We start from the raw sequence: 57,671 nt of genomic DNA, 5'->3' as shown, positions 1-57,671 counted from the left end.
AGGTCTCACGGTTGAAATCGCGGTAATCGGCCTCGTAGATGCCAGAGACCTGTTCGCCGGCCTGACCGATCAGCGCGGTGTAATCCTGTTTATGCGGAGAGAGCACCGGCCCCATATAGGCCTGCATCAGCCCGGCCAGTTCGCCCTGCTGGGCGCTGTCGTAGCGGGTGATGACAGCGCGCACCGCATCCCATTCAAAGCCCATCTCGGGGCGGCCCAGGGCGCGGGCGGCAAGGTTCTCGCCCTCCTCGATGCTGGCAAAGGTGGAATGCAGCATGTCAAAGAAGCGCCCCGTCGAGTCGAATTCGAGGAAGGACGCCCCCATGGGCACCAGCAGGATATCCGCCGCTGACAGCCCGTTGATGGTGAGATAGCCAAGAGCGGGGGGCGTATCGATAAAGATCACATCGTACTGGTCCAGCACCCCGTCGGCCTCCAGCCGGTCGGTGAGCGCATCCCAGAGCTTCCAGGAGCGCGCCGCCATGCGCCAGACCGGGATCTGGAATTCGGCCCAGTAGAGGTTCAGCTGGGCGCCGATGAGATCGATATTGGGCCAGTGGGTGCTCTGGATGACATCCGCCGCCGTCATGTCCATCGCCGCGGTCAGCGCATCGTCCATCGGCTGGGGCGCCTCGCCCCGGTCCAGACGGCGCTGGTTCTCGCTGCGCAGGTGTTCGCCGTAATGGCGCGCCAAGAGCGGAAAGGCGGTCTGCCATTCATCCTCGACCCGGCCGCCGAAGATCGAGGTCATCGAGCCCTGGCTATCAAGATCAATGACCAGCACCTTGTAGCCATCGAGCGCCGCCGACATCGCCAGATGCGCCGCGGTGGAGGTCTTGCCGACGCCGCCCTTGAAGTTGGCCACGGCGACCATCTTGGCCGGCAGGCCCTTGGGGCGGTAGGGGATGTAATCCTTGGCCTTGGATCCTTGCGCCGCGAAATGCGCCCGCAGGACCAGCACCTCGTCGAGGGTGAACCACTTGGCGCCGCCCTCGGTTTCCGAACGCCCCTGCGGCAGCTCCGGGTTGGCCTTCAGCACCCGGCGGAAATGGGCCTGGGCGACGGGGATCAGGTAGCGGGTGATTTCCCAGGTGGAGAACAGGCGCAGGGTTTTGCGCCCTTCCTCATCCAATCCCCGGCTGGCCAGATCGGCCCGGCCCCGGGCGCAGCCTTCGGCGATCCCGGCAAAGCCTGCCGTGCTGGTGGGTGCTTCCAGCTCGGCCAGGGCCGCGTCGGGATCAATGTTGAAATAGGGGGGCAGGGCGCTGTCTTTTCGCCCGGTTTCTTTCCTGTGGATATCTCGTGCCATGGATTGCTGCCGGTTTCTTTGCTGCTGCGCTGCGCCCTTCTGGAAAGAGTACAGCCCTCTTGGATGAAACGCCTTATGTGCGCTCTTTTTGGCAAGATAGCAGAAAACAGCGCACATGGAAGAAATATGCGCACCTCTTTTGCTTTTTCTAAGCAAATCCGTCTGTTGCAGCGGGGGAAAGCCGAGGTTTTAGAGGCGTTGGGGCAGGCTGAAAATTTTTCTGCCCTGTTATTTATGAGTTATATAATAGTTACGGGAAGAGGACCGGTGCTGCAAAGCCCTTTTTTATTGGCGATTGGGCGTGTTTTTCTGGAAGCAGTGACTCTGAAACCCCGTTCATATGACTCCGAACCCCCGATGTTCCGATTCCGGAACCCCGTTGCGGCGGCATGTGGATAACTTTAGGGTGAGCGTAATCAAAACCACGAAAAACGAGTCACCCCGGAGGGCGCAATGATCGCCCTGAAAACCGGGGGGCCAGGCAGAGCGACAGGGCAGGGATCATGGCAGCTGCGGGCACAGCAGGCGGAACGGGTATGCAAACTCCCGTGGCGCAGACATCGGAGCAGGGGGCGTTCTTCCTCTGCGATATTTTCGATGCGATCCCCAAGAATGACCTCGCCTCGATGGAGCATCCGCTGTTCTCGCTGGGCACCCGGCCGGACCGGCGCATTCTCAACTACGAACACAATGGTGCCGAGATCACCGTCACCCCCAGCGTCAAGGGGCTGGCGACAATCCACGACAAAGACATCCTGATCTTCTGCATCAGCCAGCTGATGGCGGCGCTGAACGCCGGACGGCAGGTCAGCCGCACATTGCATCTGAAGGCGCATGATCTGCTGGTGGCGACCAACCGGGAGACCTCGGGTGATGCCTACCGGCGGCTGCGCGAATCCTTTGAACGGCTTGCGGGCACCCGCATCACCACCAATATCGTCACCGGCGGCCAAGAGGTCACCTCGGGCTTTGGCCTGATCGAAAGCTGGGAAATCGTGCGCAAGGCCCGGGGCGGGCGCATGGTCAACGTTGCCGTCACCCTCAGCGAATGGCTGTTCCGGGCGGTGCTGTCGAAATCGGTGCTGACCCTCAGCCGCGATTACTTCCGTCTGCGCAAACCGCTGGAGCGGCGCATCTACGAGCTGACCCGCAAGCATTGCGGCCGCCAGGAAGGCTGGACCATCTCGGTGGACACCTTGCTGAAGAAATCCGGATCGGCCAGCCCGCGCCGGGTGTTCCGCAAGATGATCCGCGATATGATCGAGGCGCAGCCCTTGCCGGATTATGCGATGGAAGAGCTGCCGGGCGATCTGATCCGGTTCAGCCAGAAACACGCGGTGGTCGCCCCGGCGTCCGGTATGGGGATGGGCGCCGCCCCGGTGCTGAAGCCGGAGACGCTGGAGCGCGCCCGCAGCCTGATGCCCGGCGCCGATGTCTATGCGCTGGAGGCCGAGTGGCGGGCCATGTGGCAACGTTCGGGCAGCCCGCGCCTGCGCCAGGCGGATGGGGCTTTCCTGGGCTGGGTGAAAAAACGCACCCGTGAGGCCTGAAACAGTCTCTAAAGAGCTTAAATTCGTCTCTAAACCGGCCCTCAGGAGAGAGGGCCAGTCTCGTCATTTGTCATGGCAGATACCTTCAAATGTTTCGCGCGCGAAACATTTGCTCAGATCCGGATCCGCTTCTCTTCAGGCACCAGCGCGTTGATCTGCGCGATATGTTCCGGCAGGCAGCGGGTCAGGAAATCGTAGGTCTCCACCACATGGGCGCGGGCATTGGGGCCAAGATGGGCATAAGATCCTGGGTTGGCCACCACATCCACCACCTGCGCCGCCAGCGCATCGGGGTCGAAGAAATCCACCAGCATGCCGGTTTCCCCATGGGTGACGGCCTCGCGCACCGGCGCCACATCGGCGGCCACCACCGTGGCCTGCATCGACATCGCCTCCAGCAGCGACCAACTGAGTACGAAGGGCATGGTAAGGTAGATATGGCAGCGGCTGATGCGGATGATGTCGCAGAGGGCATCATAGGGGACGCGGCCAAGGAAATGCACCCGGCTCCAGTCGATCTGGCCTTGCAGTTCATCCTCCATCTCGCCGCGCAGGCCCTCCGGGTGTTTGCTTTCGGCGCCATAGGAGGTCTCATTGCCACCGATCATCAGGACACGGGCGTTGGGGCGTTCCTTCAGGATCTTCGGCAGGGCGCGCATCATGATGTGAAAGCCGCGGGCGCGCTCCATGTTGCGGGCGACATAGGTGATCACCTCGTTGTCCCGGGTTAGCGGGCGGTCCAGCCGCCCCAGCGAAATCGAGGCCTCTGGGTCGGGTTGCAGCCGGTCGGTGCGGATGCCGTCGTGGCAGACGTACATGCGGTCATGGAAGCTTTTGGGGAAGCGGTCGCGCTGCCAGTAGGTGGGGGTATGGCCGAGATCGACGGTGTGGATATTGGTATAGGGCACCGTGTTGCGGGCCTGGGCAAAAAAGCCGGCCTGATCGTTGGGCGGGTTGTCCGGGTCGAACCCCACCAGCCCGCCGGAAGTGCGGTAGAAATATTCGAAGAAGCCGATCATCGGCACCTCGGGCCAGACCTCTTTCAGGAAGGTCAGCTCACCCCAGCCGGTGTGACCGATGATGATATCGGGACTCCAGCCGCGGACGTCTTTCAACTGCCGCGCTGCCAGCGCCGCGCCGATACCGGTGCCGGCGGCGGCCTCCCAGTCCTTGGACAGCCCATAGGCGTCCTTGGCGGGCTGATGATGCGCCTTGTAGGTCACCGTGGTGACGCCGGGCAGCTGGATGTCACTGCGCTGGGTCAGGAAATAGATCTCGTGACCCTCGGGCTGCGCCGCTAGCCAGGTGATCAGCTCCCGGTACTGGCCGGGCATGTTCTGATGGACAAAGAGAAATTTCATGGGCGATTTTGACACCGTCTTAGGAATGTTTTTTGCATGCTTGCCCTGCGGGGGCGGCTGGCGCAACCGGATTGCGGCTGAGCGCCCCGGTTCTGTCGTCTCCGTGTCATGAGGTGGTCATGGGCTGGTCATGGGGTTGCCGGTTTTACAGAGCAGAAGGGGCAGGCCCTCCGCGCTGCGGTTGCGGCGGCAGAGCTGAAGGCTGGCTTGATCACTGGCCTGATGACTGGCGCGGGGGCGCCGGAGCGGCTAGGACTGCGGCAGGAAAAGATCATCCAGATCGGGACGGACAGGATGCAGATCGAAGAGACAGGCATGCCGGGACTGAAGGTCCTGACACCGCAGCGGTTCGGGGATGCCCGCGGCTTTTTCAGTGAAAGCTGGAACCGGCAGCGGATGGCCGCGCACGGGCTGGATTTCGATTTCGTGCAGGATAATCATTCGCTGTCCGCGCAGGTGGGCACCCTGCGGGGGCTGCATTTCCAGGCGCCGCCCCATGCCCAGGACAAGCTGGTGCGCTGTGGGCGCGGGGCGCTTTATGATGTGGCGGTGGATATCCGCAAGGGCTCGCCCAGCTATGGCAAGTGGTTCGGGATCGAGTTGAGCGCGGAAAACGGCAAGCAGCTCTTGGTGCCCAAGGGCTTCCTGCACGGCTTCATCACCCGCGCGCCGGATACCGAGATCCTTTATAAATGCACCGACTATTACGCGCCCGAGTGTGATGGCGCCGTGGCCTGGGATAGCTGCGGCATCGACTGGGGCTTTGAGGGCACGCCGGTCCTGTCGGAGAAGGACGCCGCCGCCGACGCGCTGGCAGATTTCGACAGCCCGTTTGTCTGGGAAGGATAACCCATGAAGATACTCGTGACCGGCGGCGCCGGATTTATCGGCTCTGCCGTGGTGCGCCTGGCGATTGCCCGGGGCCATCAGGTGGTGAACCTCGATGCGCTGACCTATGCCGCCTGTCTTGAGAATGTGGCCGGTGTGGCAGACAGCCCGGATTACGCTTTTGAGCAAGCCGACATCCGCGACCGCGCCGCGCTCGACCGGGTCTTTGCTGCGCATGAGCCCGATGCGGTGATGCATCTGGCCGCCGAAAGCCATGTGGACCGCTCGATTGACGGGCCGGGCGATTTCATCGAGACCAATATCACCGGCACCTTCAACATGCTGGAGGCGGCGCGCAAATACTGGATCGAAAATGACCGCCCCGAGGGCTTCCGTTTCCATCACATCTCTACCGATGAGGTCTATGGCTCGCTGCCCAATGATCCCGAGGTGATGTTCACCGAAGACACCGCCTATGATCCGCGCTCGCCCTATTCGGCGTCCAAGGCCAGCTCTGACCATCTGGTCCGCGCCTGGGCCGAGACCTACGGGCTGCCGGTGGTGCTGACCAATTGTTCCAACAACTACGGCCCCTATCATTTCCCGGAGAAACTCATTCCGGTGGTGATCCTCAACGCGCTGGCCGGAAAGGCCCTGCCGATCTATGGCGATGGCTCCAACATCCGCGACTGGCTTTACGTGGAAGATCACGCCGATGCGCTGTTGCTGGTGTTGCAGAAGGGCGCGCTGGGGCGGTCTTATAATATCGGCGGCGAAAACGAGCGCAGCAATCTGGAACTGGTGCAGACGCTTTGTGTGATCCTCGATGAAAAACGCCCGCGCGGTGATGGTAAGTCCTATGCCGATCAGATCACCTTTGTCACCGACCGGCCGGGTCACGACGCGCGCTATGCCATCGATCCCTCCCGTATCCGGGACGAACTGGGCTGGCGCCCCTCGGTGACGGTGGAGGAAGGTCTGGCCCGCACCGTGCAATGGTATCTCGACAATGAACCCTGGTGGCGCGCTCTGCAGGACCGTCACGGTGTTGGGCAGCGGCTGGGGACTGGCGAATGATGGCCCGGGGTGCGTATAGCAGCCCGGGCAACGCCCGCCCCGCCCCCATGGGCGGGCGTTTCACGCCCACCCCGGTACGGGCGCTGCCCTTGGTTTGGGGGAAGAGGACATGATCCTTGTCTTCGGAGAAACCGGCCAGCTGGCCCGCGAACTGGCAGCCTTTGACGGCGTCACCTGTCTGGGCCGCGATCAGGCGGATCTGTCCGACCCCGAGGCCTGTGCCGAAATCCTCCGCACCCGGGCGCCCGCCGCGGTGATCAATGCCGCCGCCTATACCGCTGTCGATCGCGCCGAAGAGGAAGAAGAGCTGGCCACGGTGATCAACGGCGTTGCTCCCGCCGCCATGGCCCGGGCCTGCGCTGATCTGGGGATTCCCTTTGTCACCGTTTCCACCGATTACGTCTTTGACGGCAGCGGCGATGCCCCCTGGAGCCCCGAGGATACGACCGGTCCGCTTGGCGCATATGGCCGCAGCAAGCTGGTCGGTGAAGAGGCGGTGCGCGCAGCAGGGGGGGCATATGCCATCCTGCGCACCTCCTGGGTGGTCTCGGCCCATGGCAATAATTTCATCAAGACCATGCTGCGCCTTGGCAAGGAGCGCGACCGCCTGACCATCGTGGCGGATCAGATCGGCGCCCCGACCCCGGCGCGTGCCATCGCAGCGGCCTGTATGGAGATGGCCGGGCAACTGACCAAGGATTCGGGCAAGAGCGGCACCTATCATTTCGCCGGCACACCGGACACCAGCTGGGCCGGGTTCGCGCGCGAGATCTTTGCCCGCGCGGATGTCTCTTGCGAGGTGGTGGATATCCCCTCGAGCGATTACCCGACACCGGCAAGACGGCCGTTGAACTCTAGGCTCGGTTGTGCCTTGTTAGAGACTGTTTTTGGCATCACCCGCCCCGATTGGCGGGCGGGCCTTGATGATATTCTGAAGGATCTGGGAGAGAGTGCATGACGGCACGCAGCACCACGCGCAAGGGCATCATTCTGGCGGGGGGCTCGGGCACCCGGCTCTATCCGATCACCATGGGGGTGTCGAAACAGCTGCTGCCGATCTACGACAAGCCGATGATCTATTACCCGCTGTCAGTGTTGCTGCTGGCAGGCATCCGCGAGATCTGCATCATCACCACGCCGCAGGATCAGGATCAGTTCAAGCGCACCCTTGGTGACGGCAACCAGTGGGGCGTTTCGCTGACCTATGTGGTGCAGCCGTCGCCCGATGGTCTGGCACAGGCCTATATCCTGGCCGAGGAGTTCCTGGATGGCGCGCCCTCGGCGCTGGTGCTGGGCGACAATATCTTCTTCGGCCATGGTCTGCCGAGCCTGCTGGCCGCAGCAGATGAACAGGCCAGCGGCGGCACCGTCTTCGGCTATCACGTGGCCGATCCCGAACGCTATGGCGTGGTGGATTTCGACGACAGCGGCACCGCCCGCCAGATCATCGAGAAACCTGAGGTGCCACCGTCGAACTATGCGGTGACCGGGCTTTATTTCCTTGATGGCTCTGCGCCCACGCGCGCGCGACAGGTCCAGCCTTCGCCGCGCGGCGAATTGGAGATCACCGACCTTCTGCAGATGTATCTGGATGAAGGCAGCCTGCGGGTGGAAACCATGGGCCGCGGCTATGCCTGGCTTGATACCGGCACCCATGGCTCGCTTCTGGATGCGGGCAATTTCGTGCGCACCCTGACCAAACGCCAGGGGCTGCAGACCGGCTGCCTTGAGGAAATCGCCTATGAGCAGGGCTGGATCGACGACCAGCAGCTGCAGGCCCGCGCCGACCTGTTCAAGAAGAACGACTACGGCACTTATCTGGAGCGGCTGCTGGACTGACGCGCGTTACAGCACGCCGGCCCGGCTGAAGACGCCGAAGAAGTTGCCGATGAGATTGGAGACGGTCAGCGCATCGTTGATCGGGGATTCGGTGGCAATGACCAGATCGCCTGGGTTGATCTCGAACTTGCGGGCGGAAAACAGCCCGTCCGCCGTGGTCAGATCCAGGGTGAAGACCACGCGGTTGTGGCGCGGTCCGCGCTGACCGGGCGCCACCGCTGAAGCCGGGTATTCGCGCAGGACCAGCAGCCCTTCGGGATCGGCCTTGCTGTCCTGAAAGCCCCCCGAGACCGAGATCGCGTCCATCGCCGACATCTCGTCCTTGGTGAAGATATGCAGATCCTCGGTGCCGGTGGCCCCGAAGGACAGGAAATAGCGTTCGTCCTCTTCCACGAAGACCCGGTCACCGCCGCGCAGGAGCGTATCAAGGCGCGGATTGTTCAGCAGGTTCTGCACCGAGGTGCCGTAGATATTGCTGCCCCGCACCAGGCGGATCTGCGGGTTGTTGAGATTGGAGGAAATGCCGCCCCCGGCCGAGATCAGCCCCATCACCGTATAGTTGCGGTCCGGCATCGGATAGGTGCCGGGCCGGGCAACGCCCGAGACCAGATCGACCGAGTTGCCGCGCCCCTCGGCCATGTCCAGCTGCAATTGTGCCGAGGGCACGATGGCCTCCAGTTCTTCCTGCAGTTTTTCTCGCGCCAGATCCGGGGTAAGTCCCAGCACGTTCACATTGCCCACATAGGGCATGAAGACAGAGCCGTTCGAAGCCACCCGCACGTCCTGCAGCTGTACCATCTTCTGCTCGTGCGAGGTCAGCAGGGAATTGTCGCTGCTGTCCCAGATTCGGAGCGTCAGCGTATCGCCGGACTGGATGATCTGGGTCTTGGCGCCCTGGCTGGCCCGGATCCAGCCCAAAAGCTCTTTCTGGCCGGTTTCCGGCCATTGCCCCACCGTGGGCAGGAAGGCGCGGGTGACCTGATAAAGCGCAAAATCGGCATCCGGTTCGCTGGACTGGGCCAGGATTTCCTCGCTGACAGGGGCGCCGCTTGGCAGACGGCCACAAGCCGCCGACAAAAGAACTAGGCTGACGGCGGCGAGCAGTGAAATGAAAGAGCGCATGAGGTCCCTGTCCGGAAACGGCTTGATTTCTGATCCGGTTTCGGACCTGTGGTTATTATTCGAGCAAGATACTGGGCCTGTGCCATGCGTCAACAACAAGCGTCAACACCTATGGAGGCAGAATCGGGAGGCGATCCCACAGCCCCGGCCATTCTGGTGCTCGGCGCCGCTGGGCGGATCGGCGGGCTGTTGCGCCGGGACTGGCCGACCCTGCTGCCCGCGGGCGCCGATCTGCGCTGGCAGGCGCGCCGCCGTCCGGCTGATTATGCCGCAGGGGAAGCCTGGCATATCCTTGCGCCGCTGGAAGATCCCGCGACTCTGGTGCGGGCCGCCGAGGGCACCGATACGATTCTCTGCCTCGCTGGCGTCACCCCGGGTCATGGTGGTGATCTGGGTGACAATGCCCGCCTCGCCGAAGTCGCGATAAGGGCGGCGCAGGCAAGCACCCGCGTCAGTGACAGAAAGACGCGGGTGTTGCTGGCCTCTTCGGCAGCGGTCTATGGCAACCAGCCCGGTGTCCTGTCCGAAGAGGCGCCGCTAACCCCGGCCAATCCCTATGGCGTCGCCAAGGCCGAAATGGAGGCGCAGGCCCTCAGGCTGGGGGCTGAGGCCGGGGTTGCGGTCACCGCCCTCAGGATCGGCAATATCGCCGGGCTCGATGCCATTCTCGGCGGCTGGCGCCCCGGGTTTCAGCTGGACCGTTTCGCCGATGGCACGACGCCCCGGCGCAGCTATATCGGGGTGCGGATGCTGGCGCAGGTGCTGGCGGCGCTAGTGCAGCACCGGGGTCTGCCTGAGGTGGTGAACGTGGCTCAGCCCGGCCCAGTTGCCATGGGCGATCTGCTGCGCGCGGCGGGACTGGATTTCAGCTTGCGCCCGGCGCCCGATAGCGCCATCCCCGAGGTTGCGCTGGAGGTGACCCGGCTGGCCGGGTTGTTGCCGCCGGATGTGCCGCTACCCCCTGCCGATCCGGCGCGGCTGGTGGCCGAATGGGCCGCGCTGAGGGACGAAAGCTGAGACATGACCTGGGACAAACGCCTTTTCGATCTTTTCTTTGCCACGCTGCTGATCGTGATTCTGGGGCCGATTCTGCTGTTGCTGCTGCTCTGGTTGCTGCTGAAGGAAGGGCGACCGCTGTTTTATGTGGCAGAGCGGATGAAAACGCCGGATCAGCCCTTTGATCTCTGGAAGCTCCGCACCATGACCGTGGTGGCCGAGGATGCAGGTGTCTCCGGCGGTGACAAGGCGGCACGCATCACCCGCACCGGCGCCTGGCTGCGGCGCAAGCGGCTGGATGAATTTCCCCAGCTCTGGAACATCCTCAAGGGCGATCTCAGCTTTGTCGGGCCGCGCCCGCCGCTGCGCCAATATGTGGAGGCCCATCCTGAAGTCTATGAAAAGGTGCTGAAAAGCCGTCCCGGCGTTACTGGTCTGGCGTCTATCACCTATCACAAGCACGAGGCGGCGCTGCTGGAACGCTGCACAAGCCGCAAGGAAACCGATGCGGTCTATTCGCGCATCTGCGTGCCTGCCAAGGCGCGGCTCGATCTGATTTACCAGCGCCACCGCAACATGTGCTATGATTTCGATCTGGTGTTCCAGACCATCGGCAATATCTTTCGCCGCGGTTAGTTGCCTGTTTTTGGGGGTAGACAGGGTCCGGATTTGGCGACTTTCCGCCGCCCCGGGGTTTGTGCTAAAGCCAAAACAGGATAGAGATAACGACTAGACGAATTTGAATAGTGATCCGGGTGATTTGTATAAACCGGGCGGATAGCATGGGCGGGATTGCGAAGAAACGCATCATGCAAAGGCGGCAACCCGATGTCGTGACCGGGCAGGGTCGTGGCAGGGTCAACCGGGCAGGCTGTCAGGGAACAGGGGCACAAGCGTGTTTAATCTGATCAGTGCATTATCGCGCAAACAGAAATCCTATATCTTTCTGGCTATTGACCTGGCTCTGATCCCTCTGGCGCTTTTGTTCACCTTCGCAGTGCAGCCGCTGCCGGATCCTGCCCTGAAAACCCTGATTCTGATGGTGCCGGTGCTGCCTTATGCCATGGCGGTGATGGCGGCCATGTCGGTCTGGCTGGGGCTGCCGATGGTGCAGCTCAACGCCTATGAACGCCACGCGGTGACGCTGACGGCGGCGGTCGCCTTCGTGACCGCCCTTGTGGTGGCCGGGCTGACCTATCTGTTCGGACCCGACCTGACGCCCGGCACCCATGTGGTGTTCGGTACCAGCTATTTCCTGTTCCTGGTCGCCACCCGCGGGGTGCTGCATCAGGTGGTCATGGCGATCTACCGCCGCGCCCAGCCACGCTGCCGGGTGCTGATCTACGGTGCGGGCACCACCGGCACCCAGCTGGCACAGGCGCTGAAGGCCCATGACGGCATCGATCCGGTGGCCTTTGTCGATGACAATTCCTCGCTTCAGGGCATGACGCTGGTGGGGCTGCCGGTGTTCCCGCCGGCCCGCATCGACCACATCGTCAAGACCCGCGGCATCAAGCGGGTGCTGCTGGCGATGCCGTCGCAAAGCCAGCCGAAACAGGCCCAGATCACCAAGCACCTGCAGGATATGCAGCTGGAAGTGCAGGCGCTGCCCTCCTTTGCCCAGCTGATCGGCGAAGAGGCGCTGGTGGACAAGCTGACCCCGGTGGCGCCGCAGAAATTCCTCGGCCGCGCGGCCCGCGATGTGCCCTTGCAGGAGGCCGCCGCCTCCTATGCCGGGCGGGTGGTTCTGGTCTCCGGCGCCGGGGGGTCGATCGGCTCGGAGCTCTGCCGTCAGGTGCTGGCCTGCGCGCCGACGAAACTGGTGCTTTTCGAACTGTCCGAACTGGCGCTTTATACCGTGCATCAGGAAATGAAGCAGCTGACTGCGGGCACCGGGATCGAGGTTGTGCCGGTGCTGGGATCGGTCACCGATCCGCGTCAGGTGCGGTTGGTGCTGAACACCCACGACGTGCAGGTGGTGCTGCATGCGGCGGCCTATAAACACGTCCCCTTGGTCGAGGCCAACCCGCTGCCGGGCCTGGCCAACAACGTCTTTGGCACCGAAACCCTGGCCCGGGCGGCGGCGCAGACGGGGGTGGAACGTTTCATCCTGATTTCCTCGGACAAGGCGGTGCGGCCGACCAATGTGATGGGCGCCTCCAAACGCATGGCAGAGCTGATCGTGCAGGATCTGGCCAGCCGCCATCCGAACACCGTCTTCACCATGGTGCGCTTTGGCAATGTGCTGGGCTCTTCGGGCTCGGTGGTGCCGCTGTTTCAGGAACAGATCAGCCGCGGCGGCCCGGTGACCGTCACCGATCCCAATGTGAAACGCTATTTCATGACCATCCGCGAGGCGGTGCAGCTGGTGCTGCAAGCCGGCGCCGAGGCCTGCGGCGGCGAGGTCTTCGTGCTGGATATGGGCGAGCCGGTCTCCATCCTGCAGCTGGCCCGCCAGGTGATCGCCAGCGCCGGTTACACGGTGCGCGACGAAGGCAACCCCGATGGCGATATCGCCATCGACATCATCGGGCTGCGCCCCGGCGAGAAGATGGAAGAGGAGCTGACCCTCAGCCAGGAGGTGATCGGCACCCGGCATCAGAAGATTTTCTGCGCCCGGGAAACCGTGCTGTCGGAACTCGAAACCGCAGCCCTCTTGCGCGGGCTGCGCCAGGCGGTGGCTGCCGGGGACGAGACGGCAGCCCGGCAGGTGGTCACGCGCTGGGTCGAAGGCTATACTCAGCCCCCGGCGGACCGGAAAACCTCATGAGCGCGCGCCGCGCTGTTCTGACCGTTGATCCGGTTCGGGATTCTGTGTTCTAACCGCCTGAGGCAGGCATTTTCAGACAGTCAGGACCGTCGTGACCTCTTCCCGCAGATATACGTTCCGGCGCGTTTTCCCCTCTTTTGCAGGGCCGGGCCCCTCTGGCCTCTCTGCCGCGATCATCGCGGGGATCTGCACAGGCGCCTCTGGCGCCCTGGCACAGGACAGTACCACGGCGCCGGGATTTGCCACTGCGGCGCAGGTCGACAACTTTGATGCGCCCAGTCTGGAGCCGCCCGCAGCACCGGGGCTCAATTTCTACGGCACCCCCGGCCTGATGGACACGCCAAGCGCCGAAATGCTGCCGGACGGGCATTTTGCCACCACCTTTTCCTGGTTTGGCGGGCAAAGCCGCTACAACCTGACCTTCCAGGCGCTGCCCTGGCTCAGCGCTTCCTTCCGCTACAACGGCATCCGCAATCTCAACCTCTTTGGCTTCAACACCTATTACGACCGCGGCTTTGACGTGCGCTTCCGGCTGCTGCGTGAGCGGCGCTACTTGCCGGAACTGACCATGGGACTGCAGGATTTCGCCGGCACCGGGGTCTATGCAGCGGAATATCTGGTCGCCACCAAGCGGATCGAAACGCCCCCCTTACGCTTTGGCGGCGCGGCCGGGCGCAGCCCCGGCCAGTTGAAAGTCTCGGCTGGTCTTGGCTGGGGGCGGCTTGGCTCCTATGGGGCGGTGGGCAATATCGGCGGCAAGCGCCCCAGTTTTGTTGGCGGCGGCACCGGCGGCAACCTGTCCTATGACCAGTGGTTCCGCGGCGATTTCGCGCCTTTTGCGGGCATCGAATGGCAGGCCAATGAACGCTGGTCCGTCAAGGCGGAATATTCCTCGGACGCCTATGTGACCGAGACCCGCATCTCCAATGTCTTCGAGCGCAAGTCGCAGGTGAACTACGGGCTTGAATACCAATGGTCCAAGACCACCCGCATCGGCGCCTATTACATGTATGGCTCGGAACTCGGTATCACCGCGCAGTTCCAGCTGAAGCCCCGGCACCCGATCATCGCGACCCAGGTGCCCGCCCCGGCCCCCATCGTGCCGCGCAGCCAATGGGCCACGAAAGAGGAACACTGGAGCCAGGACTGGACCGAGAGCGAATATAAACGCACCCGGTTCCGCGATCTGGTGGCCGAAGGGCTGAAGCCGCACGGGCTGATCCTGGAGGCGATCGACCTCAAGGGAACCGAGGCCGAGGTGCGGTTCCGCAACCCGCGCTACCGCTCCTATGCCATCGCAGTGGGCCGGGTGGCGCGCACCATGGCGCTGACGCTGCCGCCTTCGATCGAAACCTTCCGCATCATCCCGGTGCGTTCGGGCATGGGCCTGTCCACCACAGTGGTCCGCCGCTCCGATCTGGAAGAACTGGAATTCTCGCCCGAGGCCTCCGATGGTCTAATGGCGGTGGCGGCGGTGACCGGCGCCGGGCCGCTGCCGGAGACGGCGATCTTCTCGGAGGAGCTTTATCCCGCCTTCACCCGCTCCATCAGCCCCTATGCGGCGCCGGCCTATTTCGATCCGGCCCGGCCATTCCGGCTGGATGTGGGGGTGGATTTCGCGGCAGGCTATTCCCCGGCGCCGGGCTGGCGCATCGCCGGTAGCATCCGCCAGCGGGCCTGGGGCAACGTGCAGGACGGGCGGGCCTCGAACTCGGTGCTGCCGCATGTGCGCACCGACCAGTCCTTCTATGCGCAATATGGCACCACGCTGGAAAACCTCTACGTGGACCGCAGCTGGCAGCCGCGGCGCAATGTCTATGCCCGGCTGCGCGCGGGCCTGTTCGAAAGCATGTATGGCGGTCTGTCGGGCGAGGTGCTGTGGAAACCGGTCTCCAGCCCGCTGGCGCTGGGGGTCGAGGCCAATTACGTCATTCAGCGCGATTACGACCAGCGCCTGTCTTTCCGCGATTACAAGACCTTCACCGGCCATGCCTCGGCCTATCTGGAGCTGGGCGAAAGCTATCAGGCGCAGGTCGATGTGGGGCGCTACCTGGCCGGCGATTACGGCGGCACCTTCAGCCTGTTCCGGGAATTCGAGAACGGCTTCAAGGTCGGCGGCTTCTTCACCCTGACCAATGTCTCGGCGGCAGAGTTCGGCGAAGGCTCCTTTGACAAGGGGTTCTACTTCCGCATTCCGCTGGGCTGGCTCCTGGGCAAGGAAACCCGCAACGCCTACGGGCTGACCATCCGCCCGATCCAACGGGACGGCGGCCAGCGCGTCGGCGGGGTCGGCGGTCTTTACGGCGATGTGCGCACCGCCCACCGCCGCAGCCTGCAGGCGCAACGGGCGAGGTTCTGGGAATGATCATGACACAGCTGACCCGCCCCCTGCGCGCGCTCGCCGGGATCCTGAGCGCTGCGCTTGTGCTGGCCGCCTGCAGTGGCGGGCCGCAGGATGCGCCTCTTGAGGTGGAAATCATGCAGGTCGTCGGCCAGCAGGTAAAACAACGCCTGAAGCGCCAGCCCGAGCGTCCGCCGGTGACGCGGGCGCTGCTCGACAGCCTGGATGAGACCTATATCGAGGTCACCATCGAGGACGACGGCCAGCGCGCCTATCTGCAACCGCAGCTGGTGAAACAGGACAGCACCCCGGGTCAGGTCACCGTCTGGCTGACCGAGGACGCGGTGACGCTGGCGATGCGCAACGGGGTGCTCACCGCCACCCGCGGGCTGCGCAACGACATGCTGTCTTCTTCGGCGCTGCTCCGCGAGACCGGCGGCGCCATGGGACCTGCGGGGGGAGCGACGGGCGCGCGGCGCTATGAATTTGCCGCGCTCGACAACCGGTCGCAGGTCTTCACCCTGGCCTGCACCGTTTCTGATCTGGGCCTGGAGACCATCGAAATCATCGAGTTAACCTATCAGACCCGACATCTGCAGGAACGCTGCGAATCCGGCCCGGGGGGCGAATCCGGCGTGGTGGTCAACGATTACTGGATCGATTCCCGCAGCGGCCATTTGTGGCAATCGCGGCAATGGGCCGGTCCCACCACCGGCTATCTGCGTATCCGCCAGCTGACACTTTGAGCGAATTGTCGCCTTTCTCGCCTTATTTTCCCCGCATTTTGCAGGGGGTGAGCGGTTTTCGCGCAACGTTCAAAAAAAATGTTTTTTTCTGCCCGCTGCAGCCTCTCCTTTCGTTGAATTGAAAGGAGACCTCGCATAGGGTCACCTGCAAAGGTCTCCACAGGAGTTTGGATCATGAAACAGTTCTTCGCAGCATTCGCACTGGCCGCAATGGCCGCAACATCCGTATCCGCACAGGCAACTGGCGCCGCAGCTGCCGGTAACGGCGGCGGCAGCGGCAGCGGTGGTGCAGGTCTCGGCGGCGGTCTGGGTGCAGGCGGTATTGCAGCAGGTGTGGTCGCGGCAGCGGTCATCGTTGGTGTTGTCACCAACGACGACAACGAAACCGGTACCACCACCACCACCACCACGACCGGCAACGGCAACTAAGCCAGAGGGTCGCAGCCGGTATTCTCCGGCGGATGATATTTCGAAAAAGCGGGTCCTCTGTGGCCCGCTTTTTTGCACCCTGTTGAAGCCTCTTTCGCAGCGGTTTATAGCCGAGGGTCAGACATTGATGCCAGCCGCATCGCTGAACTCCGCGGTGGCCGTGACCGCACCGGCGAGATCTCCGCCCGGATCTGACGCCGCTGCTGCGCGCCTCGGAAACCGTGGGTGCCGCGTTGAAGCCCTGCGCCTGGCCGATATCGTCAAGGTCACCTCCGGCTCGACCCCCGAAGTGGCGGCACAGGTCGATTCGCTTTACCGCCAGGTGGTGCAGGCGGGCACCCATCCTGCGCCCTCGATCCGGGTGGCCGAGGCCGCCAAGGTGATCGAGAACAGCCAGCGCGACATCAATATCGCCCTGATCAACGAGCTGGCGATGATCTTCAACCGCATGGATATCGATACCGAGGCGGTACTGCAGGCGGCCGGCAGCAAGTGGAATTTCCTCAACTTCCGCCCCGGTCTGGTGGGCGGGCACTGTATCGGCGTCGATCCCTATTACCTGACGCATAAGGCCGAGAGCCTTGGCTATCATCCCGAGATCCTGCTGGCGGGGCGGCGGCTCAACGATGGCATGGGCGCCTATGTGGCCGGCGAGATGGTCAAGGCGATGCTGCGCCGCGGGTTGCCTGTCGCAGGCGCGCGGGTGCTGGTGATGGGGCTGACTTTCAAGGAAAACTGCCCCGATCTGCGCAACACCCGGGTCATCGACGTTCTGCGTGCGCTTGAGGAGTTCGGTGTCCTTCCCGAGGTCCACGACCCCCATGCCGACCCCGAGGAGGCGCTGCGGGAATATGGTATCTCCCTGGTAACCGAGCTCGCCGCGGGGCGCTATGACGGGGTGATGCTGGCGGTGGCCCATGATACCTTCCGGCAGATGGGCGCCGAGGCGATCCGAGCCTATGGCACCCCCGGCGCGCTGCTTTATGATCTGAAATACATCCTGCCGCCCGAGGCCTCGGACCTGCGCCTTTAGGCAGCGGTCGGCTTTGGGGCATATCAACGGAAAGAAGACCCGACCCATGCGCAAACTCTTTGGCACCGACGGGGTGCGCGGCACCGCCAACACCCACCCGATGACCGCCGATATGGCGCTGCGCATCGGCGCTGCCGCCGGACGTTATTTCCGGCGCGAGGCCGGCGGCGTCCACCGGGTGGTGATCGGCAAGGACACCCGCCTCTCGGGCTATATGTTCGAAAACGCGCTGACCGCCGGTCTGACCTCCACCGGCATGAACGTGCTTCTGCTGGGCCCGGTGCCAACCCCGGCGGTGGGGCTGATGACGCGCTCGATGCGCGCCGATCTTGGCGTGATGATCTCGGCCAGTCACAACCCGGCCGAGGATAACGGCATCAAATTCTTCGGCCCCGACGGGTTCAAACTGTCGGATCAGGCGGAGATCGAGATCGAAGCCCTGATCGAAGCCGGGGTGGAACCGGCGCAGGCAGGCAATATCGGTCGCGCCAAGCGGATCGACGATGCGCGCTTTCGCTATGGTGAGCGGGTGAAATCCTCACTGCCGCGCGATATCCGTCTGGATGGGCTGAAGGTGGTGGTGGATTGCGCCAATGGCGCTGCCCACCGCGCCGCGCCGGAAATCCTCTGGGAGCTGGGGGCCGAGGTGATCGCCATGGGCACATCCCCCGATGGCACCAATATCAACCGCGGCTGCGGCTCTACCCAGCCGCAGGCGGCGGCCGAAATGGTGGTCGCCCATGGCGCCCACGTGGGGATCTGCCTTGATGGCGATGCCGACCGGGTAATCGTCATCGATGAGAATGGCGCCATTGCCGATGGCGATCAGCTGATGGCGCTGCTGGCGGCGCGCTGGTCCGAGGCGGGCCAGCTGGCAGGCGGCGCGCTGGTGGCCACGGTGATGTCGAACCTTGGGCTCGAACGCTTCCTTGAGGGCAGGGGGCTCAGGCTGGAACGCACCGCTGTTGGCGACCGCTACGTGGTTGAGGCGATGCGCGCGGGCGGGTTCAACCTTGGCGGTGAACAATCCGGCCATATCGTGATGAGCGATTACGCCACCACTGGCGACGGGCTGATGGCGGGGCTGCACGTGCTGGCCGCCATGGTGCAGACCGGGCAGGCGGCCTCTCAGCTGGTGCGCCAGTTCGATCCGGTGCCGCAGCTTCTGAAGAACGTGCGCTTTGGCGCCGGGCAGACACCGTTGGAAGAGACCGGCGTTCAGGACGCGATCCGCGACGCCGAGGCCGCGCTGAACGGGCAGGGGCGTCTGCTGATCCGCAAATCCGGCACCGAGCCGCTGATCCGGGTGATGGCGGAATGCGAGGATGACGCCCTTCTGATGCGCACCGTGGATCAGGTGGTCGAAGCCGTCGAAGCCGCAACCGCCTGACGGGTCCCTGGATCAGGCCGACAGGCGCGGGGCTTCTTCAGCCATCAAATCCTGATCTGATGCGCTCTGGCCGGTGCGGAACCGGTCCAGCGCTGCGGCCATGGCCTGCGCCTCCTGCGACAGGGAGATGGAGGCCGAGGTTACCTCTTCGAAAAGGGCGGCATTCTTGGTGGTGGCATCGTCCAGATTGGCCACCGCGCCATTCACCTCCTGCAGGTTGCTGGACTGTTCGGCCGAGGCGCGCGAGATATTCTGCATCAGCTCGGCGGCGCTGGAGACGGATTGCGAAATCTCGTTGATCACCTCGCCGGTGCGCCCGACCAGATCGGCGCCCAGTTCCACATGTTCGCTGCTTTCGGCCACCAGGCTGGCGATCTCGTTGGCCGCCTCTTTCGAGCGATGTGCCAGGCTGCGCACCTCCGAAGCCACCACCGCAAAGCCCTTGCCCACGGATCCGGCCCGCGCCGCCTCGACCCCGGCATTCAGCGCCAGAAGATTGGTCTGCTGGGCGATGCTGTCGATGAGGCCGATGATCTTGGCGATCTTGTCCGAGCTTTCCTTGATCGCCTCCATGGCGGCAAAGGTGCGCTGCACCACATCCATGCTTTCGCTGGCGTTGCGGCGCGCGGTCTCTACCGAGGCCGAAGCCTCGCCCGAGGCCTGCGCCGTGCTTTCGACCGAGACCGACAATTCGTTGAGCGCTGCCGCGGTGGAGGCCAGGGTCTGCGCCGAATGCTCTGAGCGGGCTGACAGATCGCGCGCGGCGCCGGAAATCTCGGTGGTGCCGCTGGCGGTGGACTGGCCGCTCTGGCTGAGGCTGCGTACGGAGTCTTCCAGCGCGCCAAGCGCCCGGTTGAAATCGTCGCGCAGCTTGCCGTAGCCCGCGCTCATCTCGTCCTGGATCCGTACCGTCAGATCGCCTTCGGCGAGCCGTTCCAGCCCCTGACCGATGGCGCTGACGGCAGCCGTCTGCTGCGCCAGATGCTGCTGGCGCTCGGCCTCGGCCGCCTTTGAAATCTCTTCCTTTTCCACCAGCCCGTTGCGGAACACCGACAGGGCCTGGGCGATGCGGCGGATTTCGCTGCTGGAACGCTCAAAGCCGGTGACCGGGCTGAGATCGCCGCCCGCCAGGTTTTCCGTGGTCTCGCTGATCCGGATCAGCGGCCGGGTGATCAGCAGCCGGGTCAGCACCAGCGCCGCCAAAAGCACCGCCGCCGAGACCGCCCAGAGGGTCTGCATCCGGGTTTGCGCCGCCTTCACATCGCGGGACACGGAGCCGGCCATCTCGGCGATGGCGCCTTGGTTGTCGGCGCTGAGCGCAGCCGCCCGCAAGGCGATTTCGGCCACCGTACTGGCCGCCTCCTGCGAGGCAGAGACGGTTTCGGCGCGGGCGCGGATCGTGGCGATCCGCGAGGCGGCAAGGCCGGTCTCCGGATCGGCATCGGCAGCGATCTGTTCCAGATCGGCAGCGAATTGCCCGCCTGCAATATCGCGAAAGGCCATCAGCGCCGTGGCCGCCGCCTGCAGCGGCGCAGCGGCCTCTTCGACCGCGGCGGTGCGATCGGCGGCCAGCACCTGCAGCGCCGCCACCTGCAGGGCGTTGACCTGCGTGTTCATTTCCAGAAGCTGTTTCAAGACGCCGATTTCATTGTCCAGCAGGCCCTGCACCGCATCGCGGCTTTCCTCGACGGTTTCCTCGGCGACGATTTCCAGCACAAAGACCATGTCCTCGATCGCCTTGTGCAGGACATTGGCACTGGCCTGGCGGTGATCCAGCACCAGGGGGCGCAATTCTTTCTGTTCAGAACGGCGCGCGTTCATCATCTGGTCAAAGATGGCAAGCGCCTCTTCGACGATGCCGGCTTCAACCGGGTCTACCTCCATCTCCACCAGCCGCTCGGGCAGGTTTTCCAGCCGCGCGGTCGAGCTTTTGGCGATATTGGACAGGGCTTTTTTCAAAGACGGATCCCGGGTCTGCCCCAGCGCCAGCGCCACCCCGGACAGAAGGTTGATATCGCCCTGCGCCTCCAGAAGGCTTTGCAGGCCGACAAAATTTTCCTCCACCAGCACCAGAAGCGCGTCTTCGATCGCGGACATCGTGGCATCGCCCCCGGTCTGCAGGTTGGAATAGGCGGCCTCGGCGGCGCTCAGCAGCGTGTTCTGCAGATGCTGGCTGTTCTCCTGCAGATCATCGATCTGCGCCGCGATCCGGGCCTCGCTGTCAAAGGTGGTTTCCCGCGCCGCCATCAGCGCATTCAGCGACTGCACCGTTTGGGTCACCACGGCCTCATACTCGGCGCGCAGATCCGAGGGCAGGCCGGTGACCTCCTCCTGCAGGCGCTGGGTCGCCGCCTCCATCTGGCTGCGGCGGTCCTGCAGCTCTGCGGCATCATCGGCCAGCAGGATATCCGTCATCGCATTGCGGGTCAGGCCGGTGGCCTCGGTCAGCCGGGCGCTGACCTCCAGCTGCGGCAGCATGTCCTGAGTCAGCACCCCCATGTCATCGGACACCCGGGCAAAGACCAGCGACACTAACACCCCGATCCCGGCCGAGGCAGCCCCCATCGCCAGCAGGATCAGCACCAGCTTGGCCCCGATGCTGGAAAACGGCCGGAAGCGGCGCGCGGCGCGCGTCCCACCAGCTGCGGGATCTGCGGTGGGATCGACTGCGGGATCTGCGGAGGACTTGTGAACCATACTGTATCACCTGTAGCAAAGCGCCGCCCGCCTGCCCAGCGGAGGGCCTGCGGATCGGATGGGGGGCAAACAACCGCAGCCTATCAGCCTGTGGTTTAATTTTATTTTAGCCCTCTCACCCCTTTTTCAGATAATTTGATCGGGTTGATCGGACGCGGTCACGCCCGATGTGCAGCCAGCTGCTTTTCGGGGTAAGGTCAGGCGGTTTCTGAATATTTTCAGTGCCCTGTACAGTTTCCAATCTGGCCTTCTATCTCGTCTCCTCCCTGTTCGGGACTGGATCGGGGCCCGTCGGCCGCTTCCGCCCCGCCCGAAAACATGCCCAAAATGCGACGCTTTGACGGTTTTTCTCCTGATTTGAACCGCTTACTAACGGTTGGCTGCTAGTTTTCGTATCATCGGGGCAGAAACCGACGCCCAACCGCTGCCTGAACGCCTCTTTGCACCCGGCAAAGGGCGCGCTGCAGGCGGCCCGGGCGCGACTTGGATCTGTCCTGAACGTGTCTGGCACCCGGCTGGCACCCTTGATACAGGGCCGGTCGTACTAGGATTTAAAGAGGTTTTCGGTGACGCAGGCAGAGCATGCCCAGGATGATACGGCGCTTCGCGCCCTGATCGGCGCAGCCCAGAGCCCCATGGCCCTGCTCGGCGGCGATGGCGCGATCCTGCATGCCAACAAGGCCTTTGCGCGCCTTGTGCCGCTGCGCCCGGGTCCGGCGCCGGGTATGCAGCAGTTCGTCTCCCCGCCGCCGCTGTCGCCGGAACGGCTCAGCCCCGGCGCAGGCCCGGCGCGGATCACCACCATGGCCGCGAGCGGGGACCGGCTGCACTGGAATATCAGCGCGCTGCGCCCCGGTCTGTTCCTGATCGAGCTGACCCGCTCCCAGAGTTTCTGGCGGCGCCGGTTCTATGCCCGGCTGCGCGGCCTCGCCCGTGCCACCCAGAGCCCGGTAATTTTCTGTACCCCGGAGCAGCGCATCCGCTGGATCAACCCCGCCTGCGAACGGCTCACCGGCTACAGCAACGGCGATGCGCAGAACCTCAACCCCAGCGAGATCCTGCAAAGTGCCCATATGGATCCCGAGGGCACCGCCCGCATCACCCGGGCCATGGCCGCGCAGCGACCGGTCACCGCCGAGCTGCTGAACCGCGCCCCGTCCGGGCGGGAATACTGGCAGATGCTGGATGTCACCCCGCTGCACGGCCCCGACGGGCAGCTCGAAGGCTATGTGGCGGTGCTCACGGATATCACGCCGCTGAAACAGGCCGCCGAAGAGAACATGCGCAGCGCCCGGCTGGGCCGGATCATCGAAGAAAGCCTGCATGAAATCTATGTCTTCGACCCCGACAGTCTGAAGTTCACCGAGGTGAACCGGGGCGCCCGCGACAACCTCGGCTACAACATGAAAGAGCTGGCGCAGATGACGCCGCTGGACATCAAGCCGGATTTCACCCCTGAAGCCTTCCGCAAGATGGTGGAGCCGCTGACCTCGGGGCGGCAAAGCGTGCTGCGCTTCAAGACCCGGCACAAGCGCCGGGACGGCAGCTGCTATCCGGTGGAGATCACCCTGCAGCTGATGATGGACGATCAGCCCTGGTTCGTGGCCATGGTGCAGGACACCAGCCTGCGCGATGCCAGCCAGCAGGCGGCGGAAGTGGCTCATGCCCGGCTGGTGGCCGCGGTCGAGGCGCTGCCGGACGGCTTTGTCTACTATGATGCCGACGACCGGCTGGTGCTGGCCAATTCCCGTTACCGTGAAATCTATTCCGCCAGCGCCCCGATGATCCGCGAAGGTGTCCGGTTTGAGGACATCCTGCGCTACGGGCTGGAGCATGGCGAATATGAAGAGGCCAGGGGCCGCGAAGAGGACTGGCTGAAGGAACGCCTGGCCCAGCACCGCAAGGAAAGCGGCTCTTTGCGCCAGCGGCTCAGCAACGGGCGCATCCTGCAGATCTATGAACGCAACACACCCGATGGCGGCCGGGTCGGCTTGCGGGTGGATGTCACCGAATTCGACGAGGCCCGCGCCCGCGCCGAAGCCGCCAATGCCGCCAAGACCGCTTTTCTCGCCAATATGAGCCACGAGCTCCGCACCCCGATGAACGGTATCCTCGGCACCCTGCAACTGCTGGAGGACACCCGGCTCGACGCCGAGCAGAGCGAAATGCTGACCACCGCGGAAACCTCGGCTCAGGGGCTGCTGTCGATCCTCAACGACATTCTCGATCTGGCCCGCATCGAAGCGGGCAAGGAAGAGCTGAACATCGCCCCCTTCGTGCCGAAGACAGTGCTGGAGCAGGTCGCCTCGCTGCACCGGGTGGTGGCCGAGCGCAAGGGCGTGGCGCTGGAACTGGCACTGGCACCGGGCACCGGCACGGCGCGGCTTGGCGATGCCCGCCGGATCGGTCAGATCCTGCATAACCTCTGCGGCAATGCGCTGAAGTTCACCGAGGCCGGTCAGGTGCGGCTCAGCGCCGAATTCTCGGGCGACGGGCACCTGTGCCTCGAGGTGCGCGACAGCGGCATTGGCATGACCCCGGAAGAGCTGCAGCGGGTGTTCGGCAAATTCGAACAGGCCGACAATTCCAGCACCCGCGCCTTTGGTGGTACCGGCCTGGGCCTGGCCATCGTCTCGGAGCTGGTGACGCTGATGCAAGGCCAGCTGGAGATCGCGTCCGAGCCGGGGCAGGGCACCACCATACGGGTGCGGCTGCCGCTGGAGCAGGCCGATGATGCGGATGCCGCGCCCCCTGAGACAGCCCCCAAAGCGGACGCGGAGACAGAAACAGGGACGGGCGCCGGTCTGCCGACGCCCCCCTCCGAGGCTCTGCTCCTTGCCCAGCCCCCCGCAGGATCTGAGACCTCCGGCCCGCCGCTGCGCATCCTGGTGGCCGAGGACAATGCCACCAATAGGCTGATCATCGGCAAGCTGCTGAGCCGGATGGGCCATCAGGCGGTGCTGTGCCACGACGGGGCAGAGGCCGTCGCAACCTGGGAGCCGGGGGCCTTTGACTGCCTGCTGATGGATATTTCCATGCCGAAGCTCTCTGGCATCGAGGCGCTGCACGCGATCCGCAAACAGGCTGGTGGAGCGGATCTTGCCCCGGTTTTTGCGGTGACGGCCCATACCATGCCGGACCAGGTGGACTCGCTGCTGCACGAGGGCTTTGACGGGGTGCTGAGCAAACCGATCCGCACCATGGACCTGAGCCAAGCCCTGTTGCGCTGCCGGTCCGAGAGCAGGCCCAAAAGCGGGGCAGATCCCCGGCCCGCAGGTCAGGCGTGATCCGGCCTGCGCCCAGGGTCTAAATCCCGCCTAAATCCCGATAGCACAGAACATATTTAACATAATATACGTTATGAGATACATAACTGACAGCCGGGGCACATTCTAAACTGGGTTGTGCCAAATACCATGCCTTGCTGGAAACGACGGGCGCGGCCAGGGCGCCAGCCATCGCAAGGGTTATTCGCTCCATCATAGACGATAGCCCAGAAATGCAATGCCCTGCAGTCTTAACCGGTGCGGCTTACCCGCACCGGCTGTGATCTATTCCCGGGTCAGGCACGCGTCAGTCGATGCGGCGCAGGAAGCCGCCCTTTGCGACGGTGATCAGCAAGCGTTCGTGGATCTCGCTATCGGTCTCGAAGCTGCTGCTCTCCTGCAGATAGGACTGCACGGCGGTATAGGGATTATTACCCTTGCCCCAGGGACGGTCCGGATAGGTGTCCTCTTCCATGTCTTCGACCAGAGTGTCGAACACCACGCAGTAGCTGCCGGAGGAGGTGAGCGGCGCATAGGCGCGCAGCTCTTCCAGGACGTGTTCATGGGTGTGGTTGCTGTCGAGGCAGACCAGGACCTTCTTGTAGTCGGCCGCGAAATCGCGGACCTGGCTGATGATCTCGGGATCCACCGAGGAGCCCTGGATCATCTCGATCCGCGAGCGCATCGGATGGGCGTCGATGGCGGCGCGGTTGTGGGCGCGGATGTCGATATCGATGCCCAGAACCTTGCGCTTGGAGACCGCCGGATCAAAGCTTTCCCCGGCTTCGATGGCATCGACCATATCCAGCATGGCCAGCATCGAGGCGGAGAACACCAGCGAGCCGCCATGAGCGATGCCGGTTTCGATGATCAGATCCGGCCGCAGCTCGTAGATCAGCTCCTGCATGGCGACGATGTCCTGCGGGTACTGAATGATCGGGCGGTCCATCCAGTGGAAATTGTAGGAATATTGCGCCTTGGCGGAGCTGCGCAGGAAATCCAGCGCGGTTGTCTGAATGGTGGGGTTTGCACCCATTTCCTTGATGCGGCCGGTAATCTCGGTTTTGAAGTCGGTCATGGTGTCAGTCTCTTGCTCGATAGGGGGTCAGATGGGAAGCGGGGCATCGGTGCGGTGGCCGATCACGCAGGGCGGATCATCCGGATTGCCGGGGCGGGCGCCAAAGATCAGCAGATCCCGGCGGCCGTATTGGTCGGCGATGCTTTCGGCCAGGGCGCGCACCGAAATGCCGGCGCCGCTGCAGATATTGCTGATGCCGCTGCGCGCGGACAGGGCATCCTGAACCAGCAGGGCGGCGGCGGCATCGACATCCATAAAGTCGCGGATCTGTGTGCCGCTGCTAAGCTCCAGCGGACGGCCTTCGGCCAGATGCGCATGCAGCGAGGCGACCAGCCGCCGGGGGTCCTCTTCCGCTCCGTGCAGATAGAACAGCCGCGCCCAGAGAAAGGAGACACCGGCCTGCGGCAGCGCCGCTTGCAGAGCGGTTGCGCAGGCCGCCTTGGCGGCGGCATAGGGCGACTCCGGCGCCAGCGGCGTGTCCTGGAAGGCCTGGCCGCCGCTCAGATCGTATTCCAGGCAGGTACCGAGCCCCACGAAACGCGGCACCCCGGCCTGCCGGGCGCCTTCGGCCAGAGCCATGGTGCCGGCTACACAGTGCAGATTCTTGAGCGAGGTCTGGTATTTGCCCGGCTCCGCATACCACGCCATGTGCAGCACCAGATCATAACCGCGGGCGGTTTCCGCCCACCAATCGGCGGGTTGCGCAAAGAGATCCTCGACCTCGACGACACGGTCCCGGGGATCCGGGGCACAGATGCGCCCGGCCGAACCCTTCCGGATGACATGACACAACTCATGGCCGCCTTGGCGCAGCTGCCGGGTAACAGCGCGGCCGACAAATCCGGTGGATCCAGTCAGAAGGATACGCATCATTGCTGCCCGCAGCCTCTCTTCATACGAATTTCTGCTCCAGCTGGGTGCCTGTGACATGCGCCAGCGCGCGCTCCCGCGCGGCGTCGCACAAGGCTTCCTCCTCGCAACCGAAATCGAGGACGACATCCCGCTCGGTGATACCCTCGGCCTCGGTCACGCGCCGGAGCGGCAGGATGGTGAAGGTCTTGAGCTGCTGCAAAGAGGCCTCCGGATACTCGCCAATGACCGCGACCCCCTCGGCCCGCAGGGTCTCGGGCAGTTTGACACAGGCAAAATAGAGCGCCGCCGTACTGCGGATCTGCGCCATCGGAACAGGCAGGTTATCGACCTGCCCCAGCCCGCGCAGCCGCGCCGCCAGCGCATAGTTTTCCAGCGGGTCGGCGCCCAGATTCACCCGCAGCCGCAGCCCCGTGAGCATGCGTTCGATCGGGTGAATCCGCAGATAGTTGGCAACCATATCCGGCTTGGTCAGACCGCCATGGGTCAGGGCCAGACCATAGAGAACCTCCAGGCCACCGCGGTAGATGTCCCAGGCGCTCATGACATCGCGGAACCCCAACTGCGAGCGTGTATCGCCTTCGAAGTGACGACTGACGGAGATATAGAAAGGGTCCTTGGCATAGATCAGATCCCCCGCCCCCAGGTATTCGGCAGGAATGGTGAAGGCCCAGAATGCAATATCGGTGGCAATCGGGTGCAGGGCGCGGAAAGCCTCCCGGCGCAGGATGCAGATTTCCGAGTAGATGCGGTGTTCTACGATATGCTCCAGCAGCTGGGCATATTTGCCCTGACCAATGGTGACATCGCGCGGCTGGCTGTAGAATTGCGCTTGCACCTCGCCGGTGACCAGATCCTTGATCTGCCAGGGGGCATAAAGACCGCTGGCGGAGGGGGTGGCCTCCAGCATCGCAATGGCACTTTGCAGAGCCTCGGGCTGCAGCCGGTCGTCATCCGCGAGATAGACGAGATACCTGCCCTTGGCCGCGCTCATCACCGAATGAATGTTCGGCACCGCCCCGATGTTTGTCTCCTGCCGGAAGGTTCGCAGAGGCAGCCGGTCCCGCGCCGCCTCCAGCACAGCCTGGGTGCTGTCTTCGGAAGCATTGTCAGAGACCAGCACTTCGGTTTCAAAGGGCAGCTGCGGCAGGATCTCCTCCAGATGCGCCAGCACCGTCTCCAGATATCTGGCCCGGTTGAATGTTGGAATGCAGATACTGAGTTTCAGGTCTGACATACGTGAAGTTTCCTGTTCGAATGTGCTGGGGGTCCGGCCACAAAGCCGGAAGTCAAAGAGAGAGAGGCCAGACAGGCCGGTTCCAGGGTCACGGTACGGGACAGACGGCAGAAACTGCCGCGCTGATCTTCATGTGGATGCGGCCGGTAGTGAAAGGCGCCAGGCAGGGACAAGGCGGACAGAAGCGGATCTGACATGGGTCAGGTCCAGGTCTTCCAGGGCGCCTGATCACTGTTCCACAGGCCTTCCAGATAGGTCTTGTCGCGCAGCGTATCCATCGCGCTCCAGAACCCGCGGTGCTTGTACACCGACAGCTGCCCCTCCTGCGCAAGATGCTGCATCGGCCCCTTTTCCCAGATCGTCTCTGGTCCTTCGATCTGATCCAGCACCGAGGGTTCGCAGACGAAGAAGCCGCCGCTGACCCAGTGGTTGTCGCCCGCCGGTTTTTCCACGAACCCGGTGGCGGCGCTGCCGTCCATCTCGATGCTGCCATAGCGGCCGGTGGGTTGCACTGCGGTGACCGTTGCCTGACGGCCTTCGGCAAAGTGAAAGCCAAGCAGGCTGGTCAGATCGACATCGGAGACCCCGTCGCCGTAGGTCAGGCAGAAAGTCTCGTCCAGATACGGCCGGGCATAGGCCAGGCGGCCGCCGGTCTGGGTCAGCTCACCGGTGCTCAGCATGGTGATACGCCAGGGCTCGGCGGAGTGGTTCAGGATATTGAACTCTCCGGTGCCCAGATTGACGCTCACATCTGCATTATAGAGCAGGTAGTTGGTGAAATATTCCTTGATCATATGGCCCTTGTAGCCACAGAGGATGACGAAATCCGTCAGCCCATGGGCGCTGTAGGACTTCATGATGTGCCACAGGATGGGTTTGCCGCCGATCTCCAGCATCGGCTTTGGCCGCAAGTGGGATTCTTCGCTGATCCGGGTGCCCAGGCCGCCGGCCAGAATAACAACTTTCATGCACTTGCTCGCATCATTTTCAATTTCTCTTGAAATTTAGCGATAAGCGGACGCGGTTAATTTTCTTTTACCCGGATGAGGTGTTTCGAGTTTGGTAACCATTTTCTCCTAGGCCTTCAGACATCAGCCCCGTACTGGAAATCCCGCGCTGGAAACCCTTGCAGAGATGGATCATGAGCCGACCGCTGCCGCCCCGCAGACCCCTGCCCGCCTGCTGCACAAGGTGCCGCGCCCTGCGGGATCACCAAGACGTGAGAACCGGAGCAGGAAGGATCGCGGACAGGTCCAGCATCACCGGCAGCCGTCAACTGCAGCATGTTTCCTGACCCGGACAGAAAGACACCAACAGGCAGAGCACCAGAGGCACGCCACCGCAGATAAGGCACCAACGTGAGCAACACTGACTTCGACAGCGCATCCTCATTCTGGCAGGGGCGCCGTGTATTTGTGACCGGGCATACCGGGTTCAAGGGCAGCTGGCTGACCGCCTGGCTGCTGCAGATGCAGGCCCAGGTGCGTGGTTTTGCGCTGCCGCCCGCGATGGAGGGCGTGCCCGAGGGACGCCAGAGCTTCTTTGACGAGCTGGGCCTGGCGGCGCAGATCGACCATGTGCCGGGGGATGTGCGCGATCAGGAGGCGCTGCGCCAGGCGGTCAAGGGGTTTGACCCCGAGATCGTCATCCACATGGCGGCGCAGCCGCTGGTGCGCTATTCCTATGCGGCGCCGGTGGAAACCTATGCGACCAATGTCATGGGCACCGTGCATCTGCTGGAGGCCTGCCGCACGGCGGCGCCTTCGCTGCGCTCGGTTGTCGTGGTCTCCAGCGACAAATGCTACGAGAACCGCGAACAGATCTGGGGTTACCGGGAAACCGATGCCATGGGCGGCCATGACCCCTATTCCAGCAGCAAGGGCTGCACCGAACTGGTCACCGCCTCCTACCGCAATTCCTATTTCCCGCCGGACCGACTGGCAGAGCATGGCGTGGCGCTCTCCTCGGGGCGGGCCGGCAATGTGATCGGCGGCGGCGACTGGAGCCCGGACCGGATCGTGCCGGATGCCATGCGAGCCTTTGCCAGTGGTAACCCTCTGCACCTGCGCCACCCCGGCGCCCTGCGCCCCTGGCAGCATGTGCTGGATCCGCTGGCGGGCTATCTGCGCCTTGCCGAAATGGGGATCTCCGACCCCGGGCGCTGCGCTCAGGGCTGGAATTTCGGCCCGGCAGATCACATGACGCTTTCTGTCGAGGCGATGATTTCCGGTTTCGCCGAAACCCTTGGGCCGGAATTCCAGTGGAGCAGCCAGCCGGACAACAGCCTGCATGAGGCGAACCTTCTCAAACTGGATTGCAGCGCCGCGCGGCAGCTCCTGGGCTGGCAGCCGATGCTTGACGCCGGTGACATGACAGCCTGGACCGCGGATTGGTACCAGGGCCAGACGCCAGAGCAGCGCAACGCAACCACCGCGCGGCAGATCAGCGAATACCGCCGCCGCTTGGCCGCGGCCTGAGGCGCAGGGACTTGCCCTGAGAGGCTCCGACCGATCCTGCTGCCCTCCGTGTCGGCACGATACGCGGGGCCATCCGCTGCAACCCTGCTTCGGCCTTCACATGAACGGCATGACGTTCCGGCACCCTATGCCCGGAACGTTACGATCCTTGATTAAAATCAAGAACACCCCCTGCGAACCATGCCACCCTCAATGTGGTTCGCGATTAGAAGGGGCTGGATCGCGCGTGGGGGTGATGCGCGTGAGGCGGACCATTCAGGAAAACAGCAACGGGGGCACCGGGAGCATGGTATCTTTGCACGCAGCCAGAACCGCAGCGGCGCTGTTTCTGCTTGTTCTTGCGACCGCCGCTCCGGCCGGTCCCCCCGCACCCGGAGGCGGCTGTCGCCTGCTCCAGACCCAGGCTGCGGTGGTCTGCAAGGCCAAGGTCTCCTGCCGCAGCTCTGCGCCGGCGGTCGCGGCCATCCGTCCCTTGTTCTTCCACTGCGCCGCCGACCAGCCCCTGCCCCGCCCCGTTGCCGAGGCCGCCATCGGCGCCTTCAAATCTCCGCGTTATTTCCGCTGCTGCATCGGCAACGATCTTCTTTCCATCCTGCCGACTGCTTCCACATCCGACTGAAAGGACCCCAGCGATGGCTTTTAACGATTACCGATCCCTTCTGGTGAGTGACACCGAAGCCTGGCACGATGGCAGCGGCGTCATCACCTATTCCTTTATCGGCACCGAAATGCCGCGCTACTATCGCAAGCTGGATACCGATGGCGACGGCACCAAGGACGCCTGGAACATCAGCGGGGAGATCGTGCCCTTCACCAATGATGTGTCGATGACGGTGGAACAGCGGGCGATGACCTCGGCAGCGATCAGCGCCTGGAACGAGGTGGCCAACGTCAACCTGCAGCCCGGCACCATCGCCCGCGGCGGCACCGACAGCACATTCGGCACCCCGGTCACCGGCGATGGCACCCTGGTCGCGGCGGGCGGCAGCGCCCTGCCCGTCAATGACGACGGCTCCTCCCTGGTGGACATGTCGGCGGTCTTCGAGGAGGGGCTGAATTTCTTTGGCGAAGAATATGATGCCAGCCAGATCTACGTGAACACCAATGGCAATATCACCTTCGGTTCAGGCCTGTCCCAATATACCCCAAGCGGGATCTCGGCCGGCTCCACCCCGATGATCGCCGCCTTCTGGGCCGATGTGGACACCCGCGCCGGGCAGCCGATCTATGTCGATGTGGATGCCGAGGCCGATGTCGTCACCATCACCTGGGAGGATGTCGGCTTCTACGATCAGCACGCCGAGCCCAGCAATTCCTTCCAGATGCAGCTTTATGACCGAGGCGAAGGCGATTTCGACATTGTCTTCCGCTATGAGGATATCAACTGGTCGGCTGGCACCGCCTCGGGCGGCGACGAGGAGACCGGTCTGGGCGGCACCCCGGCCCGGGCCGGCTATTCGGCCGGCAATAGCGCCGATTTCTTCGAACTACCGCAATCGGGCAACGAAAGCGCCATCACCAATCTGGAAAACACCACCGGCAACACCGGCGTCGAAGGGCTTTGGGTGTTTGAGGTCCGCAACGGTGCAATCGTCGGCGACATCACCTTTGCTGCCACCGAATTCGAGGATCCCGACCTGTTCGGCTATGTCGCCGATTTCCCCAATCCCGACCACCTGGGCGATCGCCCGTCCAAGGCTGGCGATCTGTGGATCAACAGCGCCAATGAGGACCAGTTCATCCCAGGCACCGGCCCGGTCTATGGCCACACCAGCTGGAACACCTACCTGCACGAACTGGGCCATGCCCTGGGCCTGCGCCACCCCAACGAAGCCCCCAATGACGACAGCACCAATGCCCAGTACACGGTGATGTCCTATGTGGAGCATCCCTCCGAATCCGGTGAAGACCTGAGCGATCAGGCCTATTCCCTGACGCCGATGGTCTGGGACATCCAGGCCATGCAGGAGCTTTACGGCGCCAATACCACCACCCGCGCCAGCGACACGGTCTATTTCGGCGATGGCGGCGGCACCCATGGCACCGCAGAATATCAATACGCCACCAATGCCGACAACGATCTGGGCATGCAGGTCAAAGGCGAGGATGGTACCTACCGCGATGTCTACCTGACCATCTGGGATGCCGGTGGGCAGGATCTGATCGATGCCTCGGATCTGTCGACCCGCAGCCTGATCGACCTGCGCCCCGGTGCCTATTCCACCATCGGCGAGGAGACCGACAATATCGCCGTCGCCGCCGCGGTGCGCCAGGATGGCGCGGTGATCAATTTCATCGAGGATGCCTGGGGCGGTAGCGCCAAGGACCGGATCATCGGCAACAATGCCGACAATGAGCTGCGCGGCGGCGGCGCCCGCGACGTGATCCGCGGTGGCCGCGGCAGCGACGATATCGCGGGCGAAGGTGGCAACGACCGGCTGTTCGGCAATGGCGGCGGCGACCTGATGCAGGGCGGGCGCGGCAAGGACAAGATGAACGGCGGCGGCGGCGGCGATGATCTGTTCGGCGACGCGGGCCGGGATACGCTGAAAGGTCGTAGTGGCAGCGATCTCCTGGACGGCGGCGACGGCAATGACCTGCTGATCGGCGGTGGCGGCGGCGATACCTTCGTCTTCAGCGACGGCGATGACCGGGTGCGCGATTTCGACACCAGCCGCAGCGGCGAGGTGATCGATCTCTCCGGTGTTGCCGCCTTCACCGACTTCAGCGATGTGATGACCAACCACGCCAGCGACGAAGCCGAGGGTGTCATGATCCGCGATCTGACCGGAAATTCGATGCTGCTGGAAGGCCTCACAATGGGCGAGCTTAGCGCAGATGATTTCTTGTTCTGATTGCATTGTATTTCAGGCGCATCAGGGCCCGGGGTTTTTTCCGCACCCGGGCCTGTTTTCTGTTCTTCTGAGGCCGAGAATCGTTAAAATCATCCGGTAGATTTGCTGCCGGTATTCTGGGGCAGTGACCTGTGTGACCAGTAGAAGGGACCCTCCTCCATGACAACCTACAGCCTGACCGGTATTGCCGTGCTGCGCAGCAGCCTCCAGGGCGAAGAAGACGTGATCCGCGGTGTTGAAACAGGAATTGACCTGTCCATTTTTGTGCCCGGCGATACCTCGACGCTGCGCTATACCAATTCCGCCAATTCCGAAGACCCGAACCAGCCGCTTGCGGATATCCGGGTGGAGGGTGCCACCGGTTACATCGAGGGCGGCCCGCTGGACGAGGACGAAGCCTCGATCCTTGAGGTACGCTGGAATGATGGCGGCACCATCCGCACCACCACGGTGCTGGTGATGACCTTCTTTGAGGCTGAGGTCGATGGCTACAGCAATGTGGACGCCGATGCGATCTTCGTGCTGGACGGCGATCCCCTGCCCGACATCAGCACCCGCAACCAGTGGAATGCTTTTGACAACAGCATCCAGTCGGTCGGCCCGGCAACAGGCACCTTTGCCCCGAACCAAGAGATCCCGCTGACCACCTTCTTTGACTCTTCGACCGAGAACGACCTGATCACCGGCAGCAACGGCGATGATGTCCTGATCGGCGGAGTCGGCGACGACACCATCAACCCGCTCGACAATTCCAATGAGGATTTCATCCAGGCAGGCGCCGGCCGCGACCGGGTGATCTTCTCGGATCTGGAGCGCGGCTATGTGCATCTGGATCACTCGGATCTTGATGAAGGCATCACCGTGGAAATCGACGGCAATGCCAATGCCGGGCTGATCGACAAGGGCGGCAATGGCCGCACCCGGCTGGTGGATGTGCAGAACCCGATCCTGGCCGGCGCCGATATCGGCGGGCTTGGCGTGGTAGGCACCGATTACAGAGATGTCTTCCGCGTTACCTCGGCCGATGGCGGCTGGCTGCAGCTGCGCGGGGGCGGCGGCAATGACCGTTTCGTCATCGGCGAAAGCGACGGCGCGGTGCGGCTGGATTACATCAACGCAGACAGCGGCGTGGTCGCCAAACTGAACCGTGGCCGCGTTATCGATGACGGGATGGGCGGCGCCGACCGGATTGCGGGCGATGGGCAGATCACCGAAATCCGTACTGGCATGTATGATGACAAGGTGATCGGATCGGGCCAGAACGAAAGCTTCATCCTGATGGCCGGCGAGGACACCCTGGACGGCCGCGGCGGCTATGACCGGCTGCGCTATGACCGCTCGGGCGTCGATGCCGTCGAGGTAAACCTTGGCCGGAATGAGGCCACCGGCACCTGGCGCGACGAGGCCTTCAGCCACAGCATTCGCGGCATCGAACACGTGCGCGGCTCCCGCGAAGGCGATGACACGCTGGTGGGCAACCGCGGCGACAACCGTTTTGATGGCCGCGGCGGCAATGACACCATCAAGGGCAAGGGCGGCCACGACCGGCTCAATGGCGAGGACGGCCGCGACAAACTGATCGGTGGCGGCGGCCGCGACACCTTGGATGGCGGCGCCGGCAACGACCTGCTGATCGGCCAGAAAGGCGGCGATACCTTCGTCTTTTCCGAAGGCCGCGACAAGGTCAAAGGCTTTGGTGGCGCCGACGAGATCGATCTCAGCAGCGCCGAGGGGATTAGCGATTTCACCGATCTGAGCAACAACCACCTGAGCGAAGCGCGCGGCAATGTGGTGATCACCGACGATAACGGCGACAGCATGATCCTCGTGAACCGCGATATCAGCGATCTGAGCGCGGACGATTTCCTGTTCTGATCCGCTTCTGCCTTCCCCGGCCCAGTGGTCTGGCGCCGGGGAAGGCCCCCATTTCCAGCTCCCTTTTCCGCCCCGCCCGTCCCCTTCTGAGGTCGGCGGCCCGGCCTTAACCCAACGACAGGGCAAAGCGGCTTAAAGAGATTTACGAGATCCGTCCCGGATCCCCATTGCATTTGAAAAGCAGGAACGCCCATGGCCCGCAGGAACAGCTATCAATCCATCCTCGGTGACAGCTGGCATGACGGCAGCGGCAGCGTGCGCTATTCCTTCCTCGACGCGGACATGCCGGGCTATAACCGGGCTGTCGACACCGATGGAGACGGCATCCAGGACGCCTGGCGGGTCGGCGGCGGCCGGGTCTCTTTCGACAATGACTTTTCCATGACCGCGAGCGAACAGGCGATGGCCCTGCAGGCAGTCGCCGCCTGGAACGAGGTCTCGGGCGTCAACCTGCAGCCCGGCACCATCGCGGGCGCAGGGGTCGGGGACGTCACCTTTGCCAGCACCGAATTCCGCGACCGCTACCTCTTCGGCTTTGTTTCGGGGTTTCCCGATGCGGAGGATCTGGGCGAGACCCCGTCGCGCGCAGGCGATGTCTGGATCAATCGCAATAACCGCGATCAGTTCCTCGCGGGCGCCGGTGACGACGGCGGGCCGGTCTATGGCCACACCAGCTGGAACACCTACCTGCACGAGCTGGGCCATGCCCTGGGCCTCCATCATCCGAACGAAACCCCCAGTAATCCAAGGACCAGCAACCAATATACGGTGATGTCCTATGCCGCCCACCCGGAGGAACGCGGCGACGGTGCGCTTAAACAGGCCTTTCCGCTGACACCGATGCTCTGGGACATCCAGGCCATGCAGGAGCTTTACGGCGCCAATACCACCACCCGCACCAGCGATACGGTCTATTTCGGCGATGGCGGCGGCATGCGCGGCGCGCTGGAATATCAATACGCCAGCAATGCCGATAACGCGCGCGGCATGCAGGTCAAGGGCGAAGATGGCCGCTACCGCGATGTGATCCTGACCATCTGGGATGCCGGCGGGCAGGACCTGATCGATGCCTCGGGCCTTACCACCGACAGCCGCATCAACCTGCGTCCCGGGACCTATTCCTCGATCGGCGATATCAACGACAATATCGCCATGGCCGCTGCGGTGCGCCAGGAGGGCGCGGTGATCAATTTCATCGAAGACGCCTGGGGCGGCTCTGGCAACGACCGCCTGCGCGGCAATGGCGCGGATAACAGCCTGCTGGGTCAGGGCGGACGTGACCGGCTTTTGGGCCGCAGCGGCAACGATCAGCTGGACGGTGGCACCGGGCGCGACCTTCTGGTCGGCGGCAAGGGCGCTGATGTCTTTGTTTTCTCCGGCGGCAGCGACCGGATCCGGGATTTCACCGTCGGCGAGGACAGGATCAATCTGACCTATGCCACTGGCATCGAAGATTTTCAGGACCTCAGCGACAGCCACATGCGCAGCCGCAACGGCCATGTGGTGATCGAGGATGAAGACGGCGATCTTCTGACCCTGCGGCACCAGGAAATCGGCGATCTTGGCGCCGAGGACTTTTTATTCTGATCCCGTCAGAACAGAAAATCATCTGCATCGATCTGGCCCGGGCGCAGGTCCTCCAGCAGCAGATGCCCCGCTCCGGTGTCGATCCATGTGCCCGCCGGGCGGCGGCTGATCTCCAGATCGTCAAAGCCGAAACCGCGTCCCGGCAGATCTGACAGGTCAATCAGATCCTCCCCCGGGGTGAAATCCCGGATCCGGTCCCCCCCGTGGTTGCGGGCAAAGACGAAGACATCCGCCCCGGCGCCGCCTTCCAGCCGGTCACGGCCCTTGCCGCCGTCGAGCTGATCATCGCCCGCCCCGCCCATCAGGACATCCTTGCCGCCGCCGCCGGACAGGCGATCCCCGCCGTCCCCGCCAAAAAGCCGGTCACGTCCGCCCTGACCGAACAGCCTGTCACTCCCGTCATCGCCCCAGAGCCCGTCGCTGCCGCCGCCGCCCTTCAGCGTATCCGCGCCATCGCCACCGTGTAGCTGATCATTGCCGCCACCCGCTTTCAGAACATCATCCTCCTGCGCGCCAAACAGGCGGTCATTGCCCTTCTGCCCCTTCAGCACATCGGCGCCGCTGCCGCCATAAAGCTGATCATCACCCGCCCCGCCCATCAGCCGGTCGTTGCCCCGCTCTCCCTCCAGGTGGTCGGTGCCGCCATGGCCCTTCAGCACATCGGCGCCATCGCCACCCATCAGCCAGTCATCGCCACTGCGCCCCAGCAGCAGATCATCACCGCCCAGACCCTGCACCGTATCATCACCACTGCCGCCGCCCAGCTGATCATTGCCGCCACCGCCGTATTGAATGCCATCCGCCAGCGTCACCCCCAGGGCCACCCGGTCGGGGTGGCTGAAATGCCCGCCCGGCCACAGATCGGCAAGGTCCAGCGCGCCGCCATCGGCGCTTTGCACCACCACCACCGTGTCGCCGAATTTCAGGCGGATCCCGTCGCGCAGCTCTGTGACCTGCAGCTGCGCCATGCTGCGCAGCCCCGTCAGCAGGGACAGATCCAGCACATCCTCACCCGGGGTGAAGTCCTCGATCTGCACCCAGCCGGATACCACCTCCGGCAGGAAGACATCGGCGCCATCGCCGCCCCGCAGGGTGCTGCCGGTCCCTTGCGCCCGAAGCACATCATCGCCCGCACCTCCTGCGACCGTGGTCTGCCCTGTTCTGGCGGTGATCACCTGCCCCAGATCCGACAGATCGAGGGTAAAGCGGCTGATACCGCCCGCCGCCCCCGAAGCCGCAAAGACCTGCAGCGTCTCGCCCGTCACCAGGGTTTCCAGCGCCGTCACATTCTCCAGCCCCAAGCCGCTGTCGTGGGCCAGGCTGGTCAGATGCAGCAACTGCCCCGAAGGCAGCATCCGCAGCAGGCTGATCCCGTCATCGCTGCCCGCTGCCAGCACCAGCACGGTGCCATCCGCCAATGTCACCACCTCCAGCGCCGACAGCCCGCCGAACCGGGTGGTGGCGGTGTCGTTCAGCTGATCGGACAGCGACAGCGCGCCGTTGCGCGCCACCGACATCAGGCTGAGCGAGCCGCTGCCGCCCGCCCCCAGCAAGGCCCAGGTCCGGCCATGCGCCTCAAAGCTTGCGACCGCGCTGGCGCCGCCCACCGGCAGGCCGTCCTCGACGCCGAAACTGCCCGCTGGGGTCAGCGCGCCGGAGCCCGGATCGACCCGGTAGCTGCGCAGCCCCTGAAAGGTGCCGCCTTCGGCCAGAAACAACAGCGGTGCCCCGGCCGGACCGCCGAGGGCCAGCGCCACCGTCTCCGGATGCAGATCGGCAGCATCCCCCCCGGCCGTGACAACCGCGCCCTGCATCCGGCCCTCTGCGTCCAGCCGCCAGCCTGACAGGCGCCCGCCGGACCCGGTGATGCCGTAGATTACAGTATCGCCATTCGCCAGCGTCAGCGCCGCCAGCGCCCCGAGGCCACCCGCCGCGGCGCCGGGCAGATCCTGCTGCTGCTGATCGCCAAGGCTGCTAGCGCCCTGACCTCCGACCCCAAGGCGGTGAAACAGCAGATCACTTTGCCCCGTTTCCTGCAGCAGCAGCCGGGTCTCATCACCGATCTGCGCCAGCAGCACCTCTCCGGTTTCGGCCGTTACCCGCCCGTGCAAGCGGCTGTCCTCTGCCCCGACGGGGCGCGCGGCGCCGGAACCCTCCAGCCGGAACAGGGTCATGCCGCCGCCCCGGCCATTCACCGCATAAAGCACCGATCCACTCTCCGTCTCCTGCACCGCAAGATCGCGAAGATCCTGATCGAACAGAGGGTTTCCCGTCTCGAAATGCTGCGCAAACACAATATCCATCAGTCTGCATCTCCGACCTGACCGCACTCATCACGGTGGCGAAGATCGGCACCCCCCGTGTCCACACTGGGACCGGGAATGGGGCGAAAAGGGGAATATTGTTTACATATTGAAGACAATCATCGGAGTTGGGCAGGACTAGCCCGCGTTGCCGGAACCGCGCCCGCCCGGTTAGCCTCGCCTTGACCCTCGCCGGGGCAGGCTGTGTTCCGCCCTTTTCGCCTCCGGAGCCGCCCAGCACATGCCAGAACAGACCTCCCCGATCCTGTCCCTGCCCTATCTGATGCCGTCACAGGCGCAGAAACACGTGACCCATAACGAGGCGCTGCAGATGCTGGATGCGCTGGTGCAGATGCGCGTCGCCGCCTTTGACGCCGAGACCCCGCCTGCCGACCCCGCGCCGGGCGATACCTGGGCGCTTGGGGCCACGCCAACCGGCGCCTGGGCTGGGCAAGCAGGCCGTCTGGCCATCTGGCAGGGTGAAGGCTGGCTGTTCCTGGCGCCGCAGCCCGGCTGGCGCGCCTGGGGTCTGGCCGAGGAAGAACTGCGCCATTGGGATGGCAGCGCCTGGCGCCAGCCGCCGCATCTGGGCCTCAACGCCAGCGCCGATGCCAGCAACCGTCTGGCAGTTGCCGCCCCGGCCACGCTGCTGACCCACGACGGTGCCGGACACCAGCTGAAGATCAACAAGGCCGCCGCCCCCGACACCGGTGCGCTGCTGTTCCAGTCGGGCTGGAGCGGACGGGCCGAGATGGGCCTTCTGGGCGATGACGATTTCTCGATCAAGGTCTCAAGCGACGGCAGCAGCTGGACCGAGGCGCTGCGCATCACCGGCGACGGCGATGTTCTGGCCGATGGCGCCCTTATCGGCGGCGGCGCCGATTACGCGGAATATTTCGAATGGGCCGATGGCAATCCTTCGGGCGCGGACCGGCGCGGGGTGGCAGTGGCGCTGGACGGCGGCAAGATCCGCCCGGCCGCGGCAGGCGAGGCTCCCATCGGCGTGGTCTCTGTCACACCTTCCGTGCTGGGCGGCGGCGATACCGGCGGCTGGCGCGGCAAATACCTGCGCGACGATCTGGGCAGCCCCCTGTGGGAGGAAGACGCGGATGGCCAGCAGAGCCGCCGTCTGAACCCCGCCTATGACCCCACCCGCGCTTATGTGCCGCGCGCGGAGCGGGCCGAATGGGCCATGGTGGGTCTCATTGGCAAGCTGCGCCTGCGCCGGGGCCAGCCCACGGATGCGCGCTGGATCAGGCTGCGGCAGGTGTCAGACAGCGTAGAGGAATGGTTGCTGCGCTGAGCCGCCCTCCGCCTTGGCACCTTACCCCGTGGCTCCTACCCTTTTGCGCCCTGGCCGCGGGCATAGACATCCTCGTAGCGGATGATGTCATCTTCGCCGAGGTAGCTGCCGGTCTGCACTTCGATCAGCACCATCGGCACCTTGCCGGGGTTCTCCATCCGGTGAACCGAGCCAAGCGGAATATAGACCGACTGGTTTTCGGTCACGAGGCGCACCTCATCATCGACGGTGACCTTGGCGGTGCCTTCGACCACGATCCAATGTTCCGATCTGTGGTGGTGGCTTTGCAATGACAGCGCCGCGCCGGGATGCACATGGATGCGCTTTACCTGGAACCGCTCGCCCACCGCCAGGCTTTCGAACCAGCCCCAGGGGCGGTGATCCATCGGGAATTCGGTGGCCTGTTTGGCGGATTTTTCCTTCAGCGCCGCCACCGCCAGCTTCACGTCCTGCGCGCGGGAGGCATCGGCCACCAGCACCGCATCGGGCATCGCCACGGTGATCACGTCCCGAAGGCCGATCCCCACCACCTCAAGCCCTTCGTCCTCGGAGCGAATGAGGCTGTTGTCGCAATCGATCGCAGTGGCCGCCCCCGTGGTGACAACCCCCCGGTCATCCGGGGCGCTTTCGCGCCAGACCGCATCCCAGCCGCCCAGGTCCGACCAGCCGGCGGCAAAGGGCACCACGGTCAGATTGTCGGCCTTTTCCATCACCGCATAGTCGATCGAGATATCCGGGCAACCGTCCCAGGCGGCAGGATCGAGCCGGAAGAATCCGAGGTCCGGCGCCCCTTGTGCAATCGATGCCGTGACCGGCGCCAGCAGATCCGGCGCATGGGCGCGGAAGGCGGCAAGAATGGTTTTCACCGAAAACAGGAAGATCCCGGCATTCCACAGGAACTGCCCCGAGGCGAGCATCTCTTCGGCGCGGGCGGCATCGGGTTTTTCCACGAAGCGTTTCAGGCCGATGGCGCGGGGGGTGAAGTCGCCCGGGCCCCCATCCAGTTCCAGATAGCCATAGCCGGTTTCAGCATGGGTGGGCTTGATGCCGAAGGTGACGATCTGACCGGCCTCGGCGGCGGCCTGCCCGGCCGCAACCGCGGTGCGGAAAGCGGGCGCATCGGGCACCACGTGATCCGAAGGCGCCACCAGCATCAGCCCCTCCGGGTCGCTCTGTTCCAGGTAAAGCGCCGCCGCCAGCACCGCGGGCGCGGTATTGCGCCCCGCCGGTTCGATCAGCACGGCGCCGGGGTCGATGCCGATACCTGCAAGTTGCTCGGTAACTATGAAGCGGAAATCGGAGTTGGTCAGCACCATGGGCGCCGCATACCCTGTCCCCGACAGCCGCTTGGCCGAGGCCTGAAACAGGGTTTCCTCACCCACCAGTGGCACGAATTGCTTGGGGTAGCTTTTGCGGGACAGGGGCCAGAGCCGGGTGCCGGAGCCACCGCACAACAAGATGGGAGTGATCGTTGAAGATGCGCTCATCGCCTGTTCCTTTATGCTGTCCTGCCTGCCGGGCGCCTGCCGCCGCGGATCAGAGCGCCGCCAGGGCCGCTACCGCCTCGGGGAGAGGGTAGTGATGATTGCCGACAAACAGCCCGTTTGCATCAATGTAATCGGCATTCGTCAGCGCACCGTGAATGTCATAGTCGAAATATTTCATCACCTCGTTCTTGGCGAAATTGCCGGCCACGATGGGGCGGCATTCGAACCCGGCGGCCGCCAGCTGTTTCACCAGATCGGCGCGTGTCAGCCCCGCCTCTTCGCGGATCACCAGCGAGAAACCGAACCAGCTCGATTTGCCGATCTCGCGCTGAATCATGAACTTGGGATGATCGGCGAGTTTTTCCTGCACCAGCGCCCCGTTGGCGCGGCGCCCTTCGATCAGGCCCGGCAGTTTCTTCAGCTGCTCCTGCCCCAGCGCGCCGGACATCTCCAGCGGGCGCAGGTTGTAGCCCGGCAGCACGAAGCGGAAGCTTTCCTCGAAAGGATCATCCGACTTCTCACCGGTGACATGGTTGAATTTCGGCAGGTTGCGGGTCCAGCCATGGGCGCGCAAGCTCAGCATGACGTGGTAGAGTTCCTCGTCATCGGTAACCACCATACCGCCTTCCATGGTTGAGATATGGTGCGAGAAGAACGAAGAATAGGTGCCCATGACGCCGAAGGTGCCGGCTTCCTTGCCGCCATAGGTGGCGCCCATGGATTCGCAATTGTCCTCGATCATGACGATCTTGCGATCTCCGATCAGCGCCTGGATGGCGTCGAAATCATTGGGGTTGCCCAGAAGGTTCACCACCATGATGGCGCGGGTCTTGTCCGTAATGGCCGCCTCCAGCGCCGCCAGATCGTAGTTCAGCGTCTCGCGGTCGATATCGACGAATTTCATCCTGAGACCGTATTGGCCCAGGGGGTAATAGGTGGTGGACCAGCTGACCGCCGGGACGATGATCTCATCGCCGCGTTCCAGCTTCAGATCCGGGTTCTTGGTGAAACAGAGCGCCGCAGTCATCAACAGGTTCGCCGAGGAGCCGGAGTTGACCATGACGGCGAACTTGCTGCCGAACTGGGCGGCAAACTGCTCTTCATAGGCGCGCACCTCGGGGCCCATCGAGAACATGTCCGAAGCGATCACGCGCTGCAGCGCATCCTGTTCCGCCTGATCCCAGGAGGAGGTGGCAAGAGGGTATGTGAAGGTCATGCGTGTCCGCTTTCCAGATAATAGCGATAGGTCTGCGCGATCCCGTCGCGCAAGGAGGTCGGCGCCTGCCAGCCCCAGGCGGTCTGGCGCTCGGTCGAGCAGAGCTTCTGCTTCATGCCCACGGGCTTGCTCAGATCATGGGTGAAGGAGCCCTGCCAGCCGATCACCTCGGCCACGGTGGCGTAATAATCGTTGATCGAATGATCGTGACCCAGGCCGACATTCATGGCGCCGGGCAGCGTCTCAAGATCCTCTGCCGCCTTCCAGATGGCATCAGCCAGATCGGCGGCGAACATGAATTCGCGACGCGCGGTGCCATCGCCCCAGATCTCCACCGCGGCCTCGCCGGTCTTCATGGCCTGATGCACCTTGTGGATGATGGCCGGCAGCAGATGCGAATGTTTCGGGTCAAACTTGTCGTAGGCGCCATAAAGGTTGCAGGGGATCAGCGTCTTGTAGAGCGCGCCAGGGTCCTCCTGACGGATGTAATCGCACAGGCGCATGGCCATGATCTTGGCCAGGGCATAGCCTTCGTTGGTGGGCTCCAGCGCGCCGGTGAGGATGCTTTCCTCGCGCAACGGGTTTTCCCCTTCGCACGGATACATGCAGGTAGAGGCCAGGTTGATCAGCCGGGAAACACCCGCGGCCCGCGCCCCCATGATGACATTGCGCCCCATGGCGAGGTTTTCATCGAGAAAGGCCACCGGATTGGCCATATTGGCCTGAATGCCGCCGACCCGGCCCGCCGCATGGATCACCAGATCGGGTTTATGCGCCTCCAGATAGGTGGCCACGGCAGCCGCATCCGTCAGGTCCAACTCGCGGCTGCGCGGCGCCAGGATCTCCCAACCGGCCGCTGCCGCGTGATCCAGAACATTGCGCCCCACCATGCCGCCGCCGCCGGTGAGGAACAGACGTGGTTTTGCACTCATCCCCTCAGTCCTCGCGCGCCACCGGCGTGTCATAGCCGTGCTCCATCAGCACGCGGGAGCGCTGCGCCACCTTCAGATCCTCACGGACCATTTCGGCGCACATTTCCTGCACGGTGATCTCCGGCGTCCAGCCCAGTTTCGCCTTGGCCTTGGCCGGATCGCCCAGCAGGGTCTCCACCTCGGCGGGGCGGAAATAACGCGGATCGATGCGCAGGATGACATCGCCCACCTTCAGCGCCGGGGCCTTGTCGCCTTCGATGGCTGCCACGGTGGCAACCTCATCGGTGCCTTCCCCGGTGAACTCCAGGGTGAGGCCCAGCTCGGCGGCGCTCCAGGTGATGAACTGGCGCACCGAATACTGCACGCCGGTGGCAATGACGAAATCTTCCGGCGCGTCCTGCTGCAGCATCATCCACTGCATGCGCACGTAGTCCTTGGCGTGGCCCCAGTCGCGCAGCGCATCGATATTGCCCATGTAAAGGCAGTCTTCCAGACCTTGCGCGATATTGGCCAGACCGCGGGTGATCTTGCGGGTGACAAAGGTCTCGCCGCGGCGCGGGCTCTCGTGATTGAACAGGATGCCGTTGCAAGCGTAGATGTCATAGGCCTCGCGGTAGTTCACCGTGATCCAATAGGCGTACATCTTGGCCACCGCGTAAGGAGAACGCGGGTGGAAGGGCGTGGTCTCGGTCTGCGGCACCTCCTGCACCAGACCATAGAGTTCCGAGGTCGAGGCCTGATAAAATCGGGTCTTCTTTTCCAGCCCCAGGAAGCGGATCGCCTCTAAGAGGCGCAGAGTGCCCATGGCATCCACATCGGCGGTATATTCCGGCGCCTCGAAGGAGACCGCCACATGGCTCTGCGCGCCAAGGTTATAGACCTCGTCAGGCTGCACCTCGGACAGGATCCGCGTCAGGTTGGAACTGTCGGTGAGATCGCCGTAATGCAGCTTGAAACGGGCATTGTCGGTATGGGGATCCTCGAAGATATGATCCACCCGCTGCGTGTTGAAGGAGGAGGCACGGCGTTTGATCCCATGCACCTCATAGCCCTTCTCCAGCAAAAACTCCGCCAGATAGGAGCCATCCTGCCCCGTCACCCCGGTGATCAGCGCCTTTTTCATGCTTTTCCTCGTCTTCGCACCTTATCGTCTTAATAGAGGAGGTACGGCCCATACTGTAGCACTGCAAGCGCAATTCTTCATAAGAGCTTATATGGCACAATCGTTCATGCGGGCTCAGGTCAGGCCCACTACACACCGCTTACTGAACCGCACCGGGTTTGCCGGATGCTCCAACTCTTGAGTAGGATGTGACCTGCCCCCCACTGGCCCCTCGTTCATAACGAGAGTCTGCAGGTTTGTGCTCTGAGCCCCAACCTTGGACCGCCAGAAGCTGGATTTTTCCGGCTCTGTCACGATGACGGGCTGGTGACGCCATCGGGATAATGCATGGCAATCGGGACGTTGTATCCGATTGCGCTGTGGAGTCTATCCTCATTGTAGTGCCGACGCCAATCCTCCAGCTTTTCGCGGGCATCTGCAAGGCTCATGAACCAGTGTGCGTTCAGGCATTCCGCCCGGTGACGCATATTGGGCGGGCTTGGAAGAGCAATAAGCAGCATGAAACCTAAACCCGATACACCTTAGCAAAGCTGCAAAACTATCCGAAAAGGTGGGACCACTTCACTTATACGCGGCTCTGGAAAGATCAGACATGGCCGCATAACTTAGATCAATCCGCCTCCGGAAAACCCGGTGCAGTTCATATAGCCTGTCAAAGCCCCCGTGATACATATGCATCAAACTGCCTTTTAGAGGTCCACAGTCGGCTTTTTACTTTTTGAGCACATCTGGGAATTTACGAATGCCCGTAGTGCAATCCGGTCGTTTTCACTGAGAGGATCGCTGCGAACCCAGCCTGACGGGGATGTCGTACTGCGGATCTCGCACAAGCCCTTGATGCCTGTCGAAAATATCTTCCGCAGCTCTGCCCGCTCTTTCTCAATTTGCTGCGTGATCGCCTCTGCGGTTTCAAGGTCGATATGCAACGTGGAGCTGCGGAGGATATCGAGATCTGCAGAACCCGTGACATTCGTTTGTAGCAACTTTGGACGCAGGCGAGCAAAACCCTCCAGATCCGTGAGCGTCTGCACATATTCCAGCTCAGCAAGCTTGCGAATACTAACACGCTGGTTGCTCCGTTGCGTAGTCTCTGGGGCGGGCAGCTCCAGAAGGCGGCAGAAATCGGCAAGCATATCCGGCTCCGCAAGATCCTGTGGGCTAATTGAACGCAACAGAAGTTCTTCGGAGGTGAAATGCTCCGTCAGAAGGCGGGCAAACTGCAAATTGGAATAGAGTGGGAAGCCCCAGCTATCTTCAAAACAGGCAAGAAATTTCTCGATCGAAGGCGCACCATCAGCATAGAAGCGGCGGCGGGAGATTTGAAACAGCCCGGCCCGGACATATTGCGCATAAGAGGATTCCACAAAATCATATGGGTTGCGGAAATAAGCCACAACCCGGACCTGCCAATCAGGGAACTGAGCGCGCAAGGTTGCGTGAAGTCGGAGCAGGTTGCTGCTGGAAAAGGCGTTGGTCCAATGTTCGCATGACAGCACGATGCGGCTGCACTGCCGGTTGAGCGCTTCAGAGATAATCTCGTCTAGGGCCTGCGGCAAAGATTCCGGTGCCAATTTGGCCAGCGGCAGGTGGTTGCGGTAGCCGTCCGGAGCACGCCAGCTTTGTGGATAACAGACCCCCTGCGTTTGGTGCAGTTCTGCAGATTTCGACATATGCTGCTGAAGAGTCGTCGATCCGCATTTAGGCAGGCCAACATGTAGCCAGACTTGCTGTTCAGGCCGTTTTTCTAGGATTACGGGACTAACCATCGAGCGTACCGAAAGATCACCAACTGAAGGTTCAAGAGGGGTGTCTTGATCCTTGGTCATCATAGCCTGGATGTCCGTCGGTACTTCAGCCTGAATGAAATCTCGGGTCTGGCGCGCAAATTCGGGCTGCAGGTCAGTTCGGATAGAGCCGTTAATCCAATGTAGAAGGCCAGTTGCAAAACGATAATAGGGAATGGCAAAAGGACGGTGCTTTTCCGAAGACTGGATTTTGGCAGATACACGAGACAGTGCCGTGAAAACTTGGAGGCGCTCGGGGCCGTTGCGATTGGTCAGTCGGTTTTGATCGGAGGCAACGTAGTGAACCACTCCGACCCGGTCGCTTGCCAATATGGTTCTTGCATTGAGAAAACTGCGCCAATGCAACTCGATATCATTGTGAACCATGATTTCGGTGCACTGGATATCATGCTCACGTAAAAAATCAGTACGATAGATTTTGTTCCACGGGTAATTGGCAGTCTGGCACAAGTTGAGCGCCGCAGTGGAGGAGACCACTGACAAAGATCCCACATCCGCGGCAGCCGCGTGCCATAGGTGCTGATCTGAAGGCATTTGCCCCCATTTGCCCTCTGTGCTGCGGCGGCTATCGTGATGCTGAAAGATGCAGAAATCAAATGTTTTGCCTACTAGGTCTCGCAGCAGGTCCGGCAACTCTCGTAGCGGCAGATCGTCCGCGTCTAGAAACATCACATGATCCGTTGCCACATGTTGAAGCGCAAGATTGCGAGCCGCGCCCGCACCGCCCGGGATTTCCTGACGTAACAGTGTGATCTGTTCCGGGGGCAGGCCTACTGCGGTCGGCAACGGATCAAAAGCAACCGCAGGTTCTGAACCATCGTCGCAGATGATTACATGGCTAGCGAAATTCAATTGCCGCATATGCCTGAGCAAGCGGTGCAGGTGAATTTCATCATTATGTACAGGGATTATGACGGTTAAAGTCATACGATGAAGAGACGCAGATCGTGTAGGTGCAAGCGGAAACTGTGCAGGGGCAGAAACAGGATCAGTTCACGCCAGGGGGCTTGGGGCGGCAGGTCCAGCTGCTGGCCGATCGGCAAGGCGTCAAGATGGCTGGAGGCCTCCGGATGTGCCAAAATACGCTTTGTGAAAAAACAATCGTCAAAGCCTCCTTCGCTGCGACCCGAGCGGATGCATACGCGGACCACCTCAATCGTCGGCGCGGCACTGCGACAGGCGATGCCTATAATGCCAGCATGAGACAGATCGATGCCGCCAAGCTCCATATGCAGTCCGAACCAGTTCCCCTCGCCGCTGGTGGAAACATCCAATTCTAGTAATCTCCCGGCAGGAGAAGACCAGTGGCCTTGCAGCTTGAGTTCAGGATCCGGATGCAGGGCAATGCCTGGTTGGATTTCAGTCTGTTCGGAAAGATTGCCGCTGGTTTGTCCGTCCCGCCATATTGCAAGAGAATAGTTCAGATTTTCCGCTGGTCCAGCAGCAATATTATCAATCATGAGAGGCACCCCAAAATATTGATTCATTGGGTGCTTGTAGTGCCGTGTCCGCTTTGGTTTGTCCATTGGGAAAAGAGAACGTAAAGAAGGTGAGCTAATATATCGGCACCGTCAAATGAGAGAACAATGCAACATGATAAAGGCCTGACGCAGGGCTATATGGCAGCTGGGCGGATACTAGCAATGCGGCAGCCTGAATATGAGCCTAGGGGATTGCTGCGTCGAGCGCTTGCGGAGGCCAATGGTGAGAGCGACAAACTTGCGCTGGCAGCAGCGGCGCTGGATCTCGCGGAACCCGAGTGCGCTGCGGTAGCGCTTGCGCAGTTGCCGGATGGTCCGGCCCAATCGAGGTTGCAGCAGCGCGCAGAGCATATGTTTGCTCTGAGTCGGCTGCCACAGCCCGCGCGCCCCAAGGACTGGGCGCCAGTGCCTGGGCGTGTCGCTTATGTTCTGTATAGTAGCCTGCCCTGGATCTCGACAGGCTATGCCTTGCGTTCGCAGCACCTGGCCTCGGCACTGCACAATGACGGCGCGGATCTACAGTGCTTGACCCGCCCCGGTTTCCCCTGGGATGAGGACCCGACGGTGCTGTTGACCGATTTGGTCCACGCCGGATCCTTTGAGGAGGAGGTTTCAAGCTTATCCTACCTGCGCACCCCCGAACCGCAATTCGGGAATTGGCAGAATTACCCGACCTATGTCCGCGAAAGCGCTGATATGCTCACACTGCGATTTCTGGATCTGCGCCCCGAAGTGGTAATGGCGGCCTCGAACCATGCCTGCGCCTTGCCCGCACAAATCGCAGCCCGGCGTCTTGACCTGCCCATGGCATATGAAATGCGCGGCTTTTGGGAGTTGAGCCGCACAGCCCGGGAACCGGAGTTTCTCGGCACGCCGCAGTACCGCTATGAACGCTGGCTGGAAACCCAGGTTGCGCTGCAGGCCGACCACGTCTTTACCCTGTCGCAGCCAATGCGCCAGACACTGATGTCCCGCGGGCTGGCCGCAGAGGGGGTTACCTTTTTGCCCAATGGCTGCGACCCGGCCCATTTTGCCCCGACAGGCCATGGCAAAAGGCTGGCAGCGGACCTGAATTTACCGGAAGGCGTGCCGGTCATCGGCTATGCAGGCAGCTTCCCAGCCTATGAGGGCTTGGAGGATCTGATCGCTGTGGCTGCCAGGTTGAAGACCGCAGGCCATCGCTTCCGGCTCGTGCTAGTCGGCGATGAAAAGGGCACCGGAGTGCGTGGGACCCCAGTGAGCCAGACCCTGCGCCGCCAAGCGGTTGAACTGGGGCTGGGGGACTGGTGCGTCATGCCAGGACGGGTGCCTCCAGAGCAGGTCGCGCACTGGCTGGAAGTGTTCGATATCTGCGTGTTTCCCCGCCGTCCGCTTCCGGTCACCGAAACGGTTGCGCCGCTGAAACCGGTAGAGGCGATGGCCGCCGGCAAAGCCATTGTCCTGTCGTCGGTCGGGGGCATGCAAGGTCTGCTGAAAGATGGCGAAAGCGGACTGGTCTTTGCCAAGGGGGATCGCGAGGATCTACAGCGCCAACTGACAGTACTGCTCACGAATGCGGAGTTGCGCGCGCAGTTGGGGCACAAAGCCCGTCAGCGCGCACAACTCCAGTATTCCTGGAGCCGTATTGCAGACATCATGAACGACAGGCTGAACCGTTTGGTGCAACCATGTTGAATAGTTAGATATGAAAATTGATGCAGGCTCAGGATCTCCGAAGAGCGAGAGACAACTTACGCAACGGTGCCGTCACTTTCCAAGACATGCTATGCTCCAGTGCATTGACACGTTCCGCGAAACGATCACGCTCCTGCTGCACCGCCTTGAGCTGATCCTCCAAATCTGTGATTTTTTGAGATCTTGCTGCGATTTCCTGGCCAAGAATCGCAATATCCGCATAGCGCTCCTCTAAGACCTTTTCCTGCGCCGAAAGTTGCTTGCGCAGATCAGACAGTTCAGTTTGATCAGAAAGTTCCATCACCAGTCCTACATTCTCAGTCATCAAGGAAATACGTCTTCTTTATGAGTTAGCACCATTAAAGGAACAAGGACGGAAAGCCCATTCAACCCAACACGCACAATAACCGCAACCCGCTCCCTTAGCCCCGACCTGCCGCCGGACCACGCAACCTCACAACCCGACCACGTCGATCACTTTCAGGCCCTCAGGCAATTTATCCCTGAGCGTTTCAAAGGCAGAGTGTTTGACCAGAACGCAAGCCACATCGGCCACAGCCAATGCCTCGTCCAACTCCGAAAGCACAATGGTACTTCCTTCCAACTTGGTGGGGAGCCCATCGATATGCGGCTCCACCGCCAAGACCTGAAACCCCAGCTTGCTGAGCTCCAAAGTGATCCCCAACGCCGGGCTTTCGCGCAGGTCATCGATATTCGGTTTGAAGGCCAGACCCAAGCAGGCCACCTTAACGTCAGACATCGATCGCGACGGATCAGCGGATAGCACTTCCATCACCGCCTCGCGCACCTTTTGCAGCACCCATTTAGGTTTGGTGTCATTCCCATCACGGGCAGCGCGGATCAGCTTGGCCTCTTCTGGCGCCGAAGCGACGATGAACCAGGGGTCCACTGCAATGCAGTGACCGCCAACGCCAGCGCCAGGCTGCAGGATATTGACCCGGGGATGACGATTGGCCAGACAGATCAGCTCCCAGACATCGATGCCAAACTTATCACAAATCACCGACAACTCGTTGGCAAAGGCAATCTGTACATCGCGAGAGCTGTTCTCGGTCAGCTTGCACATTTCGGCGGTCTTGGCATCGGTCACGATGCAGTCCCCCTGCACGACCTTTTTGTAAAGCGCGGTGGCCATCTCGCTCGCCCGGGCAGTCATGCCCCCGATGATACGATCATTTTCCACCAGTTCGCGTACCACATGCCCCGGCAAAACCCGCTCGGGGCAATGAGCCACCTGTACATCGGCCCCCTCACCCGCGGTTTGCGGGAAGCTGAGATCCGGGCGCGCCTGTGCCAGCCACACTGCCATCTGCTCGGTCGCACCGATGGGGGATGTGCTTTCCAGAACCACCAGATCACCCGCCTTTAGAACAGGGGCGATCATCGTCGCGGCCGATTGGATATAGCTTAAATCTGGCTCGTAGCAGTCTTTGAAAGGGGTTGGCACCGCAATCATGAATGCCTCGGCCGGTTCAGGTTGAAGCGTGGCGCGCAGCTTGCCGTCGCTCACCGCCTTGTGCACGATCCCGTCCAATTCAGGCTCAACAATGTGGATCTTGCCAGCATTGATCGTCTCAACCACTTTGGAAGAAACATCCACTCCGATTACCTCAATCCCACGGGCGGCAAACAGAGCGGCAGTCGGCAGGCCGATATAGCCGAGACCAATCATTGAAATACGGTCGAACATTTTTCTCTCTATCTGTCAGATTAGAAGGGTAGGTCAGACGCTCAGAAAAGTTGCAGCGATACGTTCCGAGGCCTTGCCATCCCCGTAAGGGTTCAAGGCCCGCGCCATGCTCTCATAGGCTTCTGTATCACTCAGCAATTTCAGAGCCTCATTGCGGATCTTGTCGGCATCGGTTCCCACAAGCCGCACGGTACCCGCTTCTACAGCTTCGGGGCGTTCGGTCGTCTCGCGCATGACCAGAACCGGCTTGCCAAGGCTTGGAGCCTCTTCCTGCACACCGCCAGAGTCGGTGATCAAGAAATAGGAACGCTGCATCAACCACACGAATGGCAGATAATCCTGCGGCTCGATCAAATGTACATTCGCCGCACCCCCAAGGATCCGCCTGACCGGCTCTTGGACATTCGGATTGAGATGCACGGGATAGACCACCTGCACATCGCCCTCTTCGCTGATCGCCCGCAATGCATGGCAGATGTTCTCAAAACCCTGACCAAAGCTTTCACGTCGATGACCGGTCACTAGGATCATGCGCTGACCACCCTCGATGAAAGGGAAACGCGCCTGCATCTGCGCATTCAGCGCCGGATCAATCTCGAACTGCGCAACTACCTGTTGCAGCGCATCGATCACCGTATTGCCGGTAACAACGATACGGTCATCGGAGACATTTTCCGCAAGAAGGTTCTGCCGGGCCGTCTCGGTCGGAGCAAAATGCAGATCGGCGATCCGCCCCACCAACATGCGGTTCATTTCCTCCGGCCAAGGCGCATAGATATTCCCCGTGCGCAGACCGGCTTCAACATGCCCAACTGGCACCTGAGCATAAAATGCAGCCATGGCAGCTGCCATTGTCGTTGTGGTATCCCCATGCACCAGAAGCCGATCATAGCGATGATCTTTCAACACGTCCCGCAGGGCCTGGATGATCCACGAGGTGATATCGGTCAGATCTTGGCCGGGCTTCATCACATTCAGATCAAACCGCGGCGTGATATCGAAAAGCTGTAAAACCTGATCCAGCATCTCACGATGTTGAGCGGTCACGCAGACATCGACCTCAAGACCCTGCGTGGCTTGCAGCTGCTTTACCACCGGCGCCATCTTGATGGCCTCAGGGCGGGTACCAAACACCATGAGAACTTTCAAGACGTACCCTCGCTTCGATGCACTGCATGCACTTCGCGTTCTAGCAACTCTGCTTTCAATTACAACCGGCAAACCGTGCAGGCAAATGAGTTAAAAAACAGGCAAGTCGATTGCACGTAAACTGCACAGCCGGTAGTAGCATTGGGAAGCATAGGACATCGCCTGTTTCCCAATGCGGTAATGACTGGAGAACCCGAGAATGACACGCAAATACTTTGGAACAGACGGGATCCGCGGACGGGCCAATACAGGTGTGATGACGGCCCCCTTCATGGTCGATCTTGCAGCCGCCGTCGGGCAGTACTTCAACGCCACCTCGAAAACCCGGCGCGTGGTCATCGGCAAGGACACTCGACGCTCCTGCTATATGCTGGAAAACGCACTCACCGCCGGTTTCACGGCCGCTGGCATGGACGTTTTTGCCCTGGGGCCCCTGCCCACTCCGGCCGTGGGCCTGCTGACCCGCTCAATGCGCGCAGATCTGGGAGTGATGATTTCGGCCAGCCATAACCCGCATCATGACAACGGTATCAAATTCTTCGGCCCTGACGGGTTCAAGCTGTCGGACCAGGCAGAGCGGGAGATTGAGGCCATCCTAGAGGCCAAAAGCGTGATCACGGACAGCGATCATATCGGCCAGGTCACCCGTCTGAACGATTCCGCTGCACGCTACGTGGAATATGCCAAAACCACCATCCCAAGCCAGGTACGCTTTGACGGTCTGAAGATCGTGGTCGACTGCGCCAATGGCGCCGCATACAAGGCCGCACCGGAGGTGCTTTGGGAGCTTGGCGCCGAAGTCATTCCAATCGGGATCACGCCAAGCGGCTACAATATCAACAAGGGTTGCGGCTCCACCGCCCCTGAACTGGCCGCCAAAACCGTGCTGGAAACCGGTGCGGATCTGGCAATCTGCCTGGACGGGGACGCCGATCGCATCATCATGCTGGATGAAACCGGCACGGTGGTGGACGGAGACCAGATCATGGCGTTGCTTGCCACCTCCTGGGCCCGCAAAGGCATGCTTAAACACAACACGCTTGTGGCCACGGTAATGTCGAACCTTGGCCTTGAAACCTATCTGGCAGAGCAAGGCATCACGCTGCGCCGCACCGCAGTGGGAGACCGCTATGTGGTGGAAGAAATGCGTCAAGGCGGCTTTAACATGGGCGGCGAGCAGTCGGGGCATATCGTGATCACCGATAACACCACAACTGGCGACGGGTTGCTGGCAGGCTTGCAAGTGCTGGCGCTTCTGAAAGAAACCGGCGAGAAAGCCAGTCACCTCACCCGCCAGTTCACCCCTGTGCCACAGCTTTTGCAGAACGTGCGCTACACGCCCGGACAGGACCCGTTGGAGCAGACCGCCGTACAGGAGGCAATCCGCCACGGCAAAGCGGATCTGAATGGCAGCGGCCGCCTGCTGATCCGCAAATCCGGCACCGAACCCCTGATCAGGGTCATGGGAGAAAGTCTGGACGAAGCCCTGCTGCAAAAAGTCGTCGCCAATGTCGCACAGGCCGTTACATCTTCCTCATGATAGAGGGTGAATGATTTCATCCACCCTGACGGCCACCGAACAGCAATATGAGCCACTCAATGAAAGACATTGATCTTCCGCTACCGGATTTCGTGGATGGCCTGCTGTCATCTGGCTGGCATCTGCACGGCACCTCAAGGCATTTATCTTCGTATGTGCTATTGCGCGCCGCGATCTCACATAGCTCATCCGTTTCTCAACTTGAAAGCTGCCTCACCTTGGCAGGTAAAATGGATGAGGAGGCTGCGGTCGATCTATGCGTTCAGAGGTTTGAGGCGCTTTTTTCTTCCGCCATCGGAAATTCGCCCACAACCGAACATCAGGACTTCAAGAAATACGCCCGGAAAATACGCTCGGATATAAAGACAAAATACGTTGATATGGCGACGCCATATCAAGACCTGATTACCTTCAGAGGTTTTGGAAATACACGGCGGCTCCTTTATGCAGATATCGATCTGAACACGGTCGATGGATCGGCGATATGGATGGCCTCGATGGCGAGGATCTTGTCCCGAACGCAGAAAGTCATCATCGTTTCCAAGCAACCAATCCGTCGTGATGCAGTCGTTGGGGATCTGCTGAAACACCCGAACGTGCTGTTTATCACACCGGGCAATACGGCCTTGAAAACGGACATCCTGTCGGTAACCGACTGCGCAGCACTGATCCGGGGTCTTGATCATCTTCTCCCAGAGCTATCGGCAATCTTTGTACGCGGCCTGACCGCAACACAAACCCTGATGGCGGACCGCCAACTGTATAAGCGGGTTTATGCCTATCTGACTGACATTTACGAACACACTCCCGCAGGCATCCAGCCCAAACCAGAGGCCGCGAATGCGGTGGATGTCATTGCCCGCCAGTCCGCTGCATTGCTGGTGCAGACCCCTCAGATCGAAGCTCTATTGCGAGAGTTTACCGATGTGCCCTTCCGGTCTATTCCGCTGCCGCCCCCTGTGCCGGACAACTTCTTCAAAGCCACCCGCGCCGTCACCGAAGATCGGACGATCCGCATTGGTTACGCCGGCAAAATCGCACCGCAATGGGGCATTCGGCAACTTGCCAGCTGGGTGGAAACGCTCCGCTCCGAAGGTCTTGATATCGAAGTCACTCTGGTCGGCGATAAGGTGTCCGGAGCCGGAACTGCAGAGCAAAACAAAAAGTTCAGACATGAGACAGCGGTTCTCCTGGAACGTATCCAGGCGCGGCAATTGGGAGCCATGGAGCGCCAGGACGTTCTCAAAGAAATGCGGCGTATGGATTTCGTATGGTGCTGGCGCCCGGCCGACTTCGAAAACCACACTCTGGAATTGTCCAGCAAGCTGGTGGAGAATGTGATTGCAGGCCTGCCCTGTATTGCCTTCCCCAGCCCTGTGAACACTGGCGTCCTCGAAGAAGACTACCCGTTCTATGCCAAGGACCTGGATGACTTCCGGGCTATTCTGTCCCGTACAGCGCCTGCAATCGATCCGGAACTGCGCCAAACCCTATATGACCGCCATGCGATTTCCGGACAAAGCGCTCACTTCGATCACGTCCTGGAGCACCCAGCCCCATCCCCGCGCAGGAACATCATCCTGGCGGCACATGATCCAAAGTTCTGCCACGCCTATTTTTCCGGCCTGAAAACACAGGGGCACCGGGTCAGCTACGATGACTGGGAATGGGGTGAGCCCAAAAATGAGCAACGCTCCCGCCGACTGCTTGAAACCGCGGATACAGTTTTTTGTGAATGGGGCTTGGCGAATGCGGCTTGGCATTCCCAGAACATCCGCCCGGGCCAAAACCTGATCGTGCGGGTGCATGCGCAAGAAGTCCGAGACCGGGCCCGCAAGTTCGGCCCCCAAATCCGGTACGAAAACGTAAACCATTTCGTTTTCGTAACAGAATGGGTGCGGCAAAAGGCAATCAAACTGTTCGGATGGCCTGAAGAAAAAACGGTTGTTATCCCCAATTTCTTACTCGATCAGGAATACCTATTTAGGCCCAAAGCGCCTTCTAGCGCGATCCATCTCGGCATGGTTGGCATGATCCCGATGAGCAAGCGTCTTGATAGAGCCCTAGATCTTATACTGGACCTTCATGCCAAAGGGCATGAGGCCCATCTACATCTAAAAGGTCCGCAGCCGCATGAACTGCCGTTTATGCTTCATCCGAGCCGTGCTTCGGAAATGGAGCGCTTCGCACATGAGTTCGGCAGGATAGAGCAAGATCCTGTCCTGCAGGGCAAAGTACATTTCTATGGGTGGGGCAATGATGTTGCGGTCTTCTACCAGAAGATAGATCACATCCTGTCCCCCAGCGACACTGAGAGCTTTCATTACGCATTGGCCGACGGTGTCCTCACGGGCTGCCACCCCGTGATTTGGGAGAGAGACGATGCTGGACAGCTCTTTTCTCCCAGCTGGGTCATTCAAGACACCGCTGCCGCAGCTCACGAAATCATACGCTTCCGCGCGCAGGACACCACCGCACGACAACGGGAACTCGAGGCAAACCGGGCACTTCTGGTGGACCGCTATGGCAGCGATAGGATCTTCTCAAAACTTGATGCCCTTCTTCTGAACCGAGATGGCCAATAAGTTCAGGACGTCTATCGCCAACCTCATTGGTGTCCGCCCGCTAGGGCATCGGGACTTGCGCAGACGGCCGCTCAGTCAGAGCTAGCGCAAAAGGCATGGTCGTCTTGGCACATATCCGAGAACAGTTCCGCCTGTCCCTGGGCAGCTATGGCCGCCCGCACATGACCGAAGAATCGAAGGATCTGAGGCTGCTCTGCCCCCTAAAAATTGGATCGTTTGAATCTGGAGTTTTCTGCTAGGATCAGGACTTCGGTAACGGGGGCGTCTCAGTCAAGCGATTTTGCACAGTCAAATTGATCCGCCAAGGCGGTTCGCGTGGATCGTAAGCGCGGGCTTGTCGCCCATCGGTTGGCGGCTTGACTGTAAGACCGCATGTCTTTTCCAGCGGCGCGCGCATGACGGTTCAGCCTGTATCCTGATCGCATAGCGGCAAGTGCCGTGTATTTGCGATGGAGGAAGGCATGACGAAAGAACACCCGACGATCCATGTCGGGATCGACGTTTCGAATGACCTGCTCCCCTGAAAAGTCCGCGGTTTGAAGTTAGCCTGTTCTCCAAACGAGGAGACAAACGATGCGGAAGAGCCGATTCAGCGAAGAACAGATCATTGGCATCTTGAAGGAGCACCA

41 protein-coding genes and 2 pseudogenes (1 of these 43 running past the window's edge) are annotated in these 57,671 nt (G+C 62.1%); 24 read left to right on the top strand and 19 right to left on the bottom strand.

Annotated features, from left to right (window positions below; all coding sequences use genetic code 11):
- Positions 1 to 1,309: the 5' portion of an AAA family ATPase gene (locus tag SM764_RS19920; protein ID WP_368981826.1), read on the bottom strand. The gene continues 107 nt to the left of window position 1, outside the view; only the first 1,309 of its 1,416 coding nucleotides appear in the window; the start codon lies at positions 1,307 to 1,309; its stop codon lies off the left edge, out of view.
- A gap of 63 nt (positions 1,310 to 1,372) precedes the next feature.
- Here SM764_RS19920 and SM764_RS19915 point away from each other — a divergent pair, with 63 nt between their 5' ends.
- Both SM764_RS19915 and SM764_RS19910 read left to right on the top strand, forming a co-directional pair.
- On the top strand, positions 1,373 to 1,708 hold the full coding sequence (locus tag SM764_RS19915) for a hypothetical protein (protein ID WP_369002572.1): 336 nt from the start codon (positions 1,373 to 1,375) through the stop codon (positions 1,706 to 1,708).
- Positions 1,709 to 1,845: 137 nt separating this feature from the next.
- Positions 1,846 to 2,859 carry a replication initiator protein A gene (locus SM764_RS19910; protein ID WP_369002571.1) on the top strand — a complete coding sequence of 338 codons (1,014 nt, stop codon included), beginning with the start codon at positions 1,846 to 1,848 and terminating at the stop codon, positions 2,857 to 2,859.
- A gap of 113 nt (positions 2,860 to 2,972) precedes the next feature.
- On the opposite strand, the gene SM764_RS19905 is transcribed toward SM764_RS19910, so the two are convergent.
- On the bottom strand, positions 2,973 to 4,220 hold the full coding sequence (locus tag SM764_RS19905) for a glycosyltransferase family 4 protein (RefSeq protein ID WP_369002570.1): 1,248 nt from the start codon (positions 4,218 to 4,220) through the stop codon (positions 2,973 to 2,975).
- A 294-nt stretch (positions 4,221 to 4,514) separates the two neighbouring features.
- Here SM764_RS19905 and rfbC point away from each other — a divergent pair, with 294 nt between their 5' ends.
- The 4 genes from rfbC to rfbA all read left to right on the top strand — a co-directional run bounded on the left by rfbC (position 4,515) and on the right by rfbA (position 7,964).
- Positions 4,515 to 5,069 carry a dTDP-4-dehydrorhamnose 3,5-epimerase gene (gene rfbC, locus SM764_RS19900; RefSeq protein ID WP_369002581.1) on the top strand — a complete coding sequence of 185 codons (555 nt, stop codon included), beginning with the start codon at positions 4,515 to 4,517 and terminating at the stop codon, positions 5,067 to 5,069.
- Positions 5,070 to 5,072: 3 nt separating this feature from the next.
- Entirely contained in the window at positions 5,073 to 6,125 is a 1,053-nt protein-coding gene (rfbB, locus tag SM764_RS19895; RefSeq protein ID WP_369002569.1) for a dTDP-glucose 4,6-dehydratase, read from the top strand.
- A 109-nt stretch (positions 6,126 to 6,234) separates the two neighbouring features.
- The gene (gene rfbD, locus SM764_RS19890; protein ID WP_369002568.1) at positions 6,235 to 7,083 is read left to right on the top strand and encodes a dTDP-4-dehydrorhamnose reductase; all 849 of its coding nucleotides are present in this window, start codon (positions 6,235 to 6,237) and stop codon (positions 7,081 to 7,083) included.
- Positions 7,080 to 7,964 (top strand): glucose-1-phosphate thymidylyltransferase RfbA, encoded by an 885-nt coding sequence (rfbA, locus tag SM764_RS19885; RefSeq protein WP_369002567.1) that lies wholly within the window; start codon positions 7,080 to 7,082, stop codon positions 7,962 to 7,964. The genes rfbD and rfbA overlap by 4 nt, the downstream gene beginning before the upstream one ends.
- A gap of 6 nt (positions 7,965 to 7,970) precedes the next feature.
- On the opposite strand, the gene SM764_RS19880 is transcribed toward rfbA, so the two are convergent.
- Positions 7,971 to 9,086 (bottom strand): polysaccharide biosynthesis/export family protein, encoded by a 1,116-nt coding sequence (locus SM764_RS19880; RefSeq protein WP_368948802.1) that lies wholly within the window; start codon positions 9,084 to 9,086, stop codon positions 7,971 to 7,973.
- A gap of 111 nt (positions 9,087 to 9,197) precedes the next feature.
- On the opposite strand from SM764_RS19880, the gene SM764_RS19875 reads away from it, so the two are divergent.
- The 8 genes and pseudogenes from SM764_RS19875 to glmM (SM764_RS19840) all read left to right on the top strand — a co-directional run bounded on the left by SM764_RS19875 (position 9,198) and on the right by glmM (SM764_RS19840) (position 18,791).
- A complete protein-coding gene (locus tag SM764_RS19875; RefSeq protein ID WP_369002566.1) occupies positions 9,198 to 10,103 on the top strand; it encodes an NAD-dependent epimerase/dehydratase family protein in 906 nt (301 codons plus the stop codon).
- Between the two features lie 3 nt (positions 10,104 to 10,106).
- Complete coding sequence (locus SM764_RS19870) at positions 10,107 to 10,718, top strand: sugar transferase (RefSeq protein WP_369002565.1); 612 nt, start codon at positions 10,107 to 10,109, stop codon at positions 10,716 to 10,718.
- Positions 10,719 to 10,977: 259 nt separating this feature from the next.
- The gene (locus tag SM764_RS19865; RefSeq protein WP_368948799.1) at positions 10,978 to 12,852 is read left to right on the top strand and encodes a polysaccharide biosynthesis protein; all 1,875 of its coding nucleotides are present in this window, start codon (positions 10,978 to 10,980) and stop codon (positions 12,850 to 12,852) included.
- 91 nt (positions 12,853 to 12,943) lie between these two features.
- Complete coding sequence (locus SM764_RS19860) at positions 12,944 to 15,217, top strand: YjbH domain-containing protein (protein WP_369002564.1); 2,274 nt, start codon at positions 12,944 to 12,946, stop codon at positions 15,215 to 15,217.
- A 2-nt stretch (positions 15,218 to 15,219) separates the two neighbouring features.
- Entirely contained in the window at positions 15,220 to 15,939 is a 720-nt protein-coding gene (locus tag SM764_RS19855; protein WP_369002563.1) for a YjbF family lipoprotein, read from the top strand.
- Between the two features lie 174 nt (positions 15,940 to 16,113).
- Positions 16,114 to 16,368, top strand: a complete 255-nt coding sequence (locus SM764_RS19850) for a hypothetical protein (RefSeq protein WP_369002562.1) — start codon at positions 16,114 to 16,116, stop codon at positions 16,366 to 16,368.
- 244 nt (positions 16,369 to 16,612) lie between these two features.
- Positions 16,613 to 17,401 (top strand): annotated as a pseudogene (locus SM764_RS19845) (nucleotide sugar dehydrogenase); the annotation flags it as partial.
- A 46-nt stretch (positions 17,402 to 17,447) separates the two neighbouring features.
- Positions 17,448 to 18,791: a phosphoglucosamine mutase gene (glmM, locus tag SM764_RS19840; protein ID WP_274835551.1), complete on the top strand. Its 1,344-nt coding sequence runs from the start codon at positions 17,448 to 17,450 to the stop codon at positions 18,789 to 18,791.
- Between the two features lie 12 nt (positions 18,792 to 18,803).
- On the opposite strand, the gene SM764_RS19835 is transcribed toward glmM (SM764_RS19840), so the two are convergent.
- The gene (locus SM764_RS19835; protein ID WP_369002561.1) at positions 18,804 to 21,488 is read right to left on the bottom strand and encodes a methyl-accepting chemotaxis protein; all 2,685 of its coding nucleotides are present in this window, start codon (positions 21,486 to 21,488) and stop codon (positions 18,804 to 18,806) included.
- Positions 21,489 to 22,054: 566 nt separating this feature from the next.
- On the opposite strand from SM764_RS19835, the gene SM764_RS19830 reads away from it, so the two are divergent.
- On the top strand, positions 22,055 to 24,775 hold the full coding sequence (locus SM764_RS19830) for a PAS domain-containing hybrid sensor histidine kinase/response regulator (protein ID WP_369002560.1): 2,721 nt from the start codon (positions 22,055 to 22,057) through the stop codon (positions 24,773 to 24,775).
- A gap of 286 nt (positions 24,776 to 25,061) precedes the next feature.
- Here SM764_RS19830 and SM764_RS19825 read toward each other — a convergent pair whose 3' ends face one another.
- From SM764_RS19825 to rfbF, 4 genes are all read right to left on the bottom strand, one after another.
- Entirely contained in the window at positions 25,062 to 25,832 is a 771-nt protein-coding gene (locus SM764_RS19825) for a cephalosporin hydroxylase family protein (protein ID WP_369002559.1), read from the bottom strand.
- Between the two features lie 27 nt (positions 25,833 to 25,859).
- A complete protein-coding gene (locus SM764_RS19820) occupies positions 25,860 to 26,705 on the bottom strand; it encodes an NAD-dependent epimerase/dehydratase family protein (protein WP_369002558.1) in 846 nt (281 codons plus the stop codon).
- A 19-nt stretch (positions 26,706 to 26,724) separates the two neighbouring features.
- On the bottom strand, positions 26,725 to 27,939 hold the full coding sequence (locus tag SM764_RS19815; protein ID WP_369002557.1) for a glycosyltransferase family 2 protein: 1,215 nt from the start codon (positions 27,937 to 27,939) through the stop codon (positions 26,725 to 26,727).
- A gap of 200 nt (positions 27,940 to 28,139) precedes the next feature.
- Positions 28,140 to 28,907 (bottom strand): glucose-1-phosphate cytidylyltransferase, encoded by a 768-nt coding sequence (rfbF, locus tag SM764_RS19810; RefSeq protein ID WP_369002556.1) that lies wholly within the window; start codon positions 28,905 to 28,907, stop codon positions 28,140 to 28,142.
- 390 nt (positions 28,908 to 29,297) lie between these two features.
- Between rfbF and rfbG the strand changes: the two genes are divergently transcribed.
- From rfbG to SM764_RS19785, 5 genes are all read left to right on the top strand, one after another.
- Entirely contained in the window at positions 29,298 to 30,416 is a 1,119-nt protein-coding gene (gene rfbG / locus SM764_RS19805; RefSeq protein WP_274868998.1) for a CDP-glucose 4,6-dehydratase, read from the top strand.
- Positions 30,417 to 30,702: 286 nt separating this feature from the next.
- Entirely contained in the window at positions 30,703 to 31,035 is a 333-nt protein-coding gene (locus SM764_RS19800) for a hypothetical protein (RefSeq protein ID WP_369002555.1), read from the top strand.
- Between the two features lie 13 nt (positions 31,036 to 31,048).
- On the top strand, positions 31,049 to 33,271 hold the full coding sequence (locus SM764_RS19795) for a nidogen-like domain-containing protein (RefSeq protein WP_369002554.1): 2,223 nt from the start codon (positions 31,049 to 31,051) through the stop codon (positions 33,269 to 33,271).
- Positions 33,272 to 33,430: 159 nt separating this feature from the next.
- Positions 33,431 to 35,146, top strand: a complete 1,716-nt coding sequence (locus SM764_RS19790; RefSeq protein ID WP_369002553.1) for a calcium-binding protein — start codon at positions 33,431 to 33,433, stop codon at positions 35,144 to 35,146.
- Between the two features lie 192 nt (positions 35,147 to 35,338).
- Positions 35,339 to 36,733, top strand: coding sequence for a M10 family metallopeptidase C-terminal domain-containing protein (locus SM764_RS19785; protein ID WP_369002552.1), 1,395 nt, complete (start codon positions 35,339 to 35,341; stop codon positions 36,731 to 36,733).
- Between the two features lie 5 nt (positions 36,734 to 36,738).
- Here SM764_RS19785 and SM764_RS19780 read toward each other — a convergent pair whose 3' ends face one another.
- Positions 36,739 to 39,036 (bottom strand): calcium-binding protein, encoded by a 2,298-nt coding sequence (locus SM764_RS19780; RefSeq protein ID WP_369002551.1) that lies wholly within the window; start codon positions 39,034 to 39,036, stop codon positions 36,739 to 36,741.
- 241 nt (positions 39,037 to 39,277) lie between these two features.
- Between SM764_RS19780 and SM764_RS19775 the strand changes: the two genes are divergently transcribed.
- On the top strand, positions 39,278 to 40,339 hold the full coding sequence (locus tag SM764_RS19775) for a peptidase G2 autoproteolytic cleavage domain-containing protein (protein ID WP_369002550.1): 1,062 nt from the start codon (positions 39,278 to 39,280) through the stop codon (positions 40,337 to 40,339).
- Positions 40,340 to 40,374: 35 nt separating this feature from the next.
- On the opposite strand, the gene SM764_RS19770 is transcribed toward SM764_RS19775, so the two are convergent.
- The 7 genes and pseudogenes from SM764_RS19770 to SM764_RS19740 all read right to left on the bottom strand — a co-directional run bounded on the left by SM764_RS19770 (position 40,375) and on the right by SM764_RS19740 (position 48,362).
- The gene (locus SM764_RS19770) at positions 40,375 to 41,826 is read right to left on the bottom strand and encodes a mannose-1-phosphate guanylyltransferase/mannose-6-phosphate isomerase (protein ID WP_369002549.1); all 1,452 of its coding nucleotides are present in this window, start codon (positions 41,824 to 41,826) and stop codon (positions 40,375 to 40,377) included.
- A 49-nt stretch (positions 41,827 to 41,875) separates the two neighbouring features.
- Positions 41,876 to 43,042: a DegT/DnrJ/EryC1/StrS family aminotransferase gene (locus SM764_RS19765; protein ID WP_274834076.1), complete on the bottom strand. Its 1,167-nt coding sequence runs from the start codon at positions 43,040 to 43,042 to the stop codon at positions 41,876 to 41,878.
- Entirely contained in the window at positions 43,039 to 43,974 is a 936-nt protein-coding gene (locus tag SM764_RS19760) for a GDP-L-fucose synthase family protein (protein WP_369002548.1), read from the bottom strand. The genes SM764_RS19765 and SM764_RS19760 overlap by 4 nt, the downstream gene beginning before the upstream one ends.
- A 4-nt stretch (positions 43,975 to 43,978) precedes the next feature.
- Entirely contained in the window at positions 43,979 to 45,097 is a 1,119-nt protein-coding gene (gene gmd / locus SM764_RS19755) for a GDP-mannose 4,6-dehydratase (RefSeq protein WP_369002547.1), read from the bottom strand.
- A 290-nt stretch (positions 45,098 to 45,387) separates the two neighbouring features.
- Positions 45,388 to 45,567: pseudogene (locus SM764_RS19750) on the bottom strand (integrase core domain-containing protein); the annotation flags it as partial.
- Between the two features lie 219 nt (positions 45,568 to 45,786).
- Positions 45,787 to 47,829, bottom strand: a complete 2,043-nt coding sequence (locus SM764_RS19745) for a glycosyltransferase family 2 protein (protein WP_369002546.1) — start codon at positions 47,827 to 47,829, stop codon at positions 45,787 to 45,789.
- The gene (locus tag SM764_RS19740) at positions 47,826 to 48,362 is read right to left on the bottom strand and encodes a hypothetical protein (RefSeq protein ID WP_368948778.1); all 537 of its coding nucleotides are present in this window, start codon (positions 48,360 to 48,362) and stop codon (positions 47,826 to 47,828) included. Before SM764_RS19740 ends, SM764_RS19745 begins: the two co-directional genes overlap by 4 nt.
- Positions 48,363 to 48,488: 126 nt before the next feature.
- Between SM764_RS19740 and SM764_RS19735 the strand changes: the two genes are divergently transcribed.
- On the top strand, positions 48,489 to 50,057 hold the full coding sequence (locus SM764_RS19735) for a glycosyltransferase family 4 protein (RefSeq protein WP_369002545.1): 1,569 nt from the start codon (positions 48,489 to 48,491) through the stop codon (positions 50,055 to 50,057).
- Between the two features lie 28 nt (positions 50,058 to 50,085).
- Here SM764_RS19735 and SM764_RS19730 read toward each other — a convergent pair whose 3' ends face one another.
- The 3 genes from SM764_RS19730 to wecB form a co-directional block, all read right to left on the bottom strand.
- Positions 50,086 to 50,382 carry a hypothetical protein gene (locus SM764_RS19730; RefSeq protein ID WP_368948775.1) on the bottom strand — a complete coding sequence of 99 codons (297 nt, stop codon included), beginning with the start codon at positions 50,380 to 50,382 and terminating at the stop codon, positions 50,086 to 50,088.
- 129 nt (positions 50,383 to 50,511) lie between these two features.
- Complete coding sequence (gene wecC, locus SM764_RS19725; RefSeq protein WP_368948774.1) at positions 50,512 to 51,768, bottom strand: UDP-N-acetyl-D-mannosamine dehydrogenase; 1,257 nt, start codon at positions 51,766 to 51,768, stop codon at positions 50,512 to 50,514.
- A 33-nt stretch (positions 51,769 to 51,801) separates the two neighbouring features.
- A complete protein-coding gene (gene wecB / locus SM764_RS19720; protein ID WP_368948773.1) occupies positions 51,802 to 52,917 on the bottom strand; it encodes a non-hydrolyzing UDP-N-acetylglucosamine 2-epimerase in 1,116 nt (371 codons plus the stop codon).
- Positions 52,918 to 53,116: 199 nt separating this feature from the next.
- Between wecB and glmM (SM764_RS19715) the strand changes: the two genes are divergently transcribed.
- On the top strand, positions 53,117 to 54,457 hold the full coding sequence (glmM, locus tag SM764_RS19715) for a phosphoglucosamine mutase (RefSeq protein WP_368948772.1): 1,341 nt from the start codon (positions 53,117 to 53,119) through the stop codon (positions 54,455 to 54,457).
- 59 nt (positions 54,458 to 54,516) lie between these two features.
- Positions 54,517 to 57,042 (top strand): glycosyltransferase, encoded by a 2,526-nt coding sequence (locus SM764_RS19710; RefSeq protein WP_368948771.1) that lies wholly within the window; start codon positions 54,517 to 54,519, stop codon positions 57,040 to 57,042.
- The last annotated feature ends 629 nt before the right edge of the window (positions 57,043 to 57,671 follow it).

The sequence above is a fragment of the Pseudophaeobacter sp. 1A16562 genome (assembly GCF_041008785.1).
In the GTDB taxonomy this organism is placed as follows: domain Bacteria; phylum Pseudomonadota; class Alphaproteobacteria; order Rhodobacterales; family Rhodobacteraceae; genus Phycobacter; species Phycobacter gallaeciensis_A.
The sequence above is the reverse complement of the archived record's forward strand: the minus strand, read 5'-3'. Positions and strand labels throughout refer to the sequence as shown.

Coding starts and splice junctions, on each gene's coding strand:
- rfbA (WP_369002567.1), top strand. CDS start 7,080: ATGACGGCACGCAGCACCACGCGCAAGGGCATCATTCTGGCGGGGGGC.
- SM764_RS19870 (WP_369002565.1), top strand. CDS start 10,107: ATGACCTGGGACAAACGCCTTTTCGATCTTTTCTTTGCCACGCTGCTG.
- SM764_RS19850 (WP_369002562.1), top strand. CDS start 16,114: ATGAAACAGTTCTTCGCAGCATTCGCACTGGCCGCAATGGCCGCAACA.
- SM764_RS19780 (WP_369002551.1), bottom strand. CDS start 39,036: ATGGATATTGTGTTTGCGCAGCATTTCGAGACGGGAAACCCTCTGTTC.
- SM764_RS19760 (WP_369002548.1), bottom strand. CDS start 43,974: ATGAGTGCAAAACCACGTCTGTTCCTCACCGGCGGCGGCGGCATGGTG.
- SM764_RS19765 (WP_274834076.1), bottom strand. CDS start 43,042: ATGACCTTCACATACCCTCTTGCCACCTCCTCCTGGGATCAGGCGGAA.
- SM764_RS19855 (WP_369002563.1), top strand. CDS start 15,220: ATGACACAGCTGACCCGCCCCCTGCGCGCGCTCGCCGGGATCCTGAGC.
- SM764_RS19775 (WP_369002550.1), top strand. CDS start 39,278: ATGCCAGAACAGACCTCCCCGATCCTGTCCCTGCCCTATCTGATGCCG.
- SM764_RS19730 (WP_368948775.1), bottom strand. CDS start 50,382: ATGACTGAGAATGTAGGACTGGTGATGGAACTTTCTGATCAAACTGAA.
- SM764_RS19735 (WP_369002545.1), top strand. CDS start 48,489: ATGCAACATGATAAAGGCCTGACGCAGGGCTATATGGCAGCTGGGCGG.
- SM764_RS19880 (WP_368948802.1), bottom strand. CDS start 9,086: ATGCGCTCTTTCATTTCACTGCTCGCCGCCGTCAGCCTAGTTCTTTTG.
- SM764_RS19910 (WP_369002571.1), top strand. CDS start 1,846: ATGCAAACTCCCGTGGCGCAGACATCGGAGCAGGGGGCGTTCTTCCTC.
- SM764_RS19905 (WP_369002570.1), bottom strand. CDS start 4,220: ATGAAATTTCTCTTTGTCCATCAGAACATGCCCGGCCAGTACCGGGAG.
- SM764_RS19800 (WP_369002555.1), top strand. CDS start 30,703: ATGGTATCTTTGCACGCAGCCAGAACCGCAGCGGCGCTGTTTCTGCTT.
- SM764_RS19820 (WP_369002558.1), bottom strand. CDS start 26,705: ATGATGCGTATCCTTCTGACTGGATCCACCGGATTTGTCGGCCGCGCT.
- rfbB (WP_369002569.1), top strand. CDS start 5,073: ATGAAGATACTCGTGACCGGCGGCGCCGGATTTATCGGCTCTGCCGTG.
- rfbC (WP_369002581.1), top strand. CDS start 4,515: ATGCAGATCGAAGAGACAGGCATGCCGGGACTGAAGGTCCTGACACCG.
- SM764_RS19915 (WP_369002572.1), top strand. CDS start 1,373: ATGAAACGCCTTATGTGCGCTCTTTTTGGCAAGATAGCAGAAAACAGC.
- rfbF (WP_369002556.1), bottom strand. CDS start 28,907: ATGAAAGTTGTTATTCTGGCCGGCGGCCTGGGCACCCGGATCAGCGAA.
- SM764_RS19710 (WP_368948771.1), top strand. CDS start 54,517: ATGAAAGACATTGATCTTCCGCTACCGGATTTCGTGGATGGCCTGCTG.
- wecC (WP_368948774.1), bottom strand. CDS start 51,768: ATGTTCGACCGTATTTCAATGATTGGTCTCGGCTATATCGGCCTGCCG.
- rfbD (WP_369002568.1), top strand. CDS start 6,235: ATGATCCTTGTCTTCGGAGAAACCGGCCAGCTGGCCCGCGAACTGGCA.
- SM764_RS19795 (WP_369002554.1), top strand. CDS start 31,049: ATGGCTTTTAACGATTACCGATCCCTTCTGGTGAGTGACACCGAAGCC.
- glmM (WP_368948772.1), top strand. CDS start 53,117: ATGACACGCAAATACTTTGGAACAGACGGGATCCGCGGACGGGCCAAT.
- SM764_RS19740 (WP_368948778.1), bottom strand. CDS start 48,362: ATGATTGATAATATTGCTGCTGGACCAGCGGAAAATCTGAACTATTCT.
- SM764_RS19825 (WP_369002559.1), bottom strand. CDS start 25,832: ATGACCGACTTCAAAACCGAGATTACCGGCCGCATCAAGGAAATGGGT.
- gmd (WP_369002547.1), bottom strand. CDS start 45,097: ATGAAAAAGGCGCTGATCACCGGGGTGACGGGGCAGGATGGCTCCTAT.
- SM764_RS19835 (WP_369002561.1), bottom strand. CDS start 21,488: ATGGTTCACAAGTCCTCCGCAGATCCCGCAGTCGATCCCACCGCAGAT.
- SM764_RS19790 (WP_369002553.1), top strand. CDS start 33,431: ATGACAACCTACAGCCTGACCGGTATTGCCGTGCTGCGCAGCAGCCTC.
- SM764_RS19875 (WP_369002566.1), top strand. CDS start 9,198: ATGGAGGCAGAATCGGGAGGCGATCCCACAGCCCCGGCCATTCTGGTG.
- SM764_RS19770 (WP_369002549.1), bottom strand. CDS start 41,826: ATGAGCGCATCTTCAACGATCACTCCCATCTTGTTGTGCGGTGGCTCC.
- SM764_RS19815 (WP_369002557.1), bottom strand. CDS start 27,939: ATGTCAGACCTGAAACTCAGTATCTGCATTCCAACATTCAACCGGGCC.
- SM764_RS19745 (WP_369002546.1), bottom strand. CDS start 47,829: ATGACTTTAACCGTCATAATCCCTGTACATAATGATGAAATTCACCTG.
- SM764_RS19785 (WP_369002552.1), top strand. CDS start 35,339: ATGGCCCGCAGGAACAGCTATCAATCCATCCTCGGTGACAGCTGGCAT.
- glmM (WP_274835551.1), top strand. CDS start 17,448: ATGCGCAAACTCTTTGGCACCGACGGGGTGCGCGGCACCGCCAACACC.